Source organism: Streptomyces coffeae (assembly GCF_016741875.1).
In the GTDB taxonomy this organism is placed as follows: Bacteria; Actinomycetota; Actinomycetes; order Streptomycetales; family Streptomycetaceae; genus Streptomyces; species Streptomyces coffeae.
On record NZ_JAERRF010000009.1, the window covers coordinates 288,358 to 344,587 of the forward strand.

At 70.7% G+C, this 56,230-nt stretch carries 53 protein-coding genes and 3 pseudogenes (2 of these 56 running past the window's edge); 32 read left to right on the top strand and 24 right to left on the bottom strand.

All coding sequences use genetic code 11. The annotated features are described in order from the left end of the window. The 4 genes in view from JK363_RS17960 to JK363_RS42515 are tightly spaced (each overlapping or abutting the next) and all read left to right on the top strand, a layout consistent with a single transcriptional unit that may run on beyond the window. Positions 1–2,559, top strand: the end of a protein-coding gene (locus JK363_RS17960) for an SDR family NAD(P)-dependent oxidoreductase (protein ID WP_201875919.1). Its footprint begins 4,827 nt before the window's first position; the window shows 2,559 of its 7,386 coding nt (coding positions 4,828–7,386); its start codon lies beyond the left edge, outside the window; its stop codon occupies positions 2,557–2,559. Continuing rightward, positions 2,556–2,735 (top strand): hypothetical protein, encoded by a 180-nt coding sequence (locus tag JK363_RS17965; RefSeq protein WP_201875920.1) that lies wholly within the window; start codon positions 2,556–2,558, stop codon positions 2,733–2,735. The genes JK363_RS17960 and JK363_RS17965 overlap by 4 nt, the downstream gene beginning before the upstream one ends. Continuing rightward, on the top strand, positions 2,732–3,808 hold the full coding sequence (locus tag JK363_RS17970) for an NAD-dependent epimerase/dehydratase family protein (RefSeq protein WP_201875921.1): 1,077 nt from the start codon (positions 2,732–2,734) through the stop codon (positions 3,806–3,808). The genes JK363_RS17965 and JK363_RS17970 overlap by 4 nt, the downstream gene beginning before the upstream one ends. Continuing rightward, a complete protein-coding gene (locus JK363_RS42515) occupies positions 3,805–4,605 on the top strand; it encodes a thioesterase II family protein (protein WP_307821761.1) in 801 nt (266 codons plus the stop codon). The genes JK363_RS17970 and JK363_RS42515 overlap by 4 nt, the downstream gene beginning before the upstream one ends. Positions 4,606–4,718: 113 nt before the next feature. Here JK363_RS42515 and JK363_RS42520 read toward each other — a convergent pair. From JK363_RS42520 to JK363_RS17985, 3 genes and pseudogenes are all read right to left on the bottom strand, one after another. Then, positions 4,719–5,243: pseudogene (locus JK363_RS42520) on the bottom strand (4'-phosphopantetheinyl transferase superfamily protein); the annotation flags it as partial. A 3-nt stretch (positions 5,244–5,246) separates the two neighbouring features. Further along, a complete protein-coding gene (locus JK363_RS17980; RefSeq protein ID WP_201875922.1) occupies positions 5,247–6,728 on the bottom strand; it encodes a class I adenylate-forming enzyme family protein in 1,482 nt (493 codons plus the stop codon). Then, a complete protein-coding gene (locus JK363_RS17985; protein WP_201875923.1) occupies positions 6,728–6,976 on the bottom strand; it encodes an acyl carrier protein in 249 nt (82 codons plus the stop codon). The genes JK363_RS17980 and JK363_RS17985 overlap by 1 nt, the downstream gene beginning before the upstream one ends. A gap of 199 nt (positions 6,977–7,175) precedes the next feature. On the opposite strand from JK363_RS17985, the gene paaA reads away from it, so the two are divergent. Genes paaA through JK363_RS18025 form a run of 8 tightly spaced genes read left to right on the top strand, consistent with a single transcriptional unit; the run spans position 7,176 to position 13,851 of the window. Then, the gene (paaA, locus tag JK363_RS17990; RefSeq protein WP_201875924.1) at positions 7,176–8,201 is read left to right on the top strand and encodes a 1,2-phenylacetyl-CoA epoxidase subunit PaaA; all 1,026 of its coding nucleotides are present in this window, start codon (positions 7,176–7,178) and stop codon (positions 8,199–8,201) included. Continuing rightward, positions 8,198–8,500 carry a 1,2-phenylacetyl-CoA epoxidase subunit PaaB gene (gene paaB / locus JK363_RS17995; RefSeq protein WP_201875925.1) on the top strand — a complete coding sequence of 101 codons (303 nt, stop codon included), beginning with the start codon at positions 8,198–8,200 and terminating at the stop codon, positions 8,498–8,500. The genes paaA and paaB overlap by 4 nt, the downstream gene beginning before the upstream one ends. Continuing rightward, a complete protein-coding gene (gene paaC / locus JK363_RS18000; RefSeq protein ID WP_201875926.1) occupies positions 8,490–9,266 on the top strand; it encodes a 1,2-phenylacetyl-CoA epoxidase subunit PaaC in 777 nt (258 codons plus the stop codon). Before paaB ends, paaC begins: the two co-directional genes overlap by 11 nt. Positions 9,267–9,280: 14 nt before the next feature. Continuing rightward, positions 9,281–9,760, top strand: a complete 480-nt coding sequence (paaD, locus tag JK363_RS18005; RefSeq protein ID WP_201876049.1) for a 1,2-phenylacetyl-CoA epoxidase subunit PaaD — start codon at positions 9,281–9,283, stop codon at positions 9,758–9,760. 15 nt (positions 9,761–9,775) lie between these two features. Next, positions 9,776–10,867 carry a 2Fe-2S iron-sulfur cluster-binding protein gene (locus JK363_RS18010; RefSeq protein ID WP_201876050.1) on the top strand — a complete coding sequence of 364 codons (1,092 nt, stop codon included), beginning with the start codon at positions 9,776–9,778 and terminating at the stop codon, positions 10,865–10,867. Positions 10,868–10,878: 11 nt separating this feature from the next. After that, entirely contained in the window at positions 10,879–11,724 is an 846-nt protein-coding gene (locus JK363_RS18015; RefSeq protein ID WP_201875927.1) for a tryptophan 2,3-dioxygenase, read from the top strand. Further along, the gene (locus JK363_RS18020) at positions 11,717–12,523 is read left to right on the top strand and encodes an alpha/beta hydrolase family protein (RefSeq protein WP_201875928.1); all 807 of its coding nucleotides are present in this window, start codon (positions 11,717–11,719) and stop codon (positions 12,521–12,523) included. Before JK363_RS18015 ends, JK363_RS18020 begins: the two co-directional genes overlap by 8 nt. 35 nt (positions 12,524–12,558) lie before the next feature. Then, positions 12,559–13,851, top strand: coding sequence for a kynureninase (locus JK363_RS18025; RefSeq protein WP_372444805.1), 1,293 nt, complete (start codon positions 12,559–12,561; stop codon positions 13,849–13,851). Positions 13,852–13,860: 9 nt separating this feature from the next. Here JK363_RS18025 and JK363_RS18030 read toward each other — a convergent pair whose 3' ends face one another. Continuing rightward, positions 13,861–14,460, bottom strand: coding sequence for a TetR/AcrR family transcriptional regulator (locus JK363_RS18030; protein ID WP_201875930.1), 600 nt, complete (start codon positions 14,458–14,460; stop codon positions 13,861–13,863). Positions 14,461–14,631: 171 nt separating this feature from the next. On the opposite strand from JK363_RS18030, the gene JK363_RS18035 reads away from it, so the two are divergent. After that, complete coding sequence (locus JK363_RS18035; protein WP_201875931.1) at positions 14,632–16,083, top strand: amidase; 1,452 nt, start codon at positions 14,632–14,634, stop codon at positions 16,081–16,083. An 87-nt stretch (positions 16,084–16,170) separates the two neighbouring features. Here the strand turns inward: JK363_RS18035 and JK363_RS18040 are convergent, their stop codons facing one another. From JK363_RS18040 to JK363_RS18055, 4 genes are all read right to left on the bottom strand, one after another. Next, complete coding sequence (locus JK363_RS18040; protein ID WP_236075879.1) at positions 16,171–16,449, bottom strand: SRPBCC family protein; 279 nt, start codon at positions 16,447–16,449, stop codon at positions 16,171–16,173. 106 nt (positions 16,450–16,555) lie between these two features. Then, positions 16,556–17,119 (bottom strand): alpha/beta fold hydrolase, encoded by a 564-nt coding sequence (locus tag JK363_RS18045; protein ID WP_307821762.1) that lies wholly within the window; start codon positions 17,117–17,119, stop codon positions 16,556–16,558. Positions 17,120–17,207: 88 nt separating this feature from the next. Continuing rightward, on the bottom strand, positions 17,208–17,708 hold the full coding sequence (locus tag JK363_RS18050; RefSeq protein WP_201875932.1) for a DinB family protein: 501 nt from the start codon (positions 17,706–17,708) through the stop codon (positions 17,208–17,210). Between the two features lie 41 nt (positions 17,709–17,749). Further along, the gene (locus JK363_RS18055; RefSeq protein ID WP_201875933.1) at positions 17,750–18,376 is read right to left on the bottom strand and encodes an SAM-dependent methyltransferase; all 627 of its coding nucleotides are present in this window, start codon (positions 18,374–18,376) and stop codon (positions 17,750–17,752) included. Between the two features lie 87 nt (positions 18,377–18,463). Between JK363_RS18055 and JK363_RS18060 the strand changes: the two genes are divergently transcribed. Continuing rightward, on the top strand, positions 18,464–19,072 hold the full coding sequence (locus tag JK363_RS18060) for a helix-turn-helix domain-containing protein (RefSeq protein WP_201875934.1): 609 nt from the start codon (positions 18,464–18,466) through the stop codon (positions 19,070–19,072). A gap of 55 nt (positions 19,073–19,127) precedes the next feature. Here the strand turns inward: JK363_RS18060 and JK363_RS18065 are convergent, their stop codons facing one another. Continuing rightward, positions 19,128–19,466, bottom strand: a complete 339-nt coding sequence (locus JK363_RS18065; protein WP_201875935.1) for a hypothetical protein — start codon at positions 19,464–19,466, stop codon at positions 19,128–19,130. Positions 19,467–19,760: 294 nt separating this feature from the next. After that, positions 19,761–20,675, bottom strand: coding sequence for a LysR family transcriptional regulator (locus JK363_RS18070; protein WP_201875936.1), 915 nt, complete (start codon positions 20,673–20,675; stop codon positions 19,761–19,763). A gap of 167 nt (positions 20,676–20,842) precedes the next feature. Between JK363_RS18070 and JK363_RS18075 the strand changes: the two genes are divergently transcribed. Continuing rightward, on the top strand, positions 20,843–21,709 hold the full coding sequence (locus JK363_RS18075) for a DMT family transporter (protein ID WP_307821777.1): 867 nt from the start codon (positions 20,843–20,845) through the stop codon (positions 21,707–21,709). Between the two features lie 244 nt (positions 21,710–21,953). Here the strand turns inward: JK363_RS18075 and JK363_RS18080 are convergent, their stop codons facing one another. Continuing rightward, complete coding sequence (locus tag JK363_RS18080) at positions 21,954–22,829, bottom strand: AMP-binding protein (RefSeq protein ID WP_201875938.1); 876 nt, start codon at positions 22,827–22,829, stop codon at positions 21,954–21,956. 586 nt (positions 22,830–23,415) lie between these two features. Here JK363_RS18080 and JK363_RS18085 point away from each other — a divergent pair. From JK363_RS18085 to JK363_RS18100, 4 genes and pseudogenes are all read left to right on the top strand, one after another. After that, on the top strand, positions 23,416–23,625 hold the full coding sequence (locus JK363_RS18085; protein WP_201875939.1) for a hypothetical protein: 210 nt from the start codon (positions 23,416–23,418) through the stop codon (positions 23,623–23,625). Next, positions 23,618–25,099, top strand: a complete 1,482-nt coding sequence (locus JK363_RS18090) for a phytoene desaturase family protein (RefSeq protein ID WP_201875940.1) — start codon at positions 23,618–23,620, stop codon at positions 25,097–25,099. Before JK363_RS18085 ends, JK363_RS18090 begins: the two co-directional genes overlap by 8 nt. Positions 25,100–25,117: 18 nt before the next feature. Continuing rightward, complete coding sequence (locus JK363_RS44230) at positions 25,118–26,257, top strand: 2Fe-2S iron-sulfur cluster-binding protein (RefSeq protein WP_201875941.1); 1,140 nt, start codon at positions 25,118–25,120, stop codon at positions 26,255–26,257. 181 nt (positions 26,258–26,438) lie between these two features. Beyond that, positions 26,439–28,492: pseudogene (locus JK363_RS18100) on the top strand (oxidoreductase). A gap of 510 nt (positions 28,493–29,002) precedes the next feature. Here the strand turns inward: JK363_RS18100 and JK363_RS18105 are convergent. After that, positions 29,003–29,572 (bottom strand): PadR family transcriptional regulator, encoded by a 570-nt coding sequence (locus tag JK363_RS18105; RefSeq protein ID WP_201875942.1) that lies wholly within the window; start codon positions 29,570–29,572, stop codon positions 29,003–29,005. A 50-nt stretch (positions 29,573–29,622) separates the two neighbouring features. Here JK363_RS18105 and JK363_RS18110 point away from each other — a divergent pair, with 50 nt between their 5' ends. Beyond that, the gene (locus JK363_RS18110) at positions 29,623–29,919 is read left to right on the top strand and encodes a hypothetical protein (protein WP_201875943.1); all 297 of its coding nucleotides are present in this window, start codon (positions 29,623–29,625) and stop codon (positions 29,917–29,919) included. A gap of 75 nt (positions 29,920–29,994) precedes the next feature. Next, positions 29,995–31,293 (top strand): YhgE/Pip domain-containing protein, encoded by a 1,299-nt coding sequence (locus JK363_RS18115; RefSeq protein ID WP_201875944.1) that lies wholly within the window; start codon positions 29,995–29,997, stop codon positions 31,291–31,293. A 280-nt stretch (positions 31,294–31,573) separates the two neighbouring features. On the opposite strand, the gene JK363_RS18120 is transcribed toward JK363_RS18115, so the two are convergent. Beyond that, a complete protein-coding gene (locus JK363_RS18120) occupies positions 31,574–32,146 on the bottom strand; it encodes an O-methyltransferase (RefSeq protein ID WP_307821763.1) in 573 nt (190 codons plus the stop codon). A gap of 119 nt (positions 32,147–32,265) precedes the next feature. Beyond that, positions 32,266–34,185, bottom strand: coding sequence for a collagenase (locus JK363_RS18125; protein WP_201876051.1), 1,920 nt, complete (start codon positions 34,183–34,185; stop codon positions 32,266–32,268). 412 nt (positions 34,186–34,597) lie between these two features. Between JK363_RS18125 and JK363_RS18130 the strand changes: the two genes are divergently transcribed. After that, on the top strand, positions 34,598–35,935 hold the full coding sequence (locus JK363_RS18130) for a M64 family metallopeptidase (RefSeq protein ID WP_201875946.1): 1,338 nt from the start codon (positions 34,598–34,600) through the stop codon (positions 35,933–35,935). Positions 35,936–36,184: 249 nt separating this feature from the next. Here the strand turns inward: JK363_RS18130 and JK363_RS18135 are convergent, their stop codons facing one another. Next, positions 36,185–37,045, bottom strand: a complete 861-nt coding sequence (locus tag JK363_RS18135; RefSeq protein WP_201875947.1) for an LLM class flavin-dependent oxidoreductase — start codon at positions 37,043–37,045, stop codon at positions 36,185–36,187. Between the two features lie 469 nt (positions 37,046–37,514). Here JK363_RS18135 and JK363_RS18140 point away from each other — a divergent pair, with 469 nt between their 5' ends. Next, entirely contained in the window at positions 37,515–38,423 is a 909-nt protein-coding gene (locus JK363_RS18140) for an NADP-dependent oxidoreductase (RefSeq protein ID WP_201875948.1), read from the top strand. Positions 38,424–38,598: 175 nt separating this feature from the next. Then, positions 38,599–39,552 carry an NAD(P)-dependent alcohol dehydrogenase gene (locus JK363_RS18145; protein ID WP_201875949.1) on the top strand — a complete coding sequence of 318 codons (954 nt, stop codon included), beginning with the start codon at positions 38,599–38,601 and terminating at the stop codon, positions 39,550–39,552. A 209-nt stretch (positions 39,553–39,761) separates the two neighbouring features. Here JK363_RS18145 and JK363_RS18150 read toward each other — a convergent pair whose 3' ends face one another. The 3 genes from JK363_RS18150 to JK363_RS18160 all read right to left on the bottom strand — a co-directional run bounded on the left by JK363_RS18150 (position 39,762) and on the right by JK363_RS18160 (position 42,068). Next, the gene (locus JK363_RS18150; RefSeq protein WP_201875950.1) at positions 39,762–40,577 is read right to left on the bottom strand and encodes a hypothetical protein; all 816 of its coding nucleotides are present in this window, start codon (positions 40,575–40,577) and stop codon (positions 39,762–39,764) included. Positions 40,578–40,925: 348 nt separating this feature from the next. Continuing rightward, positions 40,926–41,405, bottom strand: coding sequence for an HIT family protein (locus JK363_RS18155; protein WP_201875951.1), 480 nt, complete (start codon positions 41,403–41,405; stop codon positions 40,926–40,928). Between the two features lie 108 nt (positions 41,406–41,513). Then, complete coding sequence (locus JK363_RS18160; protein ID WP_201875952.1) at positions 41,514–42,068, bottom strand: GlcG/HbpS family heme-binding protein; 555 nt, start codon at positions 42,066–42,068, stop codon at positions 41,514–41,516. A 192-nt stretch (positions 42,069–42,260) separates the two neighbouring features. Between JK363_RS18160 and JK363_RS18170 the strand changes: the two genes are divergently transcribed. The 3 genes from JK363_RS18170 to JK363_RS18180 all read left to right on the top strand — a co-directional run bounded on the left by JK363_RS18170 (position 42,261) and on the right by JK363_RS18180 (position 44,967). Next, entirely contained in the window at positions 42,261–43,691 is a 1,431-nt protein-coding gene (locus JK363_RS18170; RefSeq protein ID WP_372444806.1) for a sensor histidine kinase, read from the top strand. Next, positions 43,688–44,356: a response regulator gene (locus JK363_RS18175; RefSeq protein WP_201875953.1), complete on the top strand. Its 669-nt coding sequence runs from the start codon at positions 43,688–43,690 to the stop codon at positions 44,354–44,356. The genes JK363_RS18170 and JK363_RS18175 overlap by 4 nt, the downstream gene beginning before the upstream one ends. A 155-nt stretch (positions 44,357–44,511) precedes the next feature. Next, on the top strand, positions 44,512–44,967 hold the full coding sequence (locus tag JK363_RS18180; RefSeq protein WP_307821764.1) for a bacteriocin immunity protein: 456 nt from the start codon (positions 44,512–44,514) through the stop codon (positions 44,965–44,967). A gap of 197 nt (positions 44,968–45,164) precedes the next feature. Here the strand turns inward: JK363_RS18180 and ku are convergent, their stop codons facing one another. Beyond that, positions 45,165–46,070 (bottom strand): non-homologous end joining protein Ku, encoded by a 906-nt coding sequence (gene ku / locus JK363_RS18185; protein WP_201875954.1) that lies wholly within the window; start codon positions 46,068–46,070, stop codon positions 45,165–45,167. A gap of 102 nt (positions 46,071–46,172) precedes the next feature. Between ku and JK363_RS18190 the strand changes: the two genes are divergently transcribed. From JK363_RS18190 to JK363_RS18205, 4 genes and pseudogenes are all read left to right on the top strand, one after another. Beyond that, the gene (locus tag JK363_RS18190; protein WP_307821765.1) at positions 46,173–46,646 is read left to right on the top strand and encodes a DUF6233 domain-containing protein; all 474 of its coding nucleotides are present in this window, start codon (positions 46,173–46,175) and stop codon (positions 46,644–46,646) included. 66 nt (positions 46,647–46,712) lie between these two features. Next, positions 46,713–46,893, top strand: a pseudogene (locus JK363_RS18195) (SAM-dependent methyltransferase); the annotation flags it as partial. 106 nt (positions 46,894–46,999) lie between these two features. Next, a complete protein-coding gene (locus tag JK363_RS18200) occupies positions 47,000–47,863 on the top strand; it encodes an alpha/beta fold hydrolase (protein ID WP_201875956.1) in 864 nt (287 codons plus the stop codon). 152 nt (positions 47,864–48,015) lie between these two features. Continuing rightward, positions 48,016–48,402, top strand: coding sequence for a PPOX class F420-dependent oxidoreductase (locus tag JK363_RS18205; RefSeq protein ID WP_201875957.1), 387 nt, complete (start codon positions 48,016–48,018; stop codon positions 48,400–48,402). A 78-nt stretch (positions 48,403–48,480) separates the two neighbouring features. Here the strand turns inward: JK363_RS18205 and JK363_RS18210 are convergent, their stop codons facing one another. Then, the gene (locus JK363_RS18210) at positions 48,481–49,731 is read right to left on the bottom strand and encodes a PucR family transcriptional regulator (RefSeq protein ID WP_307821766.1); all 1,251 of its coding nucleotides are present in this window, start codon (positions 49,729–49,731) and stop codon (positions 48,481–48,483) included. Between the two features lie 185 nt (positions 49,732–49,916). Here JK363_RS18210 and JK363_RS18215 point away from each other — a divergent pair, with 185 nt between their 5' ends. Next, on the top strand, positions 49,917–51,461 hold the full coding sequence (locus JK363_RS18215) for a hypothetical protein (RefSeq protein WP_201875958.1): 1,545 nt from the start codon (positions 49,917–49,919) through the stop codon (positions 51,459–51,461). A gap of 146 nt (positions 51,462–51,607) precedes the next feature. Here the strand turns inward: JK363_RS18215 and JK363_RS18220 are convergent, their stop codons facing one another. The 4 genes from JK363_RS18220 to JK363_RS18235 all read right to left on the bottom strand — a co-directional run. Next, positions 51,608–53,332 (bottom strand): acyl-CoA dehydrogenase family protein, encoded by a 1,725-nt coding sequence (locus JK363_RS18220; RefSeq protein ID WP_201875959.1) that lies wholly within the window; start codon positions 53,330–53,332, stop codon positions 51,608–51,610. A gap of 105 nt (positions 53,333–53,437) precedes the next feature. Further along, the gene (locus tag JK363_RS18225) at positions 53,438–53,995 is read right to left on the bottom strand and encodes a PadR family transcriptional regulator (protein ID WP_201875960.1); all 558 of its coding nucleotides are present in this window, start codon (positions 53,993–53,995) and stop codon (positions 53,438–53,440) included. A 146-nt stretch (positions 53,996–54,141) separates the two neighbouring features. Then, positions 54,142–55,101 carry an FkbM family methyltransferase gene (locus JK363_RS18230; protein WP_236075881.1) on the bottom strand — a complete coding sequence of 320 codons (960 nt, stop codon included), beginning with the start codon at positions 55,099–55,101 and terminating at the stop codon, positions 54,142–54,144. Positions 55,102–55,332: 231 nt separating this feature from the next. Then, on the bottom strand, positions 55,333–56,230 hold the 3' portion of the coding sequence (locus JK363_RS18235; protein ID WP_201875962.1) for a haloacid dehalogenase-like hydrolase. The gene runs 404 nt beyond the window's last position; the window shows 898 of its 1,302 coding nt (coding positions 405–1,302); the start codon falls outside the window, past its right edge; the stop codon is at positions 55,333–55,335.

Sequence of the window (56,230 nt, forward strand, 5' to 3'; positions counted from 1 at the left end):
GGCGGGGCGGTGGCGGACGCCTTCTTCGGGCTGGTGCGGGCGGCGGGCGGCCGGTGCACCGTCCTCGGCCCGGGGGCGACGGGGGACGAGGCGCTCGACCGGGCCGATCGCGTGCTGGATCTGCGGCTGCTCGGCGCGCCGGCGCGGGAGCCGGAGCCGCTCGCCGCGCTGACCGCCCTGTTGCGCGCCCAGTCCGCCGTACGGGAGGCGACCGGACGGGCGCTCGTCCTGGACGTCGTGGCCACCTCCAGCCGGGCGGGGCTCGCCGGGCGGGGCCCCGTTGTGCCGGGGCGGGCCGCGGCCGTTCCCGTGCTCAAGAGCGGCGTGCAGGAGTGGCCGTGGCTGACCGGCCGGTGGATCGACGTGGACACCGCCGGTGGACCCGAGCGGCTCGCGGCCCTGCTGTGGGCGGAGAGCCGGTCCCCCGTCACCGACGGGGACATCGCCTACCGGGACGGCGTCCGGTACGTGCAGCGGCTGGAACAGCTGCCCGCTCCCGGATACGCGTCGCCGCTGCGCGAGGGCGGGCACTATCTGCTCACCGGCGGTCTTGGCGGGCTCGGCGTGGACACCGCCCGCCATCTGCTCACCGCGTACGGCGCCGCCGTGACCCTGGTCGGGCGCGGCGACCCGGGCCGGGATCCCGGCCGGGCGGCCGCGCTGGAGGAACTGCGGGCGCTGGGCGACGTTCGGTACGCCGTCGCCGACGTCACCGACCGCGCGGCGGTCCACCGGGTGCTGCGGGAGGCGGCCGGGTGTCACGGCGGGGCGCTGGACGGGGTGTTCCACCTCGCCGGTGTGCTGGAGGAACGCCCGCTGGGCGAGGCGGACGCGGACCACTGGGAGCGCGTCCTGGCCGCGAAGGCCACCGGCACGGAACACCTCCTGGAGGCGCTCGGCGACCGGCCCGACGCGCTGTTCGTCGCCTACTCCTCCGTCAACGGCCACTTCGGGGGCGCCGGAGCGGCCGCCTACGCGGCCGCCAACGCCCAGCTGGACGCGCTTGTCGCCGGGCGGCGGGACGCCGGGATGCCGGCGGTGAGCCTGGCCTGGAGCATGTGGGACGAGCGCGGTATGAGCCGCGGCTACGCTCTCAAACCGCTGACCCGGGCCCGCGGTTATCTGCCGCTCGGTCCCCGGGAGGCCGTCCGTTCCCTGGATGTCGCCCTCCGTCACGACGAGCCGCACCTGCTGATCGGCCTGGACGGCGGCGCCCCTTGGGTGGGCAGCCATCTCACGGGTCCCGCGCATCCGCTGCACCGCCTGACCGCCTATCTGGTACCGGCTCCCGGGACCGGGCGGCAGGGGGCGGACCGGCCGGGCCCGGCGGACGTCTTCGGCACGCCCGCCTCCTGCGCTCGGGTGCACCACGAGACCCTGCCGCTCACCGCGGACGGCGACGTGGATCGCGAACGGCTGCGCCGGGCCGGGACCGGTGGCGTCACGGCCCCCGGCGGCGCGACGCGCGGCGGGGAGCCCCCGCGTGACGGGACCGAGCGGGCGCTCGCCGACCTGTGGTGCTCCGTGCTCGACGTCGACCGGGTCGGCCGCCACGACAACTTCTTCGACCTGGGCGGGCGTTCACTGCTGGCGACTCGCCTGGTCAGCCGGATCCGTACGGTGCTGGGCCACTCCGTCGGCGTCGCCGCCCTCTTCGAACACCCCACGGTGGCGGGGCTCGCGGCGCATCTGGAGGGACGGTCGACCGGCGCGTCCCCGTTCGCCCCGCATCTGCCGCTGCGGCCCGAGGGCAGCGCCACTCCGCTGTTCTGCTTCCACCCCGGCGGAGGCATCTGCTGGCCCTTCGCCCCGCTCCTCGCCCACCTCGACGGGGCGGTTCCGGTGCACGGCGTGCAGTCGCCGGGCCTCACGGACCCGGCCGCGCTGCCGGGCTCCATCGAGGAGATGGCCGACGACTACACGCGGCGGATCCGTGAGCTGCGCCCGTCCGGGCCGTATGCGCTGCTCGGCTGGTCGCTCGGTGGGTTCGTCGCGCACGCGGTGGCCGAACGGCTCCAGCGGGCGGGAGAGCGCGTCGAACTCCTCGCCGTCCTCGACAGCTTCCCGCTGCGGCAGGAGGACCTCGGGTCGCTGCCCGCGCCCGAGGAACTGGAGGGCATCCTGCTGGGTCTGCTGCTGGACGGCGCGGGGGTGGCTCCCGCCCCTGGCGCGGCCCCGCCGGACCGGGCCGCCGCCGTGGCCGCGCTGCGGAGCAGCGGCAGCGCCCTGGCCGGCATCGACGAGGCCCAACTCGGCCGCATGGTGGACGTCATGCGGCACAACACCGGGCTGGTCGCCGGGCACACGCCCGGCACGGTCGACGGCGACCTGCTGGTCTTCACCGCGCGCCGCAGCCACGCCGCGGACGCGCCGCCGCCCGCCGAGCGCTGGCGGCCGCATATGACCGGTGAGGTGACCGACCACGTGCTGGACTCTCTCCACCAGGAGATCCTGCGCCCCGCGCACCTTCCGTTCCTCGCCGCGCCCCTCAACGCCCGACTCGCCCCGGGCGCACCGGGCGACGGCTCACACCCCACCAGGGAAGGACGATCCTCGTGACCCCCAGCCCCATGGACCGGAACAGCCCCATGGACCGGAACGACGCGACGGACCCCGAGGTCCGGGGCCCGGCCGACGACCGCGGGCAGCCCTGTCCCCGGCCGGGCCGCACCCCCGTGCCGGGCGGCCGGCGCACCGCGCACACCGCCGCCGGCTCGCGGGGGGAGGCGGCATGAGGCTTCTCATCCTCGGCGGAACCGCGTTCCTCGGCCGCGCCTTCGCCACCGAGGCGCTCGCGGCGGGGCACACCGTCACCGCCTTCAACCGGGGCCGCACCGGGCCTGACATACCCGGCGTCGAGAGCGTGCGCGGCGACCGCACGGTGGCCGCCGACCTGTCCGCGCCGGCGGCGGGCGGGAGTTGGGACACGGTCGTCGACACGTGCGGCTATGTCCCGCGGGTGGTGGGCTCCTCGGCGGCGGCCCTGTCCGGGCTCGCGGACACGTATGTGTTCGTCTCCAGCGTCGCCGCCTACCGGCGGAACGGCCCCTTCGACCCGCTGGACGGCGACGAGAGCGCGCCCCTGCACGACTGCCCGGACGAGGCGGGTCCCGACGGCGGGCACTACGGGGTGCTCAAGGCGGGCTGCGAACGCGCCGTCCGGCGGCACTTCGCCGGCCGGACGCAGCTGCTGCGCCCGGGCGCGGTGGTCGGCCCGCACGAGGACACCGGGATGAGCGCCCACTGGCTGCGCCGGTTCGCGGACGGCGGGCCGGTGCTGGCCCCGGGCAGCCCCCGGGCCCCGCTGCCGCTGGTCGACGCGCGCGACGTGGCGCGGTTCGGCTTGGCCCTGGCCAACGGCGCCGCCGAGGGCGGCGCGTGGAACGTGGCCGGGCCGCGGGGCCTGGACTACGGTGCCTGGCTGACCGCCTGCCGTGATGCCACCGGCGGCGGGGAACCGGTGTGGGTGCCGGACGACTTCCTGCTCGCCCAGGGGCTGCGGCCGTGGCTGGACCTGCCGTTGTGGGCGCCAGGAGCCGTCCCGGAGCGCTCGGTGTGGGGATTCTCCACCGAGCGGGCCCGGGGCGCCGGGCTCGTCTGCCGCCCGGCGCACGAGACCGCCGCCGACACCTGGCGCTGGCTCCGCCCGCTGACCGACCTGCCGCAGCGCCCGGACCAGCCCGCCCCGGCACTGGACCGGGCCCGGGAGCTGGCGGTGCTCGACGCGTGGGCGACGTCCCGCCCCGAAGGATCCGGCAGCCCGGAACCGTCCCCGGAAGCCCGCCCCGAAGGAAGCCGCACCCGGTGAGCCCGCTATCCGTCATCCGCCCCCGGCCCGTGGACGCGCCGTCGCTGCGGCTGTTCGTCCTGCACCACTCCGGCGCTTCCCACATCCCGTACCGCCCCTGGGCCGCCCATGTGCCGGCGGACTGGGAGCTGTGCCTGGTCGAGGCGCCGGGCCGGGGCGGCCGCCCCGGCCCGCTCCGCGAGACGGCGGCCGAACTGGCCGAGGCGTACGTGGCCGACGTCCGGCCCTGGGCCGACCGGCCGTACGCCCTGTTCGGGCACAGCATGGGCGCCGTCGCCGGCTATGAGCTGACCCTCGCGCTGCGGGACCGCGGGCTACCGCTGCCCCGCTGGCTGGGCCTGTCGGCCGTCAGCCCGCCCGAGCATCACCCGCGTGCCGAGCCGCACTTCGATCTGCCCGAGGACGAACTGCGCGAGTGGCTGGCCGTCATGGGCGGCACCGCGCGCGAGGTGCTGGAGGACCCGGAGATGTGGGCGCTGATCGAGCCCGTCCTCCGCGCGGACCTGCGTATCGCGGAGCGCTGGGAGCCCCGGCACGGCACGGGCCCGCTGACGGTGCCGCTGTCGGTCTTCGCCGGGGACACCGACCCGATCGCGCCCTGGCATCTGATGCACACCTGGGCCGAGCGGAGCATCCGCTTCTGCGGCGCCCAGGTGCTGACGGGCGGTCACTTCTACTTCCAGCCGGACCCGGCGCCGCTGGTCGGCCGGATCGTCTCGGCGGTCCGCTCCGTGGCCCCGGCCGTCCAGGTGAACACGCCCGGTCCCGCCGGGACCACACCGATCTGGAGCGCCTGACCGGGCGCCTCCCGCCGACTACACCGGTGCCGGGCGAGGAAACCGCCCGGCACCGGTGTGGCGGTGATGCCCAGCAGGGTCGTGGGGGCGCGGCCGACGGGCAGGAGCACGCCGAACGCCTTGAACGCCGCCTCCTTGGCCGAGAAGAGGGCGAGCAGACGGGCCTCGGCCGCCGCCGGACCGCCCGCGGCGCGTACCCAGCTCTCCTCATCGGGACGCAGCACAAGATGCGCGGCCGGGAGCGGCAGACCGCGCAGTTCCAGGTCGCAGCCGAGCGCCCGGCCCAGGGACGCGAGAGCCGCCAGAGCCACGGCCAGGCCCCCGGAGTGGCTGATGGAGACGGTGGTTCCCGCGGGCGGCACGGGACGCCGGCCGGCACAGCCGATGTCTCCCGTCAGCTGTCCGGCGGCGGCCAGGGCGCGGCGGGCGGCGTGGCGTCCGGCGAGGAAGTCGCGGCGGCGGGCGGGCGGCATGGTGTCCGCCCGCCGCCGCTCGTCCGGCCCGGCCGGGCGTGCCGCGGGGTCGCCGACGGCGGCGATGCCGAGGCCGACCCCATCGGCGGCGAGGGTCGGCCGGAGGGCGAGGAGAGCGACGGCGGTGCGTATCCGGTCGCTTCCCGACGGCTTCGCGCTGGGCAACGGTCAGGCTCGCAGCAGCTTCTTGAGGATCTTTCCGGCGGGGTTCCTCGGCACCTGATCGATGAACTCGACGCGGCGGGGGCGCTTGTACGGGGCGAGTTGCCCGGCGGCGTGTCGCAGCAGCTCGGCGGCGCTCGTCCCCTCGTCGGCGACGACGTACGCCAGCGGCACTTCGCCGTAGTCGTCGTCCGGGATGCCGACCACGGCGGCGTCGCGCACGGCCGGGTGTGCGCGCAGGGCCTGTTCGATCTCCGTGGGGTAGACGTTCAGCCCGGCGCGGATGATCAGATCCTTGCTGCGGTCGACGAGGTGGATGCGGCCCTCCGCATCGAGGAAGCCGAGGTCGCCGGTGCGGGTCCAGCCGTTCACCGTGATCTCGGCGGTGGCCTGCTCGTCGCGCCAGTAGCCGCGCATGACGCCGGGCCCGCGTACGCAGATCTCCCCGATGGCGCCCCGCTCGGCCGCACAGCCCTCCGTGTCGAGGACGCGCACGGACATGCCGGCGATGACCCGGCCGCTGGGGAGGCGCTCGGCCACGGCGTCCGGCGCGGGGTGCTCCTCGGGGCCGAGGGTGACGAACGGGCCGCCGACCTCGGTCATGCCGTAGACCTGCCGGAAGCCGCAGCCCAGCCGGGACACGGCCGTCGCGTAGAGGTCGACGGGCATGGGCGCGGCGCCGTAGAGCACCTCGCGCAGCGAGGACAGGTCGGCCGTCTCGGCGGCCTTGGCCTGGAGCAGGAAGCGCAGCATCTGCGGAACGAGCCAGATGTGCGTGGCGCGGTGCTCCTCGATCGCGGCCAGGGCCGTCTGCGGCTTGAAGCCCGGCAGCAGGACAACGGTGGCACCGGCCGCCATGTAGGTGAGCGACACCACCATGCTGCCGTGGTAGAGGGGGCAGCAGTTGAGCAGCACCATGTCGTCGGCGGGGCGGGCCGAGGCGAGCCAGCCGAGGGCGATGGCCCGGAAGGAGGCGTGGTCGACGGTGACACCCTTGGCCCGGCCAGTGGTGGCGGAGGTGTGCAGGATCGCCGCCGGGGCGTCGTCGGCGACGTCCGGCAGCTCCACCTCCGTCCCCTCGCCGTCTCCCTGGGCGAGCGCGGCGAACTCCTCGCCGTCCAGGGCGATCCGCAGGCGCGCGGGCAGGTCCGGGTGGCGGGCGAGGAGTTCGGCCTCACCGACCACCGCGGCCGGTTCGGTGCGCTCGGCGATGCCCGTCACCTCGTCGGGCGTCAGGCTGTGGTTGAGCGGGACGAACAGTGCGCCGAGCCGGGCGAGCGCGAAGTAGGTCTCCAGGACCTCGACCCGGTCGAGCGAGAGCACCGCCACACGGTCGCCGGGCCGTACGCCCCGCGCGGCGAACCCGTGTGCCAGCCGCGCCGTCCGGTCGTGGAGCCCGGCCCAGGTGACCGAACGGCGCTCGTCGATGAAGGCCGCGCGGTCCGGGAAGCACTGCCGGTTGCGCTCCATCAGCTGGGTCAGCCACATCAGGCGCCGCCGGGCTGTGCGGCGCCGGTGCGCTCGGCCACGAACCGCTCGTAGTCGGCGAGCGTGATCAGGCCCTCCATGTCCTCGGCGGTGACCTCCACGCCGGTGCGCTGCTCGATGAGCAGCACCAGGCGCACCAGGTCGCCGGAGTCGATGCCGCTGGCGCTGAGGTCGGTGTTGTCCTCGACGCCCTCGGCGAACTCCGGTGTGCCGGTGAGTTCGACAAGCATCTCCCGTACGGTGCCCATGCGTTGCCCTTCCCTGGTCGTACAGCTACGGCAATTGACCGCACTGGGGAGAGAGGCACCGTCGGCACGGCACAATCCCTCGCCCCGGCAGGTTCCCCGCGTGTCCTTCGTCACGGGATTGCCGGCGGGCACCCCGCACTCCTTATGTCACAAAGCGCCGCACCGCACGAGGCGCCGCCGTGACCGAGGGAGTGAGACAGTGCCAGAGACGCGTGAAGTGCGTAAGACGCGTGAAGGGTGTCCCGAGGAGCGGTTCGAGGCGCTGCTGGCCGCCGGCGAACAGATCGAGCCAGGCGACCGGATGCCCGACGGCTACCGGCGGATGGTGCTGCGGCAGATCGCCCAGCACGCCCATTCGGAGATCATCGGCATGCAGCCGGAGGGCGCATGGCTGACCCGCGCGCCCTCACTGCACCGCAAGGCGAGTCTGCTGGCGAAGGTGCAGGACGAGGCCGGGCACGGGCTGTATCTCTACGCGGCCGCCGAGACGCTCGGCGTGGACCGGGCGGAGCTGCTGGACGCGCTGCACCGAGGCCATCAGAGGTACGCGGCCACGTTCAACCACCCGGCGCTGACATGGGCCGACACCGGCGCGATCGCCTGGCTGACGGACGGCGCGGCCGTGGTCAACCAAGTGCCGCTGTGCCAGACCTCGTACGGGCCCTACGCGCGAGCCATGCGGCGGGTCTGCCAGGAGGAGGCTTTCCACGTCCGGCAGGGCTACGACGTGCTGTGGTCGCTGTGCCGGGGCACCCCGGAGCAGAAACGGATGGCGCAGGACGCGGTGGACCGGTGGTGGCTTCCGGCGGTTGCCCTGATGTTCGGGCCGCCGGACACGGTGGCGGGCGGCGCCGACGCGCGGACGGCGGCCATGGGCACGTCGGTCACCCGGCGGTCGATGGCCTGGGGGATCAAACGGCACACCAACGACGAGCTGCGGCAGCGGTTCGTCGACAACTGCGTACCGCAGGCCGAGCGGCTGGGCGTCACCCTGCCCGACCCGGCGATCCGCTGGAACGAGGAGCGCGGGCACTACGACTTCACCCCGGTGGACTGGCAGCAGTTCCGCGATGTGCTCGGCGACGGTTCGGCGTGCGCCCGGCAGCGGCTGGCCCACCGGGTGGCGGCGCACGCGGCCGGCGCCTGGGTGCGCGAGGCGGTCGACGCGTACGCGGCCCGCCAGGCGGAACACGGGGAGCGGGCGGAACACGGGGAGGCGGCATGAGCGAGGAGACCGTACGGAAGCGGATCCCGTGGGAGGTGTTCATCCGGCCCCGCCGGGGGCTGGCGCACCAGCACGTGGGGTCGGTGCACGGCGCCGACGCCGACATGGCGCTCGCCAACGCCCGGGACCTGTACACCCGGCGGGGCGAGACGGTCTCCCTGTGGGTGGTGCGCTCCGACCACGTCCGGGCCTCCGCGCCGGACGAGAAGGGCCCGCTGTTCGCGAACGCCGAGCACAAGCCGTTCCGGCACCCGGAGCACTACGTCCCCCTCAACGAGACGGACGGCCATGACGGTTAGCGAGATCCCCCGGGAACAGCTCGACACCGCCGGGTACGCGCTGCGGCTCGGCGACGACGCGCTGATCCTCTGCCAGCGGCTGTGCGCCTGGATCACCCGCGCGCCGACCATCGAAGAGGACCTGGCCCTGTCCAACATCGCCCTGGACCTGCTCGGCCACGCCCGTACCCTGCTGTCCCTCGCCGGGCGTCTGGACGGCACGGACCGCACCGACGACGACCTGGCGTACGGCCGGATGGAGCGGGAGTTCCGCAACGTGTTGTTGGTGGAGCTGCCGGGCGGGGACTTCGCCATGACGATCGCCCGGCAGCTGGCGTACTCGGTCCACTGCCGGCTGCTCTGGACGGAGCTGGAGCGCTCGGCCGATCCCGGGCTGGCGGCGTTCGCCGTGCGGGCGGCCAAGGAGGTCGAGTACCACCGGATGCACGCCGCGCAGTGGACGGTCCGGCTGGGCCGGGGCACCGAGGAGAGCCGGCGGCGGATGCGGGCGGGCCTGGCGCACGTATGGCCGTACGCGGCCGAGCTGTTCGAGAGCGACGAGCTGACCCGACGGCTCGACGCCTCCGGTACCGGGGTGGATCCGGCCCGGCTGCGGGAACCGTGGGAGCGGGAGACGGCCGCCGTGCTGGCGGAGGCCGGTCTGGAGGTGCCGCCGGGAGCGTGGGCGGCGACGGGCGGCCGCTCGGGGCTGCACACGGAGGCGTTCGGCCCGCTGCTGGCGGAGTTCCAGTCGGTCCGCCGCCAGTACCCGGGAGGCACCTGGTGAGCACCGCACCGGCGATGGCCGCCGGGGAGGTACGGGCCCGGGTGGCGGCCGTACCGGATCCGGAGCTGCCGATGGTCACCCTGGCCGATCTGGGCGTGCTCCGCGCCGTGGAACCGGCGCCGGACGGGGTGCTGGAGGTCGTCATCACCCCCACGTTCCTGGGCTGCCCGGCCATGCCGTCGATCGAGGCCGCCATCCGGGACGTGCTGGCCGCGTGCGGCCATCCGGAGGGACGGGTGCGGCAGGAGCTCGCGCCCGCCTGGACGTCCGACTGGATCAGTGCCGAAGGCCGGCGGAAGCTCGCCGAGCACGGCATCGCCCCGCCGGGTCCCGCCACGGGCCCGCTGCCGGTGCGGCTCGGTCTCGGCGTGCCCTGCCCGCACTGCGGCTCGGCCGCGACCCGTCCGCAGAGCCCGTTCGGCGCGACCCGCTGCCAGGCCGTGCTGGTGTGCGCGGCCTGCCGGGAGACCTTCGCGCAGCTGAAAGCGATGTGAGGCGCCGTGACGGACATGACGCGCCGGGCCACGGGCTGGCACCGGCTCCGGGTGGGCTCGGTGGAGCCGCTGACGGACGACGCCGTGGCGGTGTCCCTGGAGGTGCCGGAGGCGCTCGCGGGCGTCTTCGCCCACCGGCCCGGCCAGCATGTGACCGTCCGGCACGTCCTGGACGGGCGGGAGCTGCGCCGCAGCTACTCGGTCTGCCCGCCGCCCCCGCCCGGCGCGTGCGACGGGCTGCGGCTGGTGGTCAAACGGCTGGGCCCGGGCGGGTTCGCCGAGTACGCCACACGTGACCTGGCCGCCGGGGATCTCCTGGAACTCGCCCCGCCCACCGGTGACTTCCGGCTGGCCACACGGCGCGGCGCCCACCATGTACTGATCGCCGCCGGCAGCGGCATCACCCCACTGCTGAGCATGGCGCAGGCGGCGCTGCGCGACGACCGGGCGTGCCGGGTGTCGCTCGTGCACGCCAACCGCACCGCGCGGTCGGTGCTGCTCGCGGACGAGCTGGCGGACCTCAAGGACGCCCACCCGGGGCGGTTCTTCGTCCTGCATGTGCTCTCCCGGGAGACGCGGGAGACCGATCTGCTGTCCGGGCGCATCGACACCGACCGGCTGCCGAGACTGCTGGCGCTGCTGGGCGCCGAGCCCGGCGACGATACGCATTTCTATCTGTGCGGCCCGTGGGGTCTTGTGGAGGAGGGGCGCGCGGCGCTCGCCGCGTGGGGCGCCGACCCGGAGCGCGTGCGGTTCGAACTGTTCTCCACCGGAACGGCCTTCCCCGAGGACGGGCCGGACGGTCCCGCACGCCGGTCCGCGGGAACCGCCGGACGGATCACCGCACGGCTGGGCGGCCGCACCACCGTGACCACCATGGAGCCCGGGGACCGGGCGGTGCTGGACGCCCTGCTGCGCGCCCGCCCCGAGACCCCGTACTCCTGCCGCGACGGCCTGTGCGGCTCCTGCCGCGCCAAAGTGACCGGCGGCCGCGTCACCCTCGGCCGCCAGTACGCCCTGGGCGCCGACGAATTGGCGGCCGGCTACACCCTGGCCTGCCGCGCCCTGCCGGAATCGGACGACATCGAGTTCGACTTCGACGCCTGACAGGAGAGGTCATGACCGACGAACCCACCACCGGAACCGCCCTGGTCGAGGACGCCCCGTTCCTCGGCTTCCAGGAGTCGACGCCCTACGACGACTACGTCCACGCCTCCGTGCTGTCCTCGCTCCAGCAGCCGCTCACCCAGGCCCCCGAGGAGATGGGGTTCCTCGTCACCACACAGGTGATGGAGCTGTGGTTCACGCTGATCGTCCACGAGTGGCGGGCCGCCCGCGACGCGCTGATGAAGGACGACCTCGACGAGGCCATGGACGCCCTGGGCCGCGGTCGCGACGCGCACCGGTCCCTCAACGCCTCGCTGTACCCGATAGCCCGGCTGACGCCGGTTCAGTTCAACGGCTTCCGCGCCGCTTTCGGGAGCGCCTCCGGGTTCCAGTCCGCGATGTACCGGCATATGGAGTTCCTGCTCGGCGACAAGTCCCGTTCGCTGATCCAGCCCCACCGGGGACATGCGGTGGTCTACGCGGAACTCCAGGAGTCGCTTGCCGAGCCATCGCTCTACGACGAGGTGCTGGGCTTTCTGAACCGGCGGGGGCTGCCCGTCCCCGAGCACGTCCTGCTGCGGGACGTGACCGAGGAGTACCGGCCCGACCCGGGGGTGGAGGAGTCCTGGCGGCGGATCTACGCCGGGCCCCGGCACGATCCGCTGGTGTCGCTGGGCGAGATGCTCACCGACACCGCCGAGCTGGTCCTGCGCTGGCGCGCCGACCATCTGCTGGCCGTGCGCCGGGCGATGGGCGGCAAGAGGGGCAGCGCCGGTTCCTCCGGCCTGTCGTGGCTGGAGAAGCGCGCCGAACGTCCCGTGTTCCCCGAACTCTGGAGCGCACGTGGCCATGTCTAGGGAGGTTTCCGCGGCCCATGCCGAGGAGGAGCGCCGGGTGCTGGGCCTGAAGCCCGTACTGGCACCCGTCCACCGCCGCTATGGCACACACCCCCACCAGGTGTACGACATGTGGCCGGGGGCGGACGCGGACGCTCCGATGGTGGTGCTGCTCCACGGCGGCTACTGGCGGTACGACCGGATGCACCTCACCCCGTTCGCCGCGTATCTGGCGGCAAGCGGACTCACCGTCGTCCTGCCGGGCTTCCGCCGCTCCGGCGGCGCGGGCGGCTATCCGGAGACGTTCGACGACATCGCGCTGGCGCTGGACACCATCCCGGACGGGCGGCCGTACGTACTGGCCGGACACTGCTCGGGCGGTCATCTCGCGCTGTGGGCGGCCGCGCGCGCCCTGCTGCCCGAGGACGCGCCGTGGCACGGCACGCGACTGCCGTCGGCGGTCCTCGCGCTGGCCCCGATCACCGATCTGGCGGCCTGCGCACGGGAGCGGCTGAGCGACGACGCGGTGCACCAACTGCTGGGCGGGGCGGACCGGCTGGAGCCGCTGCTGTCACTGGTGGACCCGGTCACGCTGCTGCGCGACGCGGGCAGCACGGGCGTGCCGACCGTGGTGCTGCACGGCGAGATGGACGAGGAGCTGCCGCATGAGCAGTTCACCGCCTACACCGCGGTGCACCGGGACGCGGAGCTCGTGACGCTGCCCGGGACGGGCCACTACACCCTCATCGAGCCGGGCTCCGGGGCGAGTCGAGCGGTCGTCGAGGAACTCGGCCGTCTCACGCACCGGATTCGCCCATGAGGCCACCGCACCCCGACCGGGAGGAGAGCCCCGCCGTGCCCACTGGATCCGCTGTGCCCACCGGACCGTCCCCTCTCACCGAGGCGCCGGAGAGCCTGGCGGCGCGGGCTGCCGCGCTCGACGCCGCCGATCCGCTCGCCCCGCTGCGGCACCGCTTCCTGCTGCCCGAGGGCGTCGTCTACCTGGACGGCAACTCCCTCGGCCCGCTGCCGGCGGCCGTGCCGGCCGCCCTGGAGGACGCCGTGCACCGGCAGTGGGGCACGGACCTGATCCGCTCCTGGAACGACAACGCCTGGTGGCAGGCGCCCCTGCGGGTGGGCGACGCCATCGGACGGCTCGTCGGCGCGGCGCCGGGCCAGACCGTGGCCGGGGACTCCACCAGCATCCATCTCTTCAACGCCCTGACCGCCGCCGCCCGTTCGCGCCCGGACCGCCCCCTGCTGGTGACCGACCCCGACCACTTCCCCACCGACCAGTACATCGCCGCCTCCGTGGCCCGCCTGCTCGGTCTGGAGCTACGCCGTGTCCCGGCCCGGGAGCTGTCCGGGTTCCTCGCCGAGGAGGGCGGCCGGGTGGCCGTCGCCGGATACGGGCCCGTCGACTACCGCACGGGCGAGCTGTACGACATGGCGGGGATCACCCGCGCCGTGCGGGACGCCGGTGCGCTGATGCTGTGGGATCTCTGCCACGCCGCCGGGGCGCTGCCGGTGCGCCTCGACGCGATGGGCGCCGACTTCGCGGTGGGCTGCTGCTACAAGTTCCTCAACGGGGGCCCCGGCGCCCCCGCCTTCCTCTACGTCGCCGCCCGCCATCAGGCGGCCTTCGACCATCCCCTGACCGGATGGAACGGGCACGCGGCCCCCTTCGCCCTCAGCGGCGGCTACGTCCCGGCGGAGGGCATCGGCCGGGCTCGTATCGGCACCCCGCCGATGCTGTCGCTGCTCGCCCTGGAGGCCGCGCTCACCGCGTACGACGGCGTGGAGATGGAGCAGGTGCGCGCCAAGAGCCTTTCCCTGACGGGCTTCCTGCTCGACTGCGCCGCGACCCTGCTCGACGGGCTCGGCTTCACGCCCGTCACCCCGCGCGAGCCGGAGCGGCGCGGCAGCCAGGCGGTACTGCGCCACCCCGAGGCGTACGGGTTGATCCAGGCGCTCGCCGCGCGCGGCGTCATCGGCGATATGCGCGCGCCGGACCTGCTGCGCTTCGGCGTCAACGCGCTCTATCTCTCGCACGGCGAGGTGCTCACGGCGATGAGGCAGCTGCGAGACGTGGCGGGCGGCGGTGAGCACCGCGCGGACCGCTTCCGTCAACGTGCCACGGTCACCTGACCCGCGGCCTTATCCAGGGTGGTCGGCCGCGCCCGTGCCACCGAGGGCCGTTCGGCGGTCCAGGACAGCCTCGACGATCCTCACCAGCCGCTCACCCACCTGCTCGATGCTTCCGTTCTGGGCGGTCACCTGGGCCCCTTCGAGAGCGAAGGTGATCTCCGCGGCCGCGTCGTCCGGATCGGACAGTCCGGCCCGGGCACACAGGTCGGTCATCCGGTGCGCCTGGCCGACCTTGTGGGCTTTGATGAGCAGGCGTGCCGGGTGGGTGGGGTCGGGCAGTTCCGCGATGGAGTTGACGAACGGACAACCCCGGTAGGAGATGTCGGGAAGTCCGTCGGCGATGAACCGTGCCACGCCCAGGATCTGCGCCCGGGGATCGTCGGGGTGTGCGGCCTCCAGCCGGTCGAACATGGCGGTGTAGTCGGCCGCGACAATCCGGAGCCACTCCTCCACCAGGGCGTCTTTTGTCGCGAAATGGCGGTACAGCGCCATCTTGGTGGTCTCGGCCCGGTCGGCGATCGCCTGTACCCCCACCCCCTTGATCCCCTCACGGGAGAAGAGCTCCTCGGCCGCGTCGAGGATCCGCTCCCGGGGCGGCAACGTGGCCACCCTGCTGTGCCTGCTGGTTCTCTGACTGCCTGTCACTCAGGGCCTTTCATCGGTCCGTTCAAGCGTTGCACCACCCCAACCCCCATGTTACGTTACCGAGCAGTCTCGCTCGATACCGATCGGTATCGAGCGAGACTCATAGGTATCAACACTTCCCCGCAAGGAGCCACAATGAAGCGCTCGGAGTACGTCACCTACGACGGCGTCGGACTGGCCGACCTGGTCGCTCGGGGCGAAGTGGCCCCCGCCGAACTCGCCTCACTCGCCCAACAGGCGTCCGACGCCGTCAACCCACGGATCAACGCCGTCGTCGAAACCTGGCCCGCGCAGGACACACCGGCTCCGGGCAGCACACCCCTGGCGGGCGTGCCCTTCCTCATCAAGGACTTGGCCGTCGCGATGGCCGGCAAGCGCATGGAGCTGGGCAGCCGTCTCGCCGCGGGAAACATCGCCGGGACCGACTCATCCCTCATGGCGCGCTTCCGCCGCGCCGGGCTGATGACGCTCGGCCGCACCGCGACGCCGGAATTCGCGTACAGCACCACGACGGAAGGCGTCCTGTACGGCGCCACCCGCAACCCCTGGGACCCGACCCGCAGTCCCGGCGGCTCCAGCGGCGGCTCGGGCGCCGCCGTCGCCGCGGGTATCGTCCCGATCGCGCACGCGACCGACGCCGCCGGCTCCCTCCGCGTCCCCGCGGCCAGTAACGGCCTGTTCGGACTGAAACCGACCCGCGGCCGGGTGTCCATGGGCCCCGACGCGGACGAGGTCTTCAACGGGCTCGCCGTCCACGGCGCCCTCAGCCGCTCGGTACGCGACAGCGCCGCGCTGCTGGACCTCATCCAGGGCCCCGAGATCGGCGACCCCTACGCCGCCCAGCAGCCGGAGCGCCCCTACGCGCAGGAGGTCACCCGCTCCCCGGGCAGTCTGCGGATCGGCCTCCTCACGCGGCCATGGGGCGGGCGGGCCGTCGACGGAGCCATCATCGACGCCACACTCCGCTCCGCGCGGCTCGCCGAGTCACTGGGGCACCAGGTGGAAGAGGTCCAGGTCGACCTCGGCATCGGCTGGGAGGAATTCGCCGTGGCCAACGCCCGCCTCTGGACCGCCAACCTGGTGACCTGGATCGACGGCTTCGCCGCCGCCTTCGACCGGCCCATCGACTCCACCACCGTCGAACCCGAGACGCTGGCCAGTTACGCCTACGGACAGCGGGTCAGCGGGGCCGAGTTCGTCCACGCGCTCGCGATGCGCAACAGCGTCGCGCGGGCGATCGGCCGCTACTTCACCGGCCACGACCTGCTGCTGACCCCAACCCTGCCCGAACTGCCCGTCCCCCTGGGCACATACGCCAAGGACGCCGAAGGCGCCGACGGCCTCGGCTGGCTCGAGCAACTCTTCCACCGCTCCCCCTTCACCGCCGCCTTCAACATCGCGGGCACCCCCGCCATGTCCGTCCCTCTGGAGACCGACCCCGCCACCGGCCTCCCCATCGGCATCCAGTTCGCCGCGGGTTACGGACGCGAGGACGTCCTCTTCCGCCTCGCCGGACAGCTGGAAGAAGCCGCCCCCTGGGCACAGCGCACCCCCACCGTGTGGGCGGGCGACCCCGACAGCGCCTGACCCGGTCCAGGCCGTGTACGAGACTCCCGGGTGATCCGCCGCGTGCCAAGAGGCGTCGCTCGACCTTCTCGGTCAGCCGCTCCCCGGTCACGATGCGTCCCGTCCGGAAAGCCCGGACGGCACCGACGCCGTCGTCGCCGCCGGGGTCGAGGTCGAGGTCGAGGTCGACCGTGTCGTATCCAGACTGTCCACCTTGGACCACAGCGGCCAGCTTGCGGCGTCGACCAGCAGCTTCCAGACGGTTTCCGGCGAGGCGCTGGTGGTCACTGTGACGTCGTATGTATGCATGGGAGAGGGCTCCTGCGAGTGGCTGCGGGCGGCGTCCCGGGCCAAGAAGACGCGGTCGACGCGGTAGCGGTCGGTCAAGCACACGTTGATCTGTTGGAGCGAGAGCCAGTCGGCGAACTGGATGGTGACGACCGATAAGTGGGGCCTGTGCCGAGCGGCTTCCCGCGCCGCCTTGGCGGCATGGTCATCCGTCGAGGAAACGCAATAGCTCGGCGGTGACGAACCGAGGGTTCTCCTCGACGAGCCAGTGCCCGGCCTTCGGCACGTCCACCGCCCGAACGATGTTGGTCATGCGCGGGGCCACGGTGTCGCGGACGTCTTTGTCGAGGGAGCGGTAGAGCTCGAAGCCGCCCGACAGGACCTGGGGCCGACGGTAGGTTCGTGCGTACTCGTTGATCTCGGCGCGGGTGAACGGGGACCGGTCAGAGGTGCCACCGAACGCCGTACCACCGAAGGAGACCTGGGGATAGAACAGTGCCAGGTACGTGCGGACATCATCGTCCACGACTGCCTCGGGGACCCGCCGCTGGGAGTGAAAGGCGATGTGCCAGCTCAGTGAGCGGTAGGTGCGTGCGTCCATCGCGGGCCCGGGCAGCGGCAGGTCAAGGTAGCCGAGGCGTGCGGTGTCGTCGGGGAATTGGCCGGCGTAGTGGAATGCCACCGCGGCACCCCAATCGTGCCCGATGACACGGGCGTCACGCACCCCGAGCCGATCGGCGATCAGCTTGTGCAGGAGCGTGAGCACCACGGTTGCCACCGTGTGCGCGGATCGGAGGCAGCGGCGCGGCAACGGCCGTGGTGCTGTGATCATGTGTTCCTGTCCTGGAGAAGGTGGATCAGCGGCCGGTCGTGCCGTCGATGAGTTCGCGGAGGATGTCCGCGTGGCCCGCGTGCCGGCCGGTCTCCTCGATCATGTGGGTGAGTGCCCAGCGGATGCTGGGAGCGGGGCGGTCCGGCCGCGGTCGGGGGACCGGTGCGCCCAGATCGGTGCAACCGTCGAGAACGCCGTTCGCGTGCTTGACCGCGTCCCGGTAGCGGGCGACGACATCGGCCACGCTGTCCGCCGGTGCGGCTTGGAACGTCGCCTGCCAGTCGGTGACGTCGTCCCCGAGGAACATCGAGCGCTCGACGAAAGTCAGGTGGCTGAGCAGTCCGAGCAGGTTCGTGCCCGACGGCACCGCAGCTGTTCGAACCTGCGGTTCGGGGGCGCCGTCGACCTTCGCGGCGATCGAGGTCCGGAGGTAGTCGAGGAATCCGCGCAGAACCTCGATCTCACTGCTTCCGGTCCGGGGCGGCGGAGTGTCGCGGCGGCGGTTGTGGCGCGTGGTGCTGGGCACCGTGGTCTCCCTTCCTTCGTTGGGGGCGCCGGGCCACCGCGTCAGGCGGTGCGGCGGATGAGGAGGACGTGATCGGTGACCTCGGCCGTCTGCCCGCCGGGGCCGGTCGCGATCCGGTGGGGAGCGTCGGCCCGCTCGACCGTCCATGTCTTCGGGGCCAGATCGATATCAGCGGCGACCTCCCGCGGGCTCGGGTACCGGATGTCGGGGTCCTGGTTCCACGACCACGGCGCGGCCGAGCCGTGGTCGACGACCAGCAACCGCCCGCCCGGGCGCAGAGCATGCGCGGCCGAGCGCAGGACGGTCGCCCGGTCCAGCTCGCACGGGGTATGCAGGTAGTGGGCGCAGATCAGGTCGAACACGCCGGGCGGGAAAGCCTTGTGCACGTCGTGCCGCACGGTGATGACCCGGTCGCCGAGGCCGTGTGAGCGGGCGAGGGCGGCCAGCCGCTCGACCGCCACAGCCGAGATGTCGACGGCGGTGACCTGCCACCCCTGGCCGGCGAGCCACAGCGCATCGCCGCCGTCGCCGCATCCGAGGTCCATCGCGTCACCGGGCGGCAGGCCCGTCACCGTCTCGGTGAGGCGAGCATTCGGCTGCGGGTCGCCGACCGCCGGCCGGGCCGCGTAGACGCCGTCCCAGAAGGCGACCGCATCGGTCGTGCTCATCAAGACTCCTTGTGTCGGGATGCACTCAGTCTTGCCAGGCATCCCACGACCTGGCACGGAAACTTGCGGTAATGGCAAGATGGCCTGATGGATCGCAAGACGGACGACGACGTGCTCGACGCGGTGGGACCACGACTTCGCGCGCTGCGTCGTGACCGCGGCATCACCCTCGCCGACCTCGCGACGACGACCGGCGTGTCGGAGAGCACCCTGTCCCGGCTGGAGAGCGGGCAGCGCCGGCCGAGCCTGGAACTGCTGCTCCCGCTGGCCCGTACCTATGACGTTCCGCTGGATGACCTCGTCGGTGCCCCGCGCACCGGCGACCCCCGGATCCACCTCAAGCCGATCAAGCGATTCGGAATGACCTTTGTGCCCCTGTCCCGGCGACCGGGCGGTGTGCACGCGTTCAAGATGATCATCCCCGCCCAGCCGGAACCACTCGAACCGACCCCGCAGACCCACGAAGGCTTCGAATGGCTCTACGTGCTCAACGGACGCCTGCGACTCGTGATCGGCGACCGCGACCTGACACTGCCGCCCGGTGAGGCAGCCGAGTTCGACACGTCCCTGCCCCACTGGCTGGGCAGCGCCGACGGCGGCGCGGTGGAGCTTCTCATCCTGTTCGGTGTGCAAGGGATACGTGCGCACGTACGCACCGACCCTCATCGATCGCCGCGGGCCGGGAGCCGACGGTGAACTCAGCGAGAGATTCTGTATGCGCGTCGGTGCCGCCAGGCGACGCCCGGAGATCTCACGCCGAGCAGCTGGCCACAGCGACGTCCGTGCTGGTCGTGCCGAAGTCGATGAACGAGGAGCGCCAGACGATGGACACTTCGGCAATGTCCTGCCACTCATCGATGTCGTCAGGCAAGGGCGGGACGGTGTCCCACAGTTGGGCGGCGACGGCGATGTGTCCTATCTCCTGCCCGCACAGGATGCGGGCTCCGTCGCCGTCGGGGTCTGCTTCGACCAGGCCGTTGTCGGCCCACTCAGGCTCGAACTCGACCAACAGATCCTCCCCGGCGAGGTCGATCGTGGTGGCGTCCACGTGCACGTCCGAGGTCACGGTGTGGTGGATCAGCTGAGCCATTGGTCCGGCGTCCTTCCTCCGGGGTGGGCAGGCGGGGCAGACCCATTTGGGATCGGCCCCGCCGCGTGTGCGACCGGCTCGGCCGCATCCCGACCGTGACAGCGGCCGGTTCACCTCGTGGGGCGGTCTCGGAGACGCCCTCGTACATAAGGCGGTCGGCGGCAGGTGAGTGCGCGCGCCTTCAATCGGCCTCCGGACGACGGCCGTTACCGGCTGGTGGCATGGCTCGGCCAGGGCGGTTTGACGGCGTCGTCTCCGCCGGCGACCGCCTGCACGCGGGGAGGATCTCCCTCATCAAGGGGGAGCGCCCTGATCACATGGACGTGTCGCGTCCTTGAGGGACTCGAGGCAGGCACGGACCAGTGGCCCGGCGGCACGGGCTCTCCACGCGACTTTGATCTCTCTCCGAACGGTTGAGCCGCACTGAACGAAGCGGACACCGGCCGGCGCATCGGGTTGGACCATGGCCGGAATGAGCGCGGCAGCCAGGTTCGCTTCGACCAGTTTGAGCTGTGTGGCGTATTCGGCAACCGTGTAGCGGATGTCGGGTTCCAGCCCGTGGCTGCGGAGGAGCTGTACCAGGGACTCGTACGGTTCGGTTCCTGAGGGGCAACTGGTCCACGCCATACCGTCCAGCTGGTTCAACTCCACGCATCCGTACTCGGCCAGAGGGTGACGCGTGGACAGCGCGATGTCCACCGCTTCGCTGGCCAGGGTTTCCATGGCCAGGCCCTCGGGCAACTGGAGGGGCCTGCTCTGCCAGCTGTCGACGACCACCAGGTCGAGGTCGCCGGCCAGGAGGTCGGGCAGCATATCGACAACTTCCCCGTCGCGGACCGTGGGTGTCACGCGTGGATGGTCTCGCGCCAGTGTGGTCAACGCGGTGGTCAGCAGGGCGCGGATGGCGCTGCCGACGGCCCCGATGCGGAGCGGCCCGATGACTTCTGTCCGCAGGTCCAAGAGGTCTGATTCGGCTGCTGCGGCACACTGCACTATCTGGTTCGCGTGTGCCGCGAGTACACGACCGGCGTGAGTGAACCGGACGCTGCGGCCGTGAGGCTCGAGTAGCTGGTGACCGGTTTCCCGTTCCAGTTTGTTCAGCTGCTGCGACAGGGCTGACGGGGTGATGTGCAGTTCCCTGGCCGCGCTCGCAATGGACCCGTGGGCTGCGACGGCGGCCAATACACGCAGGCGATCCAAACCAAACACCCAAGCAACGCTACCGACTATCCGCAAGAAATGCGCGCTGTTCCTTATGGGTTGGCGCCTGCAAGCTGGATCTCATGAGCATTGAGGAGAAGCCGACATTCGCTGCGGATCCTGCCGCGAGGCCGACGCCGACGTCCTGGTACGGGAGCCTTCACCCGGGCATACTTGTGGCCGCCGGGGCGGTGTGTACCTCAGTGTCCGCCGCCTTCGTCAAACTGGCTCACACCAGCGCCGGCACTGCGGCGTTCTTCCGGTGCGCCCTTGCACTCATCGTTCTGGTTCCGATGGCGCTGGCCGACCGCCGTACGAGCGGGCCGCTCGCCCGGCGCTCCACATGGGCGTCCCTCGCGGCGGGTGTGCTTCTCGGTGTCGACTACGTGTTCTGGGCCGCGAGTATCCACAACGTGGGTGCCTCGGTCGCCACGGTACTGATCAACATTCAGGTTCTGGCGTTTCCCCTACTCGCCACGGTATTCGAGAAGACGACCCTGACCAGGCGGTTCCTACTGTCCGTTCCTGTGATGCTCACCGGCGTCGTGCTGGCCAGCGGAGCTACCAGCGCGGCGCACGAGCCCGGTGGTGACGCGGTCCACGGGCTCATGTTCGGCATCCTGGGAGGGCTTGCCTACGGCGGGTACCTCTACCTCATGCGTGCCGGCGGCGGGACCGGATCCGCGGTCGGCCCGGTGTGCCTCTCCACCGCCTCGGCAGCCGCGGTCGCCGCCGTGATGGGCGGCCTGTGGGGCGGGGTGGACCCCACACCCCCAGGGGGTGCTCTCGGTTGGCTGACCGCGCTCGCACTCATCGGACAGGTGCTCGCCTGGCTTCTGATCACAGCCGCGCTCCCGAAACTCCAGCCCTCGGCCAGTGCCACTCTCCTGCTTCTCCACCCGGCGCTGGCCATTCTTGTCGGGTTCGGCATCGGGGAGCGGCCCACCGCGGTGCAGTTGGCCGGTTGCGCGGTGGTGATCGGCACGGTGTGGTTCACCACACGGCAGGGTCCGCCGAAGGACCCGGCGCTCCGCAAGATGTAGAGGCACTGGGTGGTCGGCTGTGCCGAGGCGCCGGCCCGACTCCACGCAGCCACTCGTACTGACGACGCCGGCCTTCTTCCAGCCTGGTCCGGTCCCACCCGAGATGACATCGGCTCCTTCCTCAGGCTCGCTCGGACGCTCGGCTGTACGGTGCCATCCGCAGTGCGGACCGAGCTGGACGACCTGGTGCACCGCCTGACCCACCTGAGGCGGCTCTGTCGGCATAGAGGTTGGCTCAGGGAACTCATGCCGTCAGCTCCCTCTTCAGAATCTTCCCCGTCGCACTCACCGGCAGCGAGTCTCGGAACTCCACGATGCGCGGATACTTATACGCCGCGAACTGCGCCTTGCCCCAGGCGAGCAGTTCGCCTTCCGTGGTCTGATCACCAAGGGGTTCGCTGGACGATCGCCTGCCGCCGGCGAACGCGGTGTGCAACTGCACTGTTTGCCCGAACGAGTGAAACAGCGGGAGCGTGACGAGATGCCTGTCGGTCCCCTCGCCGCCGATGAAGCGGTGAACCGTGAGCGCATTCAGGAGCAGGTTGGCGTGGGTGAGCTCAGCGCCCTTCGGCTGACCCGTGGTCCCCGAGGTGTAGAGGATCACGGCGGTGTCAGTTGCCTCTGTCGCGACCGGTTCGTGGGACGGTTCCAGCCCGGCGAGGGCAGCGGAGAGCGTCTCTGCGCCCTGCACGCGTGATGCCGAACCGGGTTCGGCGGTGACCGTGAAGAAGTGATCGCAGCCATCGGCCCGCTCGAACGCCGCGGGCCCCTCGACGCCCGTGGGCAGGCCTGGGGTTCCCTCGAAACAGAAGTAGGCACGGGCGTCGCTGTCGCGCAGGTGGTAGGCGATCTCGCGCGCCTTGAGCAGCACGTTGAGCGGGACCACGACGGCTCCGGCCTTGAGGATGCCGTAGTAGATGATCGGGAACCACGGCAGGTTCGGACAGGTCAGCGCCACCTTGTCGCCGGGCTTGATCCCCCGGGACACCAGCAGGTTGGCGACCTGGTTGGCCGCCGCATCGACCTGCTGGTAGGTCAGCCGGGTCGGGCTCAGGACCACGGCTTCCCGATCTGGGGAGGAGCGGGCGGAGTCCTCCAGCAAGACGGACAGGTTCAACATCGGATGCGAACCTCCAGTACGACGTTGGACAGGGGGCAGGAGATGCGCAGGTCCACGTGGCCGAAGGGTTCGGCGAAGGCAGTGGCCTGGCCTTCCCGGCTTGGACCGCACGAGGCGGCGCGCCACTGTGGCGCCTGAGGGTCGGCCTGGAGCCGCACCGTCCCATCCGGGTGGCCGTTTGCACGCAAGGGACCCGGCGTCGCGGAAGAGCCAGTTCTTGGCGCGGTCCTGCTGGTGGCAGGCGAAGCCCTGCCGGGGCGGCCAGGCCCAGAGCCTTCGTGTGCGGCGTGGTGCTGGACCTCCACGATGGCTTCCCGATGTGCCTCAAGGCCACGCTGATCGATCGAGATTCTATTCAATTTATTGATTACATGCCGCTACGTTAGCCCCTGGCATCCCGGGAGTCCAGAGGCGCTCCCACGCATAGGGACGCCGGAGCACGCGCCAGTCAGGTCACCTTGGGACGCGAAGGCCAGGGGAAGGCCCCAAGGCCAGATACATCCCCGTCGAGGCTGGACAACCAGGACGCCACCCCCCTAGTCTTCGAAATGTCTATTCAAAAAATAGAGTACAGGCGAGGTAGCCCATGCGACCCTTCCGCAAGGCCGTCGAAAGCGGTGACTTGGACGCCGTGGCCGCCCTGTCGGCCGACGACGTCGGCTTCACCAGCCCGGTCGCCTTCAAGCCCGACGGCTTCACGGTGATGGTGCGCCCGCTCTCGGCCGCCCAGGCGCTCACCGAGGCGATGGGCGCCCGGTTCGACCAGATCTCCCGAGAGGCGGCCGGGAATGAGTGACTTCGACGCCGTGGTCATCGGCGCGGGCAACGCCGGGCTCACCGCCGCCACCACCCTGCAACACGCTGGGCTGCACACACTCCTGGTGGAACGCCACAACATCCCCGGCGGCTGCGCCACGTCCTTCCGGCGCGGGCGCTTCGAGTTCGAGGTGGCGCTGCACCAACTGTCCGGCGTGGGAACCGAAGACCAGCAGTACACGCTGCGCTCGATGTTCGACAGGCTCGGTGTCGGCGACACACTGGAGTTCGTCCAGGAACCCGACCTGTACAGGGCCGTGGTACCCGGCCAGTACGACGTGACCCTGCCCGCCGACTGGGCCGGCGCCGTAGACGCGCTGGAGGACGCCTTCCCCGGAAACCGCCGGCGCGTCGAACGGTTCTTCGCGCTCGTCAAGGACATCGTGCTCGGGTACATCGCCGTCATGCGCAAGACGCCCGCCGCCGACGTCGATCCCGTGTTCTTCCGCCGGGCGCTGCGCCCGTTCAAGGACGTCCTGGATGAGCACTTCGACGATCCCCGCATCACGTCGGCCCTCGGCGCGTACTGGCCCTACCTCGGGCCGCCGCCCTCCCGGCTCGCCTTCCAGGAGATGGCGCTGATGCTCTACGCCTACATCGAGTTCAAGCCCTGGCACATCAGGGGCGGCTCGCAGGCCATGTCGAGTGCGCTCCTCGACTCCTTCGTCGCGGCGGGAGGCCAGGCCCGCTTCAACACCGCGGTCGAGGCGATCCTGACCGAGCGCGGCCGTGTCGTGGGCGTCCGTTTCGACGACGGCCAGGAGGTGTCCGCCCGCGACGTAGTCTCCAACGCCTCGCTCCCCGTCACCTACGCGATGCTCGACGACGTCGTGCCGACGGCCGTACGGGACGACCTCGCCACGCGGCGCATCGGCGTCTCGGGCTTCGTCCTGCACATGGGGCTCGACGCCTCGCCCGCCGACCTCGGTTTCACCACCAGCACCACCTTCGTCAACACCGACATGGACGACGACCGCACCTACGCCTCGTGGCACTCACTGGAGCCCGCCCGTGGAATCTGCATCTCCTCCTACGACGTCGAGCCGATCGGCTTCGCCCCCGCGGGCGCAAACCACGTCAGCCTGATGACGCTGCAATACAGCGACGCCTGGGAGAAGGTCCCGCCCGCCGCGTACGCGCGCACCAAGTTCGCCTACGCCGAAACCCTGCTCGACCTGGTGGAGACGACCCTGCCCGGCATCCGGGACGCCATCGAGGAGGCCGACGTCGCCACCCCGCTGACCCACGCCCGCTATCTCGGTCACCCCAGCGGCGCGATCTACGGCTACGAACAGGACCGCACCCACAGCTGGCTGTTCCGCAACAGCGAACGCGAGACGCACGTGGCCGGCCTGCACCTTGCCGGCTCCTGGGCCGGCAGCGGCGGCTTCCAGCCCACGCTCGAAGCCGGTCACCGTGTCGCACAGCGTCTGCTGCGCGCCCGGGCCGCCTGACCCCACAGGGAGAACCCCGTGAAGCACCCCCTTGCCCCTCTCCTCGACGGCCACGACGCCATCCAGGCCGAGATAGACAGCCGCCCCGCCGACAGCACCGACCACGCCACCGGGCTCCGCCGCACACTCGACACGTACCACCCCAGGCGAGTCACCCTCACGGTCACCGAGGTCATCACGGAGACCGCCACCGCGGCCACCTTCCGGCTGCTCCGTCCCGACGGAGCGGACCTGCCGCCCTTCCTCGCCGGCCAGTACGTGGGCGTGTTCGCGAACGGCACCAACCGCCCCTACGCCCTTTCCTCCAGCCCGGCGCGCCTGGACCACTGGGACCTCACGGTCCGCCGGGTCCCCGGTGGCAGGATCAGCAACCACCTGATCGACACCCTCGCGGTCGGTGACACCCTCACCACGACCGGGCCGATGGGCGCCTTCCACCACAACCCCCTCTTCCACGGCGACGACGTCGTCTTCCTCGCCGGCGGCTCCGGCGTCGTCCCGGCCATGAGCATGATCCGCGACATCGTCGACCACGGACTCGACCGCCGCTTCCACCTGATCTACGGCTCCTGTACCGAGGACGACATCATCTTCCGCGACGAACTCAACGCCATCGCCACGGACCGCGATCCGAACATCCGGGTCGACCACGTCGTCACCGAGCCCGGCCCCGGCTGGACCGGGCCCACCGGGTTCCTGACCTCGTCCCTCATCAAGACACTCGCCGGACCGCTGGACGCACGCACGGTCTACGTGTGTGGCCCCCAGGCCCTCTACCCGTACGCCCTGCGGCAGCTCCTCGATCTCGGCCACCCACGCCGCCGCATCCGCTTCGAGGCCAACGGCGCCCCCGCCGATCCCACCCGCCAGGCGCACTGGCCCGCCAACGCGGCCCCCGACGGCGAAGTCACGGTGACCGCCGCCGGACGCTCGTTCCGCACCCGCAGAGGCCGCCCGCTCCTGGACGCCCTGGAGGACGAGGGCATCCGCCCGGGGGCGGCCTGCCGCTCGGGCGAATGCAGCCTGTGCCGCGTCCGCGTCCGCAAGGGCACCGTACACACCGCGGAGGAGGCCAAGCTGCGCATGTCCGACACCCGCCTCGGCTACACCCACTCCTGCGTCGCCTACCCGATCACTGACGTCGACCTCGACATCTGACCAGAAGGAGTTCGCCTGGGGCCGATCGTTCCGGGGGAGCCGCGGCGCCTCCGCCACGTCCGCGACCGCGTCTCGCGACAACTCGACCAAGGCGTCGACGCGTTCGCGCCAGCCCTCAGCGCGTCGGCGTCTGCCCGCCGACCACACCGGCGTCATCGCCGCCACACCGGAGTCTTTGATGATTCGAACCTACCCCCGTCTGCTGGAGCCCCTCGAACTGGGCTTCACCACCCTGCGCAACCGGGTCCTTATGGGATCCATGCACGTCGGCCTGGAGGAGGCACCCAACGGCTTCGAGCGGATGGCCGCGTTCTACGCCGAACGTGCCCGCGGCGGCGTCGGCCTGATCGTCACCGGCGGCATCGCCCCCAACGAAGCCGGCCGCCCCTACCCGGGCGGGGCCATGCTGACGACTGACGAGGAAGCGGCACAGCATCGTGTGATCACCGAGGCGGTCCATGCCGCGGGCGGAAAGATCGCGATGCAGATCCTCCACTTCGGCCGCTACGCCTACCACCCTGACCTGGTCGCGCCCAGCGCGGTACAGGCGCCGATCAGCCCCCACGTACCCCGGGCGCTGACCGACACCGAGGTCGAGCAGACCATCGAGGACTACGTCCGCTGCGCACTCCTGGCCCGGCAAGCCGGATACGACGGCGTCGAGGTGATGGGCTCCGAGGGCTACCTCATCAACGAGTTCATCGCCCGCCGCACCAACCAGCGCACCGACCGGTGGGGCGGGCCTTACGAGCACCGCATGCGATTCCCCGTCGAGATCGTCAGACGGATACGTCAGGCGGTGGGCGAGGAGTTCATCATCGTCTACCGGCTCTCGATGCTGGATCTGGTGTCGGACGGCTCGACCTTCGACGAGGTTGTCACCCTCGCCAAGGCGGTCGAGGTGGCCGGGGCAACCATCATCAACACCGGGATCGGCTGGCACGAGGCCCGCATTCCCACCATCGCCACCTCTGTGCCCCGCGCCGCCTACGCCTGGGTCACGAGGAAGCTGATGGGCCAGGTCTCGGTGCCGCTGGTGACCAGCAACCGGATCAACACACCGGAGAAGGCCGAGCAGCTCCTGACCGAGGGATACGCCGACATGGTCTCACTGGCCCGGCCACTCCTGGCCGATCCGGACTTCGTCGCCAAGGCAGCGGCCGGCACCCCCCAGGCGATCAACACCTGTATCGGCTGCAACCAGGCTTGCTTGGACCACACCTTCGCGCTGAAGATCACCTCCTGCCTGGTCAACCCCCGCGCCTGCCACGAGACCGAACTCGTCCTCTCCCCCACCCAGCACAGCAAGAACCTCGCCGTCGTCGGCGCCGGCCCGGCCGGGCTCGCCTTCGCCGTGAGCGCGGCTCAGCGCGGCCACACCGTCACACTCTTCGACGCCGCCGACGAGATCGGCGGCCAGCTCACCATCGCCCGCAAGGTGCCGGGCAAGCAGGAGTTCAACGAGACGCTGCGCTACTTCCGTCACCAGCTCGACGCGACCGGGGTCACGGTCCGCCTCAAGACCACGGTCATCGCCGACGACCTGGCCGCAGGCGGCTACGACGAGGTCATCCTTGCCACCGGCGTCATCCCGCGCATCCCCGACCTGCCGGGTGCCGACCACCCGACGGCCCTGGGCTACCTGGACGTGCTGCGCGACAACGCCCCTGTCGGCAGGCGTGTGGCGATCCTCGGCGCCGGCGGCATCGGCTTCGACGTGGCCGAGTTCCTCACCGACCCCGGCGAGAACGCCCACGACGTCGCCACCTTCCTCGCCACCTGGGGCGTCGACGCCGACCACCGCGGTGCCGGCGGACTCACCGCCCCCGCACGGTGCACCTACCCGCGCGAGGTGACCTTGCTTCAGCGCAAGACCACCAAGGTAGGCGCCGGCCTGGGCAAAACCACCGGCTGGATCCATCGCAGCGAGCTCAAGCACCGCGGCGTGGCCATGGTCGCCGGCGCCGTCTACGACCGCATCGACGACGAGGACCGCACTACCGGGTCGACGACACCAGCCGTGTCCTTGCCGTTGACAACGTCATCTTGTGCACCGGCCAGGAGCCCAACCGCGGACTGCACGACCAGCTCGTCGCACGCGGCATCACCGTGCACCTCATCGGCGGCGCCGATGAGGCAGCCGAACTCGACGCCAAGCGCGCTGTCGACCAGGGCACCCGCCTGGCACTGGCCCTGTCGGGCAAGACCCACATTCCATTCTCATCAGCGAGTTGATCGGAGATCCTTCCGTACCCCAGCAAGGCCACTACCGCCGCGGGCGATGTGCGCCGCCTTCACCTTCCCCGGCATCGGTCGCGTCGTCCCGCTCCGCGCGTCGGTCGTGCCCGCGCGTGGTGGACTTCAACGCCCGGCTCCACGCCGCCGAACGCCACGGCGTCGTCGTGCTCAACGTTTCCCGCGGCCGGTCACCACCGACCCGCGCCTGTGGAGGGCGAGCCGCCTCCACCTCACGCCGCTGCACGCCCGCATCGCGGCGGCAGCCGCCGATGCGCTCGCCCTGCCCGGCAGCGACAGCAGCTGGAGCGAGTCACGCCGCCACGCGCCTCCGACCGCTGCGGCGGTATGCCTGCCGAGAGGCGGCGTGGATCGGCACCTTCCTCGGACCGGCCCTGGATCCTGTGCGTCTGTGCGGACGCTCTTCCGGCGACGGCAGCGTCGCCAAGCCCCCGGAACTGCTCCCGGTGCGGGCACCGTGTGCCGCTGGCCCCGACGGCGACGCTGCTGTCAGGGCGCGATCTGCGCTGCGGCCCGCCGCTCCAGTACAGCCAGACCCTGCTCACACCAGCGCTGGTTCTCGCGCTCGAACGACAGACCGCGCATCAGCGTGAGGTAGGGGCCGACACGCTCGGCGGTGGCGAGGTACTCCTCCTCGAACCGGCCATCGAGCAATCGGGCGCGCTGGCGCTCGTAGCGGGCGATCTTGGCCTCCGCCCAGTTCATGCGCTCCCGCAGCGCGGCCCGCACAGCCTCCGCGTCGCCCGAGTCGACGGCCTGCACCTTCACCAGCAGCTCGTCGCGGATCGCGCTGGGCTTCGGGGGTTCGGCGGTGAACTCGTGAAGCGCGCGCCTACCAGCCTCGGTCAGCGAGAAGAGCCGCTTGTTCGGCCGCCGCTCCTGCTCCACAACCCGCGCCTGGACCAGGCCCGCCTCCTCCATGCGTTCCAACTCCCGGTAGAGCTGCTGCGGGGTGGCCATCCAAAAGTTCGCCGCCGCCGCGTCGAACCCCTTGGCCAGGTCGTATCCCGACGCCTCGCCCTCCAACAGCGTGGACATGATCGCGTTGCGCAGTGCCATACGCACAGCTTACCGCGTCGAGATACTGGCAACCTTGTATAGTCAAAAAAGTGACTATGCCTCCATGGGTGGAACCTCGCCGCCCGCGCACCGGTGCCGCTGCTCGACAGAGCCAGGTTCTTCGCTGCGCGGCGGAGGAGTTCGCCCGACGTGGCCCGGACGCCGTCACCGTCCACGTGATCACAGGCAAGACGGGCCAGGACTGGTCCTGGGCGGCACACGACGCGGATGTCGCCCGGCTGTGCCGGAGCCGTCTCGCCCAACTGCCCGGCGGCAAGCCGGCGGCCGCCCAGCTGCTGCTCACGGTCGCCCACACGGGAGTCCAGGCGCTCGACATCGGCCACTGAAACAGCGCAACACCGCCATAGACCCGAACGGCAACTCAACTATCCAGCCCTCCCCGTGATCCCACTGGAGCCACCATGCCTTCCCCTCGACCGTCCTCCGTGCTCCGCAGCCCACGGCTGTGGACCGTCTCGGGCCTCATCCTGGCCATCGCCACCGCCGCGTTCTCCCTGCTCTACGTCGGCGGCAACCTCGATCCCAAGGGCAACCTGCGCGACCTTCCCGTCGCACTGGTCAACGAGGACCAAAGCAACGGCGCACGAATGAACCTCGGCGACCAGATCGTCTCCGGAATCGACAAGGCCACCGCGGGCAACAACACGATCTCCTGGCAGCGGATGAACCGGCAGCAGGCTGACAAGCAACTGGGCCAGGGCAAGGTCTTCGGCGCCCTCGTCATACCGCAGAACTTCACCGCCGCCGTCACCCGGCTGACCAGCCCTGAACAAAGCCGGCCCTCCCGCCCGACCCTCACCGTGCTCACCAACCAGGCAGCCGGCAGCGTCGGCTCGGCCATGGCCGACCGGGCCGCCCAACAGGCCGCCCACACCGCCTCCACACAACTGGGCACGGAACTCCTCCACCACGCCCGCGCACAAGGCACCCACCTCGCCCCAGCCGCCGAACTCCTGCTCACCGACCCAGTGGCCGTGACGGTGGCCGACGGCCACCCGCTCGGCTCCCACAGCGGCATGGGGCTATCCGCCTTCTACTACTCACTCGTCCTGGTCGTGTGCGGGATGCTCGGCGCCAACCTGGTCAACTCCCAGGTCGACACCGCCCTCGGCTACCTTCACAGCGACATCGGGCCCTTCCGTCAGCGCATGCCGGTCCAGCACACCACCCGCGTGCGCACCCTGGCGACCAGCATCACGCTCATGGCCGGCCTAGCCATCGTCATGGGCTCCCTGGTCGAAGCCATAACCGTCAGCGTTCTCGGCATGGACGCCTCCCACCTCACCTTGCTGTGGCTCTACTCCGTGTCCACGATCGCGGTGGTGGGCATCAGCGGCCTCGCACTCCTCGCCGCCTTCGGCACCCCCGGCATGCTCCTGCTCACCATCGTCTTCATCGCCATGGCCGTCCCCACCTCCGGAGCAACCGTCCCCCTCCAAGCACTCCCCGACTTCTTCCGCGCCCTCGCCGTCTTCGAGCCGCTGCGGCAGATCACCGACGGCATGCGCTCCATCCTGTACTTCAACGCCCAAGCCGACGCCGGCCTCACACGCGCCTGGCTCGCCATGGCCATCGCCCTCGGCGCCGCCCTGCTCTTCGGCCTCGGCGTCACCCGGTTCTACGACCGTCGGGGCCTGCACCGCATCCCACCCCCCACGACGCCGGTCGGCGACACCCTCACACCCGCGACAACGCGCTAACAGCGGCCTCTCGGCGCCCCCCTTGGCCCGCCATCCTGGCACCAGTCCCTCCGGCCAGGACGCGTGCGCCATCGGGGCCCGCTGAGGGCCCCAGCGGCGGGCCGGGATTCGTTGTCCCTCGCCTTCGCCTCGTCCTTCACGGACTGGATCCTGAACGGCTCGAAGAATGCGCCGCGTCCACGGGCAGGTGATCAGGACCGGCCGCGAGGCGTACGGTCGCCTGCTCCCCCGACCTTTCCAGCGCATCAAGACCTGCAAGGAGTCCCCCGGGCCCCCATGGCTACAGGCGGCGTGCCCCAACAACCGCTGAACTGACCGGTGTTGTGAGGACCTCGGTAGCGTCCAGAGCCGGATGAGTGAGGTAGAACATCCGGAGCTCATCCACTTCGTCGCCGAAACGAGGCGGCCAATGGGGCGATGGGGTGAAGTCGTCCAGGATGAGAAGGCCACCGGGAGCAAGCAACTCGACGACCGCCTGGGGGTCGTCACGCTTGCCGCCGCCGTCGCAGAAGAAGACGTCGAAGGGGGCGTGCTGCTCAAGCAGCCGCCAGTCCCCGGTGAGAACGCTGACGCGGTTGTCGTCCGCGAAGACACTGGCCGCTCGACGGGCCAGCGCCTCGTCACGCTCTACGGTAACCAGGCGTGCGCCGGCGCCAAGGCCACTGTGCAGCCAGGCGGTGCCCACTCCCGAGCCGGTGCCGCTCTCAGCGATGACACCATGAGGCTTCGCGGCAGCGGCCATGCTGAGCAACCTGCCCACCTCAGGGATGCAGCTCTTCTTGAACCCCGCCTCGGAGGCGCCGCGTTCAGCGACCGCCACGCGGGGCGGGACCGCACGTTCTGCCATGATCACAGCCCTTCTTCACGGTGAATCATGACGCTATCCGCCTGCGGAGGCCTCCGCAGGGGTTTCCATGCCCTTCCTCCGATGGGGCTCCGGAGCCCCATCGGAGGAACGGACGGTCCGGCCGGTCAGGCCTTGGCACGTGCGGTGCTGCCACAGTCACCGGCGGAGCACTTGCTCAGCCAAGCGGCGAAGTCGGCGTCGTAGCGGTTGCCGATGGTGTTCGTGAGGAAGGCGCGGGCACCGGCCCAGTCGCCCGTGCGGTAGTGGCCGAGCAGCGTGTCCACGTCCTGCGGGTGGGACTGGAGCAGGTAGCGGACGGCCAGGTAGCCCCACGGATAGGTGCGGGTGGTGTTGGTGTTTTCGTAGGTGGTGTCGAAAAGGGTGCTGAGCGGGTAGGTGTTCCTGCCCGCCTCTTGGATCGCCTGGTCGTATGTGACATCGCGGTACGAGTAGGAGATGTACTCGGCGAAGCCCTCTACCCACATCACGGTCGGGGTGGTCTGTCCGGCCGCGAAGTCGCCGTACATGTCGAAGCGGCCGTCGAGGTAGTGGGTGTACTCGTGGTTGAGGTTCCAGATCTGGAACTTGTCACCGTCCGGCTGCTCGTAGGCGATGAAGTGCGGCACGTTCCCTTCCTTGGAGGGGTCGCCCTCCAGGTACATGCCGCCGTTGTTGGTGTCGATGCCGAAGATGACCCCGGCGAAGGTCTGGTAGTCGGTGGAGGAGTTGAAGACGTTCACTTCGATGCTGGTGTTGTTATCGTCCTTGACCGGCCCGTTGTCCTTGACCACCTTGTGGAAGAACTGGTCCTGGTTGAGCAGGCTCTCGCACGAGGCCGTGAACTCGGCATCGGTCATCTGCTGAGCGACGATTTGCAGGCTCGGACCACAGGTGTGCTTGGCCTTCAGGATCGCCTCGTACGCCCGCTTCTGGAGGTCGCAGGTGCCGTAGAAGGAGCACTTGTCCTTCGCATACTCATTGGTCATCTCGGCCACGCCGACCCACAGGGCGGCCGTCCGGCCGTTGAGGTCGCTGCGGTCGAGCAGCTCCTTGGCCAGCGGGCTGACGGTTTCCTTGAGCGAGTCGTGCTGGAGAAAACGGCCCATTTCCCGACCGGCGTTGTAGGTCAGATACGCCTTGTCCGTGCCGAGCAGATCGTCGTGGGCCACGGCGAAGTCGCGCAGTACGGTGAGCACGCTCGGGTCGGACTCCACCGCAGAGACGAACTCGGGCAGGTAATGCCCGCGAAACAGTATGCGGTAGGAGTTGTTGACGGCCGCGAGCATGCCCCAGATGGGGTCGTACGAGGAGTCGTAGCCCTTGAGCAGCCTCTTGACCACACTGTCGAGGTAGCGGACGTTCTCGCCGGCGCTGTCGATCAGGGTGACCGTCTCGGCCAGGGTCTCGCCGTTTGCCTCGGTGACGTCGAAGGCGTGGGAGGAGCCGAAGAAGGCGTCCAGACCGCCCTGGATGGCGCTCTTCAACGCGGGGCCGTAGGGGCCGACATCGTCGGGGTGACCGTACTGGACGTAGTAGCCGGCGCGCAGATACAGCACCACCTGGTGGGTCGAGGTGGTGTTGTCACCCGGGTAGTTGGAGCCGTTGGCGCGCAGCGCGTTCGCCACCGTGACCATCTGTTCCTCGCGGAACAGCGCCTTGGCGTCCTGACCAGTCACCGTAAACAGCGAGTTGACACAGTCGACTTCCGACTTCTTGATCTGCTCGACCAGGGCGTCGCCGGTCTTCGAGGTGAAGTCGGAGACGTTGCACGCCGCCTTGGGGCCCTTGCCCTTCGCCTTGCGGGGCGCGGGCTTGTCGCTGCTCAACGGGGCACGCCGGGAAGGGTCCTTGGTCGCCATGGCCTCGTGCTCGGCCTTGAGGTCGCGCAGGTCAGCGGCCGTGCGGGGGGTGGCGGCCTGCGGGGCGGGGCCCGAGTCCGGCTTGGGCTCCTTGACCTGAGGGGCGGCAGCGGTGGTGGCCGCGTTCCCCTGGCCGGGGTTGACGGCGACCAGGACGAGCCCCAGACAAATGACCAGGGCCGTCATCACGAACTGAGCGAGATGTTTCCGTGTGGGGGATCTGCGTATCAAGGTGGCCTCCGGGCCGGTCGGCAGCCGTGCGGGGCACGGCAGTGGGGGGTGTGCAGACCGTGGTACCAGCGGGAGTTCAAGCCTCCCCGACTGACATGCCCACGGGGAGTACGTGACATGTACCATTGCACATTTCACATGGCCCTGGAACCCCTGGTGCGCATACTCCTGTTGAGACGCGGAGATACTGATGTGTCGTCAACAGTCCTTCGAGACAAGCCCGTCCAGTCGCCGCCACCAACCTCGCCCCCCAAATGTCATATGTGACATGGCCATTGCCAAGCGCCCCGCGAGTCTCTACGTTGAATCAGGCCTTAACTCGGCTTAACCCCCCACTTGCACACCCCACTTCGGGAGGCGCACCCCCATGCGCAGACGCATATCCAGAATCGGCACGGCCACCCGCACGCACCAGATCCGTATCGCCCTGGCCACCGGCGTCACCGCCGCCGCGGCCCTTGCCGCCGCGGGCGGCGCGAACGCGGCCGACCCGCACCAGGCCGCGAGCCCCGAACCCATGCAGCGGGTCGAGTACTTCACCGGCCCGAACGGCCACCCCCGCCACACCGAGGTCCCGGCCTCCGCCCCGCTCTCCACGAAGGAGAGGTCGACGATCGAGGGCGACGGCGACGTCACCTCCATCGTGCAGAACGGACCGGTCGAGTCCAAGCTCGACGTGGTGTTCATCGGCGACGGCTACACCGCCGCCCAGCAGGAGGACTTCCACGCCGACGTGCGCGCCAAGTGGTCGAAGATCTCCGCCGTCGAGCCGTACGCCTCGTACAAGGACCTCTTCAACGTCTGGGCGGTCGATGCCGTCTCCCAGGACTCCGGAGTCTCCGGCGACCCGACGGCCGACGTCGTCAAGAACACCGCCCTCGGCTCGTCCTTCTTCTGCTCCAACACCGAGCGGCTGCTGTGCGTCGACACCAACAAGGTCGAGTCGTACGCGAGCAAGGCCGAAGACCCCGACCTCGTGATCGTCCTGGCCAACGCCACCAAGTACGGCGGCGCGGGCTACAACGACATCACCTCCCCTTCCGGCTACGACGGCATCGCCACCGCCTCCTCCGACCACCCCGACTCCGACCAGGTCGCCGTCCACGAGACCGGCCACTCGCTCGGCAAGCTCGCCGACGAGTACTGGTACGACGAGTCGAGCACCTACGAGGGCGATGAGCCCGGCGGGTCCAACCTCAGCACGCTGTCGGCCGCCGACATGGGCGCCCAGCAGACGAAGTGGTACCGCTGGCTCGGCCAGACCTCCCCGGACGGCGGGACCGTCGACGCGTACGAAGGCGGCGGCTACTACGCGCACGGCCTCAACCGCCCCACCGAGAACTCGATCATGCGCACGCTGGGCCGTGAGTTCAACCTGCCCGGACGCGAGGCGATGATCGCGGGCTTCCACCGGCACGCGCCCGTCCTCGCCGGTACCACTCCCACGGATCGCGCCCTCGGCAAAGACCAGCGCATCAGCGTCGAGGCGGCTCACGGCGTGCGACTGCGCTGGTCCGTCGACGGCCGTCCGGTGACGGTCGCGGCACGCGATGCCGGCCCTCCGACCCCGCGCGCCCTGGGTGTCCCCGCCGATGGCCGCACGCATACCGTCTCCGTACGCGCCACCGACCCAACGGACGCCGTGCGCGACCCCCGGTTGCGCGCGCTGCTGACGGAGACCAGCAGCTGGCGGGTCGCGCGCTGACCCACGGCAGGGCCATTCAGGGACGCCAGAGCGGCAGTTGAGCGCAACCGCGCCCGGTCCCGGGCTGGGTTCCCGGGCCGGGCGTGCTGCCGCACGCCGGGGAGGCAGGCCGACTGTCGCGCGGTGCGGTAATGCCTCTGGGCCACTGGATCCGTGGGCCGCAGGCGAGGGACAGGACGCACTCGGCCCAGACCACGCGTTGGGCGGCGAGGTGATGAAGACGCGAGTGATCAAACGGGTGACGAACTGTCAGAACTTCGGCGGGCCCTGTTCGATGCGCCGCAGCACGGGCGCGAGCCGATCGAGTTCGTCGCCGCCTTGGAACTGTCGTTCATCCCACCAGGTGGCACCAGCGTCGACGAGCGGCCCGATCACGTCGCGCGCCGTGGCCCTGTCGCCAGGGCTGACCCCGCCGAGGACGACCTCGAAGGGGCCCCGCTGCTGGTCGCTCCGGTGCCGACGAACGTAGGCGACCAGCTCACGGACCTCGTCAACAGGCGGGACGTGCCCATGTCTGGCGGAGGTGAACAACGGGACCACGCCGTCCCAGCGGGCGGCCCGGCGCATCGGCCGGTGGTGCGGCCAGAATCCGGCGATCCAGACCGGCGGCCGGGGACGCTGCACCGTGGCCGGCAACAGCGTTACATCCCGGACCTCGTAGTGCCTGCCGTGATGGTTAACGGGCTCACCCGACCAGAAGCGCTCTAGCAGTTCCAGGCCTTCGTCCAGCCGCTCGGCGAGCACAACAGGGTCGGTCGTCTCACCGAAGCTCCCGTACTCGTCCTCGATCGGGCCGCCCAGCCCTGCCCCGAAGATCACCCGCCCGTCGCTGAGGGCGTCCAAGGTCGCGACCTGCCGGGCGAGTTGCTGCGGGCGACGCCGTGCGATGGGGGTGACCAGTGTGCCCAGCCCGATCCGTGAGGTCCCGAGCGCCGCCGCGGTGAGCAGCATCCACGGATCGCCGAACGGCCGGCGGTGGCGTCGGTGCACCACGTGGTCCCAGACGAACAGCGCATCCCACCCCGCCTCCTCGGCTGCCGAGGCCACCGTCGCGACCGTCCTGACATCGGCGAAATCCCCGAAGTTGGGAATGTTGATGGAGAAGCGCATCCCTGCATAGTGCTGGACGGCATATGGCGCAGCAAGCGGACAAAGGAGGCAGAGCGATCACTACGGGGGCGCGCTGCAGCGTGCCTGACTGCATGACTGTCCGTTGAGGGACGCAAGGGGGAGTGTGCGCGGCACGGTGGCACTCGACGGCTTCGTCGATCTGGATGCCCGAGGGCTCCGGCAGTCCGTCCGTTCAGGGCCATGTGGCGGCCGGCACCGCGATGCGGATGGCTCGGCTTGGCGTAGTCACCCAGGTCAAAGCCTTCCAGGATCAAGGTGCACAGGAGCGCGACCCCCTGGAGCCAGCGGCGATGGAGGGATTGCCGCAGGGATCCCACCCGACCCACGAATCATACAGTACGCGTGATTGAAGCCACAACATCAATCATCCAGTGCGTGTGATACAAAGAAATCACACGCACTGGATGATTCATGCGATGTGCGGTTCCCTCCCCTCAGGAAGTGCCTTATGTCCACTGCAATCACCTTCTCCGAGTACGGCGGCCCCGAAGTCCTCACCCTGTCCCAGGTCGCCACCCCCGAACCGAACCCCGGTCAGGTCCGCGTCCGTGTCCGTGCGGCCGCCGTCAACCCGATCGACGTGCGCATTCGCGCCGGGATGATGCGGGGTGTCTTCCCGGTCGACTTCCCGATGGTCCCGGGCTGGGACGTGGCCGGGGTCGTCGACAAGGTGGGCGAGGGCGCCACCGCCTCGGTCGGCGACGAGGTCTTCGGCGTCGCCCCCGACGGCGGCTACAGCCAGTACGCCCTGCTCGACCGGCCCTTCTCCAAGCCCGAGGAGCTGTCGTTCGAGACCGCGGCCGCGATGGTCACGGTCGGTGAGGCCGCCTACCGGGCGATCGAGCACCTCGGCGTGCGGCCGGGGCAGACACTGCTGATCCACGGCGCGGGCGGCAGTGTCGGCGCCATCGCGGTGCAGCTCGCCACCGCCCGCGGAATCACCGTGATCGGCACCACCGCCGAGCCGGACATCAAGCGGGTCAACGGCCTCGGCGCCACCGCCGTGCGATATGGCGAGGGCTGGGCGGAGCGGGTCGGGGCCGCCGCCCCGGACGGCGTGGACTTCGTGTTCGATGCCTCCGGCGCGGGTGTCCTCGCCGACTCCGTCACGCTGGTCGGCGACGCGGGCAAGGTCATCACCATCGCCGATCCGTCCTACGCCGAGCACGGCGTGCGGTTCACCGGCATGGACCCGGCCGACCGCTTCCCCGAGGCCCTGCCGCAGCTGGCCGACCTGATCGCCGCCGGCAAGCTCGACGTCCCCGTCTGGCGGTCCTATCCGCTCGCCGAGGCCGCCCAGGCTCACGCCGACATCGAAGCCCACCGCAACCAGGGCAAGGCCGTCCTCCTCCCCTGACCCGGGGCGCCACTTCGCCCGAGCCCATCGAGCGAGGCGTACGCGGCGCCGCGCCCACCGCGCCACTCCACTGGCGACAGGCGACAGGCGACTGCGACGCCGACTGAAGCAGTCGCCTGAGCCGACCCCACCACCCCTCACCGCCGTGACCAGCAACTACCGATAGGAACGTGACATGAAGGCCGCACAGATCACCGGCTACGGGGCACCAGATGTCCTCCAGATCAACGAGGTTGACCGCCCCGCCCCCGCCGCGGGTGAGGTCCTGGTATCGGTCGAGGCGTCAAGCGTGAACGGACTCGACACGATCGTTCGCGCGGGAGGACTGCGGATCGTGACCGGACGCAGGTTTCCGATCGGTGTGGGTCTGGACTTCGCCGGTGTTGTCGCCGCAAAAGGTGCCGACGTGCGTCAGTACCAGGTTGGAGACCGAGTATGGGGCACGGTGCACCCACTCAAGCGGCACACCGTCGCTGGAGCTGCCGAATACGTCGTGGTCCCCGCAGACCGCGTCGGGCTCGCACCGGCGGACATCTCGCCGGTGGAGGCAGCCTCCCTGGTCGTCGCGGGAACAACAGCGCTGAGCGCACTACGGGACACACTGCACCTCGCCAGCGGTGAACGCCTCCTGGTACGTGGCGCCGCCGGCGGAGTCGGGACAGCCGCCGTGCAACTCGCCCATGCGATGGGTGGACACGTCACCGCGCTGTCCCGGGGCCGCCATGCCGGGGCACTGCGTGAGCTGGGAGCTGACGAGGTCTTCGACTACACCACCACCACGGCGGATCAACTCGGCCCGTTCGATGCCATCCTGGACACGGTCGGATCGGAACTGCACGGCTACCGGCGTCGGCTGACCCGCGAAGGCAGGATGGCCACCATCGCGCTGTCGGCATCCTCCGTGGCCGCGATCGCCGCGTCGAGTGTGCACGGCGTCCGCCGCATCCGCACGTTGAGCTCCAACCCGGATACCGTCGTGCTGCGTGACCTGGCCACGTACGTGACCTCTGGTGGACTGCGCCCCGTGATGGACAGCGTGTATCCGCTGGCAGACATCGCCGCGGCGCATCAGGCATTCGAGCGGGGCGGTGTAGTCGGCAAGCAGGTGGTAGCCGTGTCCGGGAAGTGACCAAGAAACCGGCTCTGAGAAGTCATCTCAATTGGTGTCGAGGAAGCGCCGAAACCCGGACAGCAACTCCACGATCGGCTCCTCGGATCAGGCCAAGGATGCCCGTCCGGCGGCTCGCCGGACGGGCATCCCGCACGGACGACGGCCCAGCCCCCAGCCGACAGGCGCACGAGGCGGACCACGGATGGCTGTTCAGGGGCAGGCGTTGATCACTGCTGGCGGGTTCTGGATTGCGGGTTTGCGTCACGCCATCCTTGCCGAAGGAGGCGGTCCACCGCTTGCTCGAGCATGGTTCGCCCCTCCCCTGGATGCCACCAAAACGACCAGTTGACGTCGATCGTCATCTCGATGAACTCGTCGTACTCGAGCCCGTCCGGGTACACCGTGCCCGAGGACTTGTTCACCCTCAGCAGGAACGGATACCACACACTGGGCTCGGCCACGGTCACCCAGGTGCGGCCGTGCATGTGTTCATGAGGGACCAGAACGCGACGCAGCTTGTTGTCGTGGTCGTCGATGCGCAGTTCATCGTTCTCGATGTGCCGGTCGGGTGCGGGCAGCCGGGCCCAGGTGTGGTCCACGCGCATCTCTGACCACGCCAGGCGCTTGCCTTCGGGCACCTCACACGGGTCGTCGAGGACGCGGTCGACCGCGGTGAGCATCGACTGCTCGTCCAGTGTTGGTGTCTCCATGAGGTTCGGGTCCCCATGAAGTGAGCGGGCGTCAGGCGACGACTGCGACGTCTTCAGCAACCAGTTCCATCGCGGCGGGTTGCTGTCGGCCGGCCAGCCGTACTCGTCCACCCAGTTTCTGGTCACGCCGAACGTCATGGGCCTGATGAGCCCCTCGCACAGCTCGGCCAGCGCTCGGACAGCGCGGTGAGCGGTTGTTCGCTCCAGCACGATCGGATTCCGGTCGGGCATGGATTCCCACTGGAATCCGCACTCCAGCACGATCGTCTGGCTGTCGTTGAAGATGTAGTGCTCGGTCGGCTCTGGCGGCCCCGACACCCCGACGTCTCGCATAGACGTCGATTATGCGGTGGAGAACAGCTTCAACGAATCTCAACGCTGAAAGGCCGCACGCGGCACCCGACCAGACGTCTAACCGCACCGACGGGATGCCCCTCGTCGACGAGTACGGCGTTCCGGCCGCCGTCTTCTTCCGCGCCGGGTGCCGCAACTGCGGTGCCACGTACGGCAAGCCATGGTGCCGGACCGGCAGCACCCCTGTCCCCCGACGACGCCGCCGCCGCCGCCGACCCGAGGAACAACAGAACACCGCTGAGCGGTAGCGCCAAATCCGCTCCTGGGCCCGCCGATCGTAAGACCGGCGGGCCCAGGGTCACGGAGCCAGGGACGGCGCGCGGCGGGTCATGCCATCGAACGCAACCGATCCAGTTCGCTCCCGATCGCATCCCGCAGCACATCATGCTGCGGTCCGAGCCTGAACCGCTCATCACTCCACCGGTCACGCGGATACCGCCACACCGGCGCGCCCACCAGCTCGGGCGGCTCCCATGCGAACCGCGGCCAGACGTGGGCATGCAGGAACGGGTCCTTGTTCCCCAGGATTTCCAGGTTGACCCGGCGGAAATCGGGGTCCAGGCGCCGACAGGCCCGCTCAACCGCTTCTCCGAGTCGGTCCATGTCGGACAGAAACGACAGCCGCTTGGCCTTCGGCAGGTCAGACAGCCTCTCAACGCTGGGGTCGTCGACGAGCAGAACCGAGTAGCCCGGCAGGAACTGAACGTCGCCGATCCCGGCGAAACCGGATTCGAGCCGTCGCAGCACGGTCGGGTTCTCACCGCGCAGAGCAGCCCCGATTCGATCTGTTCGCCAGTCACCTGTCATGGCCCGAACCTACCCCGACGGGATCACGGCTCGCCCTTCGCTCTCTCCGTGCTCGTCCTGGACCAACCCCGCGCGGAGTGCGGCGGATTGAGGCTCGGACGTCAGCGGTCAGTCGGAGACGGCCGCCACGCCCGCCCGGGCGTACTTCTCGTCCAGGTCACCGCTCGGTGCCCCGGCGACACCGATGCCCGCGATGGGGGCGTCGGCCGCCTTGACCGGGGCGCCGCCTCCCAGGAAGAGGGTGCCGGGTATGTCCTTGAGCTGCGGTGCCGTCTCCAGGCGCTTGACCAGCTCGGAGGTCGGGGCGTTCCAGGAGACGGCGGTGAACGCCTTCCGCTCGGCCGAGGCGTACGACTGCGGGCCCGCGCCGTCGCCACGCAGCGTGACCACCGTGTTGCCGTTGCGGTCGACCACCGCGACGGACACCTTCTGGCCGTCCTTCTCCGCGGCGTGCAGGGCTGCCTGCGCGGCGCGGGTGGCGGCGTCGGCCGACAGGTGCGTGGACCGGGTCAGATCCGTGTCGCGCGCCTCGGCCCGCGCCGGGACGGCCTGGGGGGCGGCCGGGGCGGCGGTGGCGGAGACGGCGCCGAACGCGGTCGCGCCGACCAGCGCGGTGGCGGCGGCCCCGGTCAGCACGCGGGCACGCGGGGACAACTTCTTCATCGGGGACTCCTTGGGCTCGGTACCGGGCGGTGGCTCGGTACGAGGGGTCGGTACGGGCGGAACCGGTCCGCCGGGCTCCATCTTCGAAGCGGGGCGGGGTCCGGGGCATCGGCGTACCGGCTGTCCCGACCGTGCATGATTGGGGGACACCGGTAGCCGATCGGTTGATGCGGGACGCTCCCGGCCCGGGTTATGACTGCTGGGAGCCCTGGCAAGGAGACGTACGTGCACAGCAAGAGACCCCCGGCACCGGATCCGGACGCCCGCTGGCTGGGCCCGGTCATGCATACGGCGTTCTTCCTGCTGCTGGGAGCCTCACTGGCGCGCTTCCTGCTCCGGCACCCCGGAGAGCCCCGTACGCCGTGGGTCATCGCGCTCGGCGCGGCGCTGCTGACGCTGTACGCGCTGGGGCCGGTCCTCGGCCCGCGGCCGACGGATCGCGGGCCGCACGGCGGGCTCGCCCGGTCCGGTTCCGCCCCGCTCCGGTATCCGTCGTTCCGAACCCCGTGGCCCTGGCCCTGGCCCTCATCGTCCCGAACCCCGTCGCCCCGGGAGCCGTCGCTCCCGGATGCGTCGTCGTCCCTCTCCCTGTCGCCCGCCGGGCGGACACCGCTCCTGGGCCGGTTCGGCGCGATCGTCGTGATCTGGGTGGTCCTGGTGCTGCTCGCGCCGAGCTTCGCCTGGTGCGCCGTCCCGCTGTTCTACACCGGACTGCGCACCCTGCCCGTGCGGGCGGCCCTGCTGCTCGTCGCGCTCCTGACGGCGTTCATCGTCGCCGCCCAACTGCGGCTCGCGGGCGGCTTCGATCCCTATCTGCTGCTGGCCCCGCCCGCCGTGGCCGCCATCGCCACGGCGGTCTTTCTGCACATGGAGCGGCAGGCCGCCCGGCAGCGCGCGCTGATCGACGACCTGATCCGTACCCGTGAGGAGCTGGCCGCCACCGAGCGGCGCGAGGGGACGCTCACCGAGCGACAGCGGCTGTCCATGGAGATCCACGACACCCTGGCGCAGGGGCTGTCCAGCCAGCAGATGCTGCTCCAGGCCGCCGACCGCACCTGGGCCGACGACTCGGAGACCGCGCGCCGCCACGTCCGTACGGCCGCCGAGATCGCCGCCCGCAACCTGGCCGAGGCACGCCGTTTTGTGCATGACCTGGCTCCGGCGGAGCTGGCGGGCGGTGTGCCACTGCACGAGGCGCTGCGGCTGCTCGCCACGCGCGAGCAGGACCCCGGACTGGAGGTCCGATTCCATCTCGACGGCGACCCGGCCCCGCTGCCGGACCGGGTGCAGTCCGCGCTGCTGCGCATCGCCCAGGGCGCGTTGGCCAACATCCGCGAGCACTCCGGCGCGGGGACCGCCGCCGTGACGCTGAGCTTCCTGGGCGATCAGGTGGTGCTCGACATTGCCGACGACGGACGGGGCTTCGACGCGGCCGCCGGCGTGCCTCGGCCGGTCGCCGAGACCCTCCCGGCCGGGGCAGTGCGCCACGTCGCGGGCCGGGGGCACGGTCTGCCCGCGATGCGCGCCCGTGCGGCCCAGCTCGGCGGCGCTCTCACCATCGAATCCGCGCCCGGCGAGGGCACCGTCCTGTCCGCCGCCGTCCCCCTGGAGACCGCCCCATGACCGCCTCCCCCTCGGACACCTGCCCGACGGCCCCGTCCGGCCCCGTCCGGATCCTGCTCTGCGACGACCACGCCGTGGTACGCGCGGGGCTGCGGGCCCTGCTCGGCAGCGCGCCCGGGATCGAGGTCGTCGGCGAGGCCGGTCACGGCGAGGAGGCGGTCACCATGGCCGCCGTCCTGCGGCCCGACGTCGTCCTGATGGACCTTCAGCTCGGTGCCGGGATCAACGGCATCGAGGCCACTCGCAGGATCGCCGCGGCCGGGCCCGGTGCCCCGCACGTCCTGGTGCTCACCACCTACGACACGGACGCCGACATCACCCGCGCCATCGAGGCCGGGGCCACCGGCTATCTGCTCAAGGCCGAGCGCCCCGAGGAGTTGTTCGCCGCGATCCGGGCCGCCGCCGCGGGCCGTACGGCGCTGTCCCCGCCGGTCGCCCACCGGGTCATGGCGCAGATGCGGCGGCCGCGCCCCACCCTCACCGACCGGGAGCTCGACATCCTCGGCCAGCTCGCCCGCGGGCTGGGCAACCGGGAGATCGCCCGTGCCCTGTTCATCAGCGACGCCACGGTCAAGACCCATCTGGGCCGGATCTACAGCAAGTTGGGAGTGGACACCCGCGCGGGCGCGGTGGCGGTCGCCAAGGAACAGCGGCTGCTGCCGTGACCCTGCGCCGGACGCGGGACAGGAGCATGTCGACGGCGGGCGGCCGCCGTACTTGCCCTTGGCCACTGCGACCTCGTGCCCACACCTGTCACCGCTGACCCGTGCGCTGAGGGCCCTGCTCCGGTGTGTCGGCGTCGGTGGACATAATTCGGGCCGTGGACCTGAGACCGGAGCTGCTGCCCCCGACGGTGAGCCAACAACACCTCGAGGAGCTGAGCTGCGAGATCGATCGGATCGCTGATCTGGTGGCGAGCCGTTCCACGGCCGCTGACGAGGCGATCCGGGCCTTCAACGCGAGGACGGGCCACGACTATGTGGCGCTCGACTTCGTCGAGAACTACGGCAGCAGGGATGTTGAGGAGTTCGCCAAGGAGGCCGCCAGACCCGCTCGGCCCCGGGTTGCGGAAATCTCGCGGGACGAACTCGTCGAGATCGTCCGCAGAGTCCTGATTGCGTCCCCGGAGAGCGACTACTACCTGCGGCTCCTCGAAATGAACGTGTCCCATCCCCGGGTCAGTGACCTGATCTTCCATCGCTCGGACGACTTCCAGGACCCATCTGCGGAGGAGATCGTCGATGAAGCCCTGAGGTACCAGCCGTTCGCGCTCTGAGGTGCGACGCGTCGGCCGGGCGGCACTGTGCCATCACGCCTGCCGGCAGTGCCTGCGCAGAGCCGCACCTCCACCGCCCGTTGCAGGGACCCGGGCAAAGACCTCGGCGGTCTGCGCCATGGACAACTCGTCACCGGCCAGATCGACCGACAGCGCGGCCGACCACGTTCCTGCCCGACTGACGGAGGTGGGCGCCGTCAGGACGCGGTCCGCTTCCTGGCCGCCTTCTTCGCCGGAGCCTTCTTGGCGGTCTTCTTGGCGGTCTTCTTGCTCGCCGCCTTCTTCTTGGACGGCATCGTGCGCACCTCACCCGTGCCGCCAGTCTCGCCGCGGGCCTCCTTGGCTGCCTTCACGCTGTCCTTCAGGGCGGCCATCAGGTCCACGACCTTTCCTTCGGGCCCGGCCGGAGCCACCATCTCCGGAGGCGCCACGCCTGCCGCCTTCGCCTCGATGACGGCTTCGACGGCTTCCCGGTACTGGTCGCGGTACTGGCTGACCTCCGCCCCGCCGATGGCGTCCATCAGGGTGATGGCTTCGTCGACCTCGGAGTCGGAGAGATCCACGTCCTTCGGGGCGAGCCCTTCGCTGGAGCGGATCTCGTCCGGCCAGTGGAGCGCCTGGAGGACGATGGCATCGCCGACAACGCGCAACGCGCCGAGCCGCTCACGGTTGTGCCAGGCGAACTTGGCGATGGCCACCTTGTCGCTGCGCTCAAGCGCTTCTCGCAGCAGCGTGTACGGCTTGGCCGCGACGGCTCCGTCGCCTTGCAGATAGTAGGGGCGTCCGAAGCGGATCGGGTCCAGGGAATCGGCGGGAACGAATGCCTGCACGTCGATCGCCTTCGCGGTCGGCAGCGGCAGCTGGTCGAGCTCCTCGTCCGCGATGGGCACGAGGTTGTCCTTGCTCTCCTCGTAGGCCCGGCCGATCTCGTCCTGGCTCAGGACCTTGTCGTCGAGCTCGCAGACCTTGCGGTACCGGATCCGCCCGCCGTCGGCGGTGTGGATCTGCCGGAAGGACACCGAGTGGTCCTCGGTGGCGGGCAGCACCTTGATCGGGATCGTGACGAGCCCGAACGACACGGCACCGGACCATACGGGGCGCATGGCTACCTCCACAGGCACCCCCCTGGGGGTGTCCAGCGTAGGTGAGGTCCGCACACCACGCTCCTGGTCACTCCGCACGGTATTCGAACGTAGGATCGAATGGTGAGTGTGGACGAGTGGCGGTCGAAAGCCGGGCCGTGGGCCAGGGCCGAGCTCCCGGACGGCCAGGAGCTGGACGTCATCGTCACCGCCCGTACCCGCACGGCCGACGGCGCCTGGTGGTTCGAGGCGGAGGCCATCCTCCCGGCCAGACACGAGCACGCCGACGGCAGCACCACGGTCATGGGCGCCCCCACCCCCATCAGCGTCCCCGCCGAGCGGATCACCCCGATCCCCGGCGAGAACTACAGTGGGCTGCCGACGGTCGGAGCGGTGGCGGGACGGCAGTGGGTCCTCGAAAAGCTCCACCAGTACAACGAGGAAGCCCCCTCCCGCCGTCTGCACCGCCGTGACTGCTGGCAGGCCCGGGACAGCCACACCCGCGTCACCACCGAGCAGGCAGTCGAGCTGTGCGCGGGCGAGGCGGACGTAGCGTTGTGCGACATCTGCCGTCCGGAGCGAGCCCTGCGGTGCTGATCCGCACGCTTTCCGCTGGATCACGCGGTGCTCGCCGCGTTCGCCGAGCTCGCGCGGACCGCCGACGCCGGGTTCCGGCGGGTACTCGCGTCCGACGGCCACCTCTTGCTCGCCTTCTTCGAGTCGGAGGGTGAGCCGGTTACGGCGTTCGACCACAAGGCGGCGACGGCCTGCCGGTGGCCGATCGAAGCCGCACGAGGAGGAACGGTTCCGCCGGGGTCATCTGCTGATGCGCAAAGGCACGTAGCTCAGGCAATCGCCTGAACTGAAGGGGACGTTCAACGGTGCCGGCATGTCGGCGCGGGCGCAAGAAACGGCTTGCTGTGGTCGTTCCCGGCGATGAGGATGGCGCCATGCCTGCGCTCACCGCTGCCGACGGGACCGAACTCGCCTATCACATCACCGGGGAAGGCAAGCCGCTGCTCTGCCTGCCCGGTGGACCGATGCGTGCCTCCGCCTACCTCGGAGACCTCGGTGGACTGTCGAAGCGACGGCAGTTGGTCATGCTCGACCTGCGGGGCACCGGCGACTCCCGCGTCCCCCGCGATCCGGCCACATACCGCTGTGACCGGCAGGTCGACGACGTCGAGGCCCTCCGGGACCACTTCGGGTGGGACAGCGTCGATGTTCTCGCGCACTCGGCGAGCGGCGATCTGGCCATCCTCTACGCGGCCCGCTACCCGCGGCGCATCCGCAGCCTCAGCTTGATCACAGCCCGCGCTCGCGCCCTCGGTGTCGACTTCACCGCGGAGCACCGGCGGGAGATCGTCGCGTTGCGCACGGCCGAGTCGTGGTTCGAGGCGGCCCGCGATGCCTATGAAGCCATCTGGTCCGGATCCCCCACCGACGCCGACTTCGACGCTGCCGCCCCGTTCTTCTACGGCCGTTGGGACGCCGCCGCCCAAGCGCATGCCGCAGCCGACGCCGAACAGACCAACGAGCCGGCAGCGGACGTCTACGCATCGCCGGGCGCCTTCGACCCCGCCGCGACCCGCGCCGCCATCGCCTGCTTGGCCGCGCCGGTGCTGGTCCTCGCCGGTGAACTGGACAGCGGCCCGCGACCCCATGTCGCCGCCGACATCGCGAAGTTGTTCCCCCGTGCCGAACTGGCGGTCCAAGCGGGCGCCGGCCACTTTCCGTGGCTTGACGACCCCGCCTGCTTCACCCGGACCGTCGCGACCTTCCTCACCCGGGGGTGTGTCCGGTCGATCACGTAGCTCGTCGTCCACGAGCCGTCGGCTGATCCATCTGCGGTACGGCCTCACGGGTGCCGCGCCGTGGGGGGCGGTGCCGACCGGGCATCGGGGCCCGTCAGCGCCCGGGTGCCGGTTCGGCGATGGTCAGCGGGCGGTACACCTAGACTTCCGGCATGGAAGAGACGTGGCTGGAACGGCTCGGTACCGGTAAATATCTGCTCGTCACCAGCTACCGCAAGGACGGTTCGGCTGTTGCCACCCCGGTCTGGGTGGTGTCCGACGGGGCGGCGCTGGGGGTATGGACGGCCGTCGACTCGTGGAAGGTGAAGCGGATCCGCAACCGCGGTGATGTGCTGGTGGGCCCCTGTGACATGCGGGGCAACCCCACGGGCGAACAGCGGCCGGCCGTCGCGGAGATCTGTGACGCGGCCACCACCGAGCGCTACCGCGGGCTCGTGGCACGCAAGTACGGTCTCCTGGGGCGCCTCACCCTCTTCGGCAGCAGGCTGCGGCGCGGCAAGGCGGGCACGGTCGGCATCCGTATCTCGGCGGCGCCCTGACGCACCCTCTCCGCCGCCGTGTGACCGGCGAGGGGGCTCCAGACGAACAGGGCCGGGATCCACCGGTCCCGGGGCGCCTCAGTTCGCCGGGCCGTGGATACGGCGGTGAGCCAGCGCCCACCACACCTCGGCCAGATCCGCCGGATCGCGCAGATTGGTCCCGGTGAGCTCCTCGAAGCGGCGCAGCCGGTTGCGCATCGTATTGGGGTGAACGTAGAGACTGCGTGCGGCCGCTTCCAGGCGCATGCCCTGGCGGAGGTAGGCGGCGGCCGCCTCCTCCAACTGGACGCCGTCCTCGCCCCGTTCGGCCAACGGCTCCAGTCGCAGCCGCACCAGTTGCTCACCCACCGCGGGCATCGCCACCACCGTGGCCCGCAACCCCAGCTCCTCTCGGGTGAAGACCCCGGCGAACCCGGAGTCGACCGCGGCGCGCAGCGCCTGGGTGGCGCGGGCGAATTCGGTGGCGAGAGCGGACCGGGCGGCCGGGGCGCCCAGGCCCACCACCAGGCCGTGGCACAGCCCGCTCGGACGTGCGGCCAGCAGCCCGGCCGCGTCCCCGTCCACCGTTGTCGCCAAGGGGCTGCCCACCGCGTCCCGCGCGAGCCAGGGACGCAGCAGGTCGAGGGCGCGGGACAGGGCCTCCTTCCCCGGGTCCGCGCCGGGGGCGGGCCGGACGGCACGGGCGGAGTCGCCGGGGCCGGTGAGGGGCAGACGTGCGCGGAAAGGGAGGCGCAGCGTGCTCCGGTCCCAGACGGCGTCCGCGTCCCCGTTGTCCGGGTCGTCCCAGCGCGCCTCACCGAGCAGCAGCGCACGGACCAGTGCGGCGTTCCGGCCCTCGGTCGGCACCTCCCGCCGGGCCGCGGCGTGACAGCTGCGGACGATGCGCAGTGTGGTGGCGTTCGTCCAGGCCCGCAGCGTCTCGGCGATCGGCAGCAGTTCCTCGGCGGTGGCGTTCCGGGCCGCCATCTCCTCACCGAAGCGCCGCCAGACGACGTCCGATCCGATGCGGTACGCCGAGATGATGTCCTCGACGGGCAACACCCGGGCCAGGGCGGCGACCTCGTCGAGATACCCGGCGGGCAGGTCGTAGGAGTGGCCGGGATCGCGCCCGCCGCGCCGCGGCGCACGGTGCTCCTCGACGGACCAACGCTGCACCACCGTCAGGCCGTTGCGCACCGCCGCCATCACCCCCGGCCGGACCCTGTCCGGCGACTGTGCCGCGTAGGAGGAGAGTTGGCCCCGGAGGGCGGCGATGACCTCGTCGGTGAGCGCGCCGATGCGGTCGTGCAGCGCGGTGACGGCCTCCGGCACCGTTGTGGAACCCCCCACCCGTCCCCTCCCGACTCGGTGTCTTTCTCCATGGCGAAAGTGATCATTCGCCGCCATGCTACGAGGAAGCCGCCCGAACCCCTACAGATGTTCGATCCTTGATAATTTCTGAGCTGTTATCAGGATCTGTCGTGGTGGGGTGCGCGGGCTTGCTGTTCCCCTCTCGGTCACCCCCAAGGAATCCCATGGCTGTTTCCTGGCGCCGTATCGCGGTGCCCGCCGCTGCGCTCGGCGTACTGGTCCCCGCCGCCCTCGGCGGCTACGCACTGCTCTCGGACTCCCCGGACTCCGGCACCTCCCCGGCCGGTACCCGAGCCGCGGGCTCCCCGAGCCCGGACACTGTACCGGGCACCGACGACGCGGCCCCCGGCGCGGACGGCGGTGCCGTCGTCGCCAAGCCCTCGGGCACGCCCACCGGTTCGGGCCGCTCGGTCGCGGTGAAGCTGTCGTCGTACGACGCTCCCGGCAAGAGGGCGGTACTCAAGACGTCCACCGGCAAGTCCGTACGCCCGGGCGATGTCATCGCCGCGGCGCCGAGCCGGAAGGCCCCGGCGGGCGCGCTGTTCAAGGTGCGCACCGTCTCCGGCTCCCAGGACGGCGAGACGCGGGTCACCACCGCGCCCGCCACCCTCTCGGAGCTGCTCGGCGACCAGAAGGTGAACCAGCGCGCGGCGTTGCGCGGCAGCGAACTCAGCGTCAAGCCGCTCTCCTCCGGCGTCACCGTGCGGAAGCCGTCCGACGGCGCAGAGTCCGGCGCGGACGGCGGTGGCGGTTCCGCGACGCCGTCGCAGGGGGCGAGCCCGGCACCGTCCGACGGGGCGAGCACTCCCGCGGGGACGGGCACTCCGGACGGCGCGTCGCCGACCCCGTCGGCCTCCGACTCCGGCGGTGCGCACACCCAGCTCGGCCACCGCGCGGCCGGCGCCACCCCGCGCGGTCCCCTGCCGTCGAGCGCGGCGAAGGGTCTGGGCGCCCTGCGGCTGGGCGTCGATGTGCCCCTGCCCAAGGGTGTGGAGGCGACGGGGAAATCTCCCGCCCGGCTGGCCGGTGACATCGCCTTCCGGCCCGAGCTGATCTTCCAGTACGACCGGCGTGGCGGGCACAGCCTGCTGCCGCAGCGCGCGGCCGTCGGCCTCGGCGGCTCCTACAGTTATGGCTGGCAGGTGCACGGCAAGGTGCGGCGCACCGCCGACACCGGACAGGTCGCGGTGCCGCTGGCGGCGGTCACCGGCCGCCACGTCTTCTGGATAGGCCCGGTGCCGGTCGTGGTCAGCACCGAGGTGACCTTCACCTATCGCTTCACCGCGGGCGGACGCATCGTGCTCGACGCGGACCAGCGCACCACCGGTTCGTTCGCCGTCGGCGCCCGGTACGACCGCGAGCACGGCTGGCAGCCGCTCCACGAGGCGCACCAGCAGACCAAGGGCGGCACACCCCAGGTCCGCGGCGCGGCCACCGCGACGGCCCGGGTCGGCGTACGCGCCCAGGTGTTCCTGTACGACACCGCGGGCGTGGGCGGGGATCTGTCCGTGCACCTCACCGGACGCGCGGCGGCGACCACCGGCGGCAGCGCCCCGGCGTGGGCGCTCAGCGCGGGCTACGACCTGAAGACCGAGCTGATGCTCCAGCTGAAGATCTTCGGCATCACCATCGCCGACCTGAGAACCACACCGTTCGCCCTGCACGACGAACGGAAGCTCTTCGGGCGCGGAAAGCTGCCCCCGGCCTGAACCGGCGGGGGCCGCACCCCGCCAGGCTGAAGGCGCCTGCCCGGTACGACCCGGTGCAGGCGCCTTCGCCGTCCCCACCCCGCGGAAAGGTCACCTCACGCGTACCGCACGGGCGGGGGCCGGACGGGCCATCGGAACGACTCCGGTCAGGGAGCCATCTCGTAGGCTCCGGCCAACGCCTCGACCCGCTCCCAGACGCGGGCCGAGCGGGCCTCGTCGACGACCGGGCGCCGGACCGCGCCCAGTGCCCAGCGCTGCTGCTCCGCCGTGGCGGAGTCCTTGCCGTGCAGTTCGACGGCGTAGGCGGAGAAGTCGCGTATGAAGACCGCGAACAGCTCGTCGAGGACGTTCTCCTCGATACCGGTCAGACGCCCCTGCTCCAGGATCAGCTGGCCGTACACCACCAGCGCGAACAACTGGCCGATGGCGAGGAGGAAGTCCAGGTCCTTGCCCTGCGCCTCATCGGGGGCGGCGGTCGTGACGAACTCGCACAGGGCGTCCGCCTGCTCCCGGAAACGGGCGACGTTGGGGATGTGGGCGTACGCGTCGTAGGCGGCACGCCAGTCGTGGAAGCGGATGGAGCCCAGGCCACGAGCCGGACCCTGCCGGAAGAGGAACGCGTCGTCGGCCACGTCCAGGCGGGTCGGCACGGGCTCGTACTCGGCCGGGGCCAGCAGGTGGTTGCCCATGAACTTCAGGATCAGGGCGAGGTTGACGTGGACGGTGCCCTCCAGCTTGGGCAGGCCCCGGATCTCGGTCGCGGCCTGCGAGAAGTAGGTGTCCTTCTCGAAGCCCTTCGCGGCGATGACGTCCCACATCAGGTCGATGACCTTCTCGCCCTCGGTGGTCACCTTCATCTTCGTCATCGGGTTGAAGAGGAGATAGCGGCGGTCGTCGGGCCCCGCGGTGCGGAAGTAGTCCACGGCCCGGTCGCTGAACAGCTTCATCCCGATCAGACGGACGTAAGCGTCGGCCAGTTCGCGCCGCACATGCGGGAAGGCGGTGACGGGGCGGCCGTAGAGGATGCGGTGGTGCGCGTGGGTGACGGCCTCGTACATCGCGTGCTCGCAGATGCCGACCGAGGCGGTGCAGAGGTTGAACTTGCCGACGTTGACGGTGTTGAGGGCGGCGTCGAAGGCGGCACGGCCGGTGTGCAGCACGTCATCGGGGCCGACGGGGTAGTTCTCGAGGCGGAACTCACTGACGTACTTCGAGGAGTCGACCACGTTCTTCACCAGGTGGTACGCCGGATGGCGGCTGTCGGCGGCGAAGAACACATAGCCGTCAGGACCCTCGACATCGGTGCGCCGGCCGAAGACGGAGACGAGCCCGGCGGCGTTGCCGTTGCCGATGTAGTACTTGGAGCCGCTGGCCAGGAAGCCACCGTCGCCGTCCGGCTCCAGCAGCATGTCGGTGGAGTAGATGTCGGCGCCGTGCGCCTTCTCGGACAGACCGAAGGCGAACACCTCGCCCTGGGAGAGGAGTTCGGCCGCGCGGGTGCGAGCGGTGGTGTTCTCGCTCTGCCAGACGGGGCCGAGTCCGAGGATGGTGACCTGCCAGGCGTACCAGTAGTCCAGCCCGTAGAAGCCGAAGATCTCGTTGAGGGCGGCTATCCGGGCGGTGTCCCAGCGCTTGTCCCGCTCCCCGGCGGCGGAGGCGGAAGCCGGGGTCAGGAAGGTCGCGAAGAGCCCTTCCTTGGCGGAGAACGCGAGGAAGTCCGCCAGCCACGCACGGGTGCGGTAGTCCTCGATCAGCCGGCGCTTGCCGCGGTCTTCGAACCAGTCGACGGTGGCGCGCAACAGCCTGCGGGTCTCGGGGTCGAAGTGCGCCGGGTCGTAGGTGCGCGGGTTGAACAGAGTTGCGTCGGCCACGGAAGGTCGCCTTTCCGGCTTGAAGGTTGCGGGGGTGGGTGGAGAGGTCGTGGGGTTGCGGCGGGCGGTGCGGCCCCGGCGGCGGGTGTCTCGGCTGCCCGGCGTTCAGCGCTCGGGACGGAGCTGGTGGAGCGTGGCGAGTACGTCGTCCAGCCAGGCGAGTGTCATCTGCTCGTAGGCGATGCCGCCGCGCAGGACGACGTGCTGGAGCGACTCTCCGGCGGTGAGTGTCGCGGGCGCGTCAGGACCGGTGAAGTCCCGTTGCTCACCCGCCAGATAGCGGGTGAGCCGGTCGCTGTGCGCCTGGCGGTACCGCTCGACCTCGCTGATCAGCGCGGCCGGATCGTCGAAGGCCGCACCGCGGATCTTCACGGCGAGGTCGTGCCGCACACTCTCGGGTTCGATCGGCTCGTGCAGCCACTGGGACAGGGCGGCCCGGCCGGGCTCGGCTACGGAGTACTCCTTCTTGTCCGGCCGGGCCTGCTGCGACACCTCGCGGGCCTCGATCCAGCCATCGCTCTCCATGCGCTTGAGGACGCGGTAGATCTGCTGATGGCTGGCGGTCCAGAAGTAACCGATGGACCGCTCGAACCGGCGGGCCAGCTCATAGCCGGAGCCCGCCTTCTCCAGCAGGGAAACGAGGATCGCGTGTTCGAGCGCCATGCCTCGATGCTGCTATGCAACTCGTTGCATAGCAAGAACACCGCTCGGAATGAGGCGTGGTTCACCTTCGCGGCACGACGGAAAACGGACCGGGCCCCGGACCGTTGCGTCGTTGCGGTCCGGGGCCCGGCGGAAACGCCGTCGACTCAGCCAGGGGCGGCAGCCGCGCGCATCATGACGCAGTCGAACTCCACCACCCGGCCCGTGGTCTCCTCGCGGGTCACCGGATACATGCCCGTGATCTCGAACCCGCTGTCCTCGTACACGGCGATGGCCTCGTTCATCTGCGGGCTCCCCTCGTAGAGCCGCAGCACCGCCACCTCCGACTGCATCCCCACGAAGTCGCCGATCCGGTCCCCGGCGCCCGCGAACACCTCCAGGTCGTACCCCTGGGTGTCCATCTTGAGATAGGGCCGGGGCTCGGTCAGACCGGCCAGCGCCTGGTCCATCACACCGTCCAGCCTGCGGATCTCGATCTCCTCGGTGCGTGTTCTCGCGAACCGCCGATAGCGGTCCTTGCCGTAATCGCTGGGCGGAAGCAGCGAGTTCATGGTGCTCCAGTCCGCATGGATGGTTGCCGTGGCATCCTCGCGTCCGAGGCCGAAGGGATACACCCACCATTCCGGATCAGCCTCCGCGGCCTGCTGCAACGTGGCGAACGTGTCCTTGGTGGGCTCGAAGGAAACGATTCTGCCGGAGTAACCGAGCCGACGCAGGCGCTTCGCGTACTGACCGGCATTGGCACCGACGTCGAAGACGCAGTTCACACCGTATTTCTCCAGCAGTCCGGCCACATGGTGAGTGCACAGATACGAGGCCGCCGCCAGCTGGAGCGAGCGTTCATCCGCGGAACCACCCTCGTCGACAAGGAGCTGAGCCCCGGTGTCACCGAGCGGAACATGTGTCCATTTTCCGGACGGATCGCCACGGCCGCGGGCGACCACCCACATGCCCCCGCGCATCCGCGCCACCGTGTACCGGCCGCTGCCGCGGGTCACCAGATCGGCCTCCCGGCCCACGGGAACGCGCGCGCGTTCACCCCGCCGGGACAGCACGGCCGTACCCGAGCCGAGATCGAGCACATGCACCCCGAGCCGGGGAAGCATATGAAGCAGTCTTCTGTAAAGAGTCCTCATTCAGACAGCCTCGCAGGTATCAGCCGTCTCAGAGCCCCACTTGCAGCCAATTGGCGCACATCCGCAACGCCGCCCTCTCCTCACCCGCCCCGGCGGCGCCGCACCGCACGACACCAGCGGGCGGGCCCGGTGACCGAGCCCGCCCGCAATGCCCCGTTCTGCTACTCAATGATGGTCAGTGGCCCATGCTCAGCGTGTGCCTCAGTACACCCGGTCCTCCTGGTCCGGAACGACGGAGCCGTCGGGGCGCCGCAGCGGACCCTCGACACCATCGGTGTTCATATGCCCCTTGGTGGCGCAGGGGTAGGGGGTCTTCTGACGCGCCTTCGGCTCGATGAACATGGGGTTCACGACCCACCGCCGGTCGGCGTTGTCGTAGGCGCGGCACATGAGTTCGGTCTTGTTGCGGTTGATGGCCAGATGCCCGGCCGTGGCGTCATTGACGAAGGTGACATCGGTTTCCGCGTCGCCCGCGCCGAAGGCGATGCGGTGCGCGGGGTCCTGCTTCCGCCATGCCTCGGCGCCCTTGATGCCGTAGATGCTCTTGTTGATCCAGCAGCGTTTGCCATCCATGTACGTCAGCGCGTCACCGCCGGTGTTGTCCGCGACGTCGCCGCACCCCTGCACACCGGTGGTGAGCTTGCCGTCCTTGACAACATTGCGGATGCCGACGACACGGTCGTCCGGGAATCCCGCGCCCGGGGCCCAGGCCCGGACGATCGGCTCGGCGGAGGCGGACACCACCCAGACGTCGAATCCGGCTTTCCGGAGGGTGCGGATGAGGTCGAGCTGCTGCTCGTAGTAGCGCACATAACCGGCCCAGCTGTGTGTGCCGACCGTCTGCTCCGTGCCGATCGGTGCGGCGAGGTTCTCGGCGCGCGCCTTACGGGCGAAGGCGGTGAGCTGCTCGGGAGTGTGCCCGGCGAAGAGCTGGGTGATCCAGACGTACGAGGGAACGGTCCTGCGGTGATTCCACACCCCGCTGAAGGCGGTGTCCCCGGCCGATGTCTTCTCGTCCGCGTAGATGTCGAGGATCTCGTCGGTGCAGTCGGTGTCCGTCGAGGTCGGCAGCGGCCGGCCCGCCGGTACGGAGGTGCCG

Coding starts and splice junctions, on each gene's coding strand:
- JK363_RS18065 (WP_201875935.1), bottom strand. CDS start 19,466: ATGGCTCAGCTGATCCACCACACCGTGACCTCGGACGTGCACGTGGAC.
- JK363_RS18140 (WP_201875948.1), top strand. CDS start 37,515: ATGTCCACTGCAATCACCTTCTCCGAGTACGGCGGCCCCGAAGTCCTC.
- JK363_RS17980 (WP_201875922.1), bottom strand. CDS start 6,728: ATGTGGCTGACCCAGCTGATGGAGCGCAACCGGCAGTGCTTCCCGGAC.
- JK363_RS18145 (WP_201875949.1), top strand. CDS start 38,599: ATGAAGGCCGCACAGATCACCGGCTACGGGGCACCAGATGTCCTCCAG.
- JK363_RS18055 (WP_201875933.1), bottom strand. CDS start 18,376: ATGAGCACGACCGATGCGGTCGCCTTCTGGGACGGCGTCTACGCGGCC.
- JK363_RS18225 (WP_201875960.1), bottom strand. CDS start 53,995: ATGGCGCTCGAACACGCGATCCTCGTTTCCCTGCTGGAGAAGGCGGGC.
- JK363_RS18020 (WP_201875928.1), top strand. CDS start 11,717: ATGTCTAGGGAGGTTTCCGCGGCCCATGCCGAGGAGGAGCGCCGGGTG.
- JK363_RS18085 (WP_201875939.1), top strand. CDS start 23,416: ATGCGACCCTTCCGCAAGGCCGTCGAAAGCGGTGACTTGGACGCCGTG.
- JK363_RS18015 (WP_201875927.1), top strand. CDS start 10,879: ATGACCGACGAACCCACCACCGGAACCGCCCTGGTCGAGGACGCCCCG.
- JK363_RS18125 (WP_201876051.1), bottom strand. CDS start 34,185: ATGACGGCCCTGGTCATTTGTCTGGGGCTCGTCCTGGTCGCCGTCAAC.
- JK363_RS18170 (WP_372444806.1), top strand. CDS start 42,261: ATGACTGCTGGGAGCCCTGGCAAGGAGACGTACGTGCACAGCAAGAGA.
- JK363_RS18135 (WP_201875947.1), bottom strand. CDS start 37,045: ATGCGCTTCTCCATCAACATTCCCAACTTCGGGGATTTCGCCGATGTC.
- JK363_RS18200 (WP_201875956.1), top strand. CDS start 47,000: ATGCCTGCGCTCACCGCTGCCGACGGGACCGAACTCGCCTATCACATC.
- JK363_RS18035 (WP_201875931.1), top strand. CDS start 14,632: ATGAAGCGCTCGGAGTACGTCACCTACGACGGCGTCGGACTGGCCGAC.
- JK363_RS18160 (WP_201875952.1), bottom strand. CDS start 42,068: ATGAAGAAGTTGTCCCCGCGTGCCCGCGTGCTGACCGGGGCCGCCGCC.
- JK363_RS18150 (WP_201875950.1), bottom strand. CDS start 40,577: ATGCGAGACGTCGGGGTGTCGGGGCCGCCAGAGCCGACCGAGCACTAC.
- JK363_RS18080 (WP_201875938.1), bottom strand. CDS start 22,829: ATGTTGAACCTGTCCGTCTTGCTGGAGGACTCCGCCCGCTCCTCCCCA.
- JK363_RS17970 (WP_201875921.1), top strand. CDS start 2,732: ATGAGGCTTCTCATCCTCGGCGGAACCGCGTTCCTCGGCCGCGCCTTC.
- JK363_RS17985 (WP_201875923.1), bottom strand. CDS start 6,976: ATGGGCACCGTACGGGAGATGCTTGTCGAACTCACCGGCACACCGGAG.
- JK363_RS18010 (WP_201876050.1), top strand. CDS start 9,776: ATGACGCGCCGGGCCACGGGCTGGCACCGGCTCCGGGTGGGCTCGGTG.
- JK363_RS18090 (WP_201875940.1), top strand. CDS start 23,618: ATGAGTGACTTCGACGCCGTGGTCATCGGCGCGGGCAACGCCGGGCTC.
- paaC (WP_201875926.1), top strand. CDS start 8,490: ATGACGGTTAGCGAGATCCCCCGGGAACAGCTCGACACCGCCGGGTAC.
- JK363_RS18060 (WP_201875934.1), top strand. CDS start 18,464: ATGGATCGCAAGACGGACGACGACGTGCTCGACGCGGTGGGACCACGA.
- paaD (WP_201876049.1), top strand. CDS start 9,281: ATGGCCGCCGGGGAGGTACGGGCCCGGGTGGCGGCCGTACCGGATCCG.
- JK363_RS18155 (WP_201875951.1), bottom strand. CDS start 41,405: ATGACAGGTGACTGGCGAACAGATCGAATCGGGGCTGCTCTGCGCGGT.
- JK363_RS18215 (WP_201875958.1), top strand. CDS start 49,917: ATGGCTGTTTCCTGGCGCCGTATCGCGGTGCCCGCCGCTGCGCTCGGC.
- JK363_RS18205 (WP_201875957.1), top strand. CDS start 48,016: ATGGAAGAGACGTGGCTGGAACGGCTCGGTACCGGTAAATATCTGCTC.
- ku (WP_201875954.1), bottom strand. CDS start 46,070: ATGCGCCCCGTATGGTCCGGTGCCGTGTCGTTCGGGCTCGTCACGATC.
- paaB (WP_201875925.1), top strand. CDS start 8,198: ATGAGCGAGGAGACCGTACGGAAGCGGATCCCGTGGGAGGTGTTCATC.
- JK363_RS18175 (WP_201875953.1), top strand. CDS start 43,688: ATGACCGCCTCCCCCTCGGACACCTGCCCGACGGCCCCGTCCGGCCCC.
- JK363_RS18105 (WP_201875942.1), bottom strand. CDS start 29,572: ATGGCACTGCGCAACGCGATCATGTCCACGCTGTTGGAGGGCGAGGCG.
- JK363_RS18115 (WP_201875944.1), top strand. CDS start 29,995: ATGCCTTCCCCTCGACCGTCCTCCGTGCTCCGCAGCCCACGGCTGTGG.
- JK363_RS18230 (WP_236075881.1), bottom strand. CDS start 55,101: ATGCTTCCCCGGCTCGGGGTGCATGTGCTCGATCTCGGCTCGGGTACG.
- JK363_RS18130 (WP_201875946.1), top strand. CDS start 34,598: ATGCGCAGACGCATATCCAGAATCGGCACGGCCACCCGCACGCACCAG.